Consider the following 57,671-nt stretch of genomic DNA (forward strand, 5'->3'; position numbering starts at 1 on the left):
GGTGGTCGCCGGGGGCGCCCCGCCGAACACCTTCTTCAGCGCGGCCTCCAGGGTGTCCTCGAACGCCACGTTGTCGTCCCCGTACACCGCCAGGACCTTCTGCATCGTCGGGTACTTGGCACCGCGTCCGCGCACGTACACCGGCTCGATGTTGAGCAGCCCGCCGCCGACCGGCAGGGTCAGCAGGTTGCCGTACTCCAGCTCGGAGTCACCGCCGCTCTTCAGCAGCGTGATCTGCGAGGCCACCTCCTGGCGGGAGTTGAACTTCGACTGCACCAGGCCGGGACCGGGGGCGCCGCTCTCGCCCGTCATCTTCAGGATGCGGATCTTCCCGTAGTCGTCCCCCGGGTCCGCGTTGACGGCCATGAACGCCGCCAGGTTGGGCCGCTGGTTGGGCACGAAGGTACTGGTCAGCGAGAAGCTCGCGGCGTTGGTGTCCGGCATCCGCACCGTCACGTAGTACGGCGGCTGGACCTGCCTGGTGTCGCTGGTCGGGTCCACCGGGGTCTGCCAGATGTCACTGCCGTTGAAGAACGAGTTGGCGTCGGTGACGTGGTACTGGCCGAGCAGGTCGCGCTGCACCTTGAACATGTCCTGCGGGTAGCGCAGGTGCGGCACCAGCGTCTGCGGGATGTCCGCCTTCGGCTCGACGGTGCCGGGGAAGGCCTTCATCCAGGTCTTCAGCACCGGGTCCTTGTCGTCCCACTGGTAGAGCTTCACCTCGCCGGTGTAGGCGTCCACCGTGGCCTTGACCGAGTTGCGGATGTAGTTGACCTGGTTGGCGGCGGTCAGCAGCTCACCGCGCTGGTTGGTCAGCGAGTCCTTGGTGGCGGTGCCCAGCGTCGTCTTCGAGGAGAACGGGAAGCCGTCCGAGGTGGTGTAGCCGTCCAGGACCCACAGGATCCGGCCGTCCTGCACCACCGGGTACGGGTCGGCGTCGATCGACAGCCACGGCGCGACCTTCTCCACCCGCTCCTTCGGCGTCCGGTTGTAGATCACCTTGGCGCCGTCGGTGATCGCCCCCGCGTAGAGGATCTGCGGCTCCGCGAAGCGCACCGCGTAGGCGGCACGGGTCAGCGGGTTGTCCAGCGAGACCCCGCTGTCGCCCTGGTACGTGGTCTCCGCGTTCTGGCCCGTCTTGGTGTCGGTGTAGTCGATCTCCTTGTTGGAGCCGCCGACGATCGAGTACGTGGTGGTCTTCTCGCCGTAGTAGATCCGCTGCTGGTAGTCGCCCAGCGTGCCGGTGGCCGGCAGACCCGACTCGGTGAACACCGGCTGGCCCTTGTCGTCGACCTGGTTGCCCTTGGCCACCACCGCGCCGTAGCCGTGGGTGTACTTGAAGTGGTCGTTGATCCAGTTGCGCTGCACGCCGTTGAGGTCCAGCTCACGCAGGCCGATCACACTGTCCTGCTTGTCCTGCCCGCTGCCGTACCGGTCCACGTCCAGCGTGTTCGGGAAGGCGTAGTAGTTGCGCTGCTGCTCCAGCGACTGGAACGCCGGCGAGACGACGTTCGGGTCCAGCAGCCGGATGTCCGAGATGGTCCGGGCGTCCGGCTTGAGCGCGTCCGCGGTGGTCGTGCCCTGCGGCGTGTACGGAATGGTCTGCGCGTCCGCGATCCCGTACGCCTGACGCGTCGCGTCGATGTTCTTCTGGATGTACGGCGTCTCCTTGGCCTGCTCGTTCGGCTTGACCTGGAACTGCTGCACGATCGCCGGGTACAGCCCGCCGATCAGCACCGCCGACAGCACCATCAGCCCCAGGCCGATCAGGGCCGGGGCCCAGGTGCGGCGGATCGGCGTCAGGAAGAACAGCACCGCGCAGATGATCGCGACGAAGAACAGGATGGTCTTGGCCGGCAGGAACGCGTTGGCGTCGACGTACCGCAGGCCGGTCCACCCCGAGACGCCCTTGTACGAGCCGGTCTTCACCGCCAGCGCGTACCGGTCCAGCCAGTACGCGACCGCCTTCAGCAGCACGAACACGCCCAGCAGCACCGCCAGGTGCCCCTGCGCCCCCACACTCGCCCGGCGGCCCGGACCCTGCAGCCGCAGCCCGCCGTACAGGTAGTGCACCATCGCCGACGTCAGCAGCGAGACGATCACCGCGCTGAACGCGAAGCCCAGCACGAACTCGTAGAACGGCAGGTCGAACGCGTAGAACGAGACGTCCATGCCGAACTGGGCGTCCTTCTCACCGAAGGAGGTCGCGTTCGTCCACATCAGCCAGGTCCGCCACTGCCCCGAGGCCGCGGCACCGGCCACCAGGCCGATCACCAGCGAGACGCCGATCAGCGCCCAGCGCTTGAACGGCGCCAGGCCGGACCGGTAGCGGTCCAGGCTCTGCTGCTCCACCGACATCGCCGACAGCGGCGGCCGCAACCGGTGCGCCAGCCAGATGTTGAAGCCGACGATCACCGCCATCAACAGGCCGAAGACCCCGAACAGCCCGACCTTCGTCCACAGCTGGGTGGTGAACACCGAGGAGAAGCGGACCGACCTGAACCACAGCCAATCCGTCCAGAAGCCCGCGAACATGACGAACAACAGGAAGAGCACCGCGAGTACGCCCAGGGTCAGCAGGGCCACCCGCGCCCGCCGGGAGGGCGGGCCTACCCTTCGCCGGAAACCCGGCCCTGAGCGTTCGGGCATCTGGAAGACCACGGTGGCACCTCGGCTGTGTCGTCTGAATGGGGTCGGTCGTCAGAGAAACTTAACCAGGCTTTGGCCGAGTTCCCACCGTTAGCAGACGGTTACGACAGCCACCCGCCCGGCGGGCGCGCCCCGCCCGGCGTGTGAGGATTGAGGCATGTCCGACGCGTCTGATCTGAACAACTCCCCCGACGACGTCTCCAAGCTCCCCGCCGCCACCCCGCTGACCCGGGCCGCGCTGGAGATCGACGAGTACGCCGCCACCCTCGGCTGGGACCTCCCGGCCCGACTCTTCGCCCTGGTGGACAGCGCCGCCCTGCGCAAGGCCAACCCGAAGATCGCCAAGCAGCTCGGCCTCGCCGAGGGCGACGAGGCCGGCCTCACCCCGATCGAGCAGGACGAGCTGCCCGCCGGCATGGAGCTCGACAAGTTCCTCGGCACCATCGCCTGGCCCGACTCCGTGGCCGGCTGCGCCCTGGTCGTCGAGCGCCTGATGCTGCCCCCGGGCGCCGAGCAGTCCCGCCCGCGGGGCGCCAGCGACGCCCAGCTCGCCGAGTGGGTGGCCAACCACCCCAACCGCGAGGAGGTGCGGATCACCGCCGCGGTGCTCCGCGACGGCAAGAAGGAGATCGCCCTGCGGCTGCGCTCCAAGGACGTCGCCCGCGAGGTGCTGACCGGCCCCGACCTGGTGCCCGGCCTGACCGACGCGCTGCTGGCGACCTTCGCCTGACGCCTTCCCGGCGGCGGCCTCCCGGGGCCGCCGGCGGCTTCCCGGCCGGCGGCTACTTGGCCGGCCGTTCCGTGGCCCGGCGGTCGCCCGGCCCGGCGGCTACTTGGCGGTGCAGGACGGCAGCGCGGAGGTCTGTCCGGAGCGGACCTGCTCCAGCGACTTCAGCGCGCCGTCCAGCGTGTCCGCCTTGATCAGGGTCAGCCCGGACGGGACGTTCTTGCTCGCCTCGGCGCAGTTCGAGGACGGGGTGAAGAAGTACTGGGCCCCGGCGTCCCGGGCGGCGATCAGCTTCATCGAGATGCCGCCGATCGGGCCGACCTTGCCGTCGTCGTCGATGGTGCCGGTGCCGGCCACGAACTTGCCGCCGGTGAGGTCGCCGCCCGGGGTGAGCTTGTCGATGATGCCGAGCGAGAACATCAGGCCCGCGCTCGGGCCGCCGACGTCCTGCAGGCCGATGTCGATCTGGAACGGGTAGGTGTGCCGGATCCCGGTGCCGATGCCCACCACCGCGAGCTCCGCCCGCTCGGCCGGGGCCTGCGGGTCGAGGTCCTTGGCCCGTGCGGTCGGCACCGTGACGTCGGTCTTCCCGCCCGCGGCGGCGGCGCCGTTGCCGTCCTTGACCCGCGGCACGACGGTGAAGACCGCCGACTCGCCCGGCTTGTGCTTGGTGACGGCCGCGACCACCTGCTCGACCGAGCCGACCGGGGTGCCGTCCACGGCCACGATCTGGTCACCCGCGTGCAGCCGCCCCTCGGCCGGGGCGCCCGCGGTGACCGACTTCACGATCAGCTCGCTGCCGACCGGGATGCCCAGCTGCTTGAGCGCCGCGGTCCGGGCGCTGTCCTCGGAGGAGGCGAACTCCTCGGCGTTCTGCTTCTTGGCCTCCGCGTCCGACTGCCCCTTGGGGTAGACGTTGTCGTGCGGCACCATCAGCACGTCGTCCCGCAGCCAGCCGACCACCGCGTTGACCAGGCTGGGCTCGTACTTGGCCCCGGTGACCTGCACCGTGGTCATGTTGAGGTTGCCCGTCGTCGGGTACGAGTCGTGCCCGCTGATGCTGATCACCGGCTTGCCGCCCTGGTTGCCGAGCGTGTTGTACGTCGGCCCCGGGCTCATCTCCGTGTACGGAACCTTCATCAGCACCGAGATGCAGAGCAGCGCTATGAGCAGCAGGGTGGCAGCGAGCATCGTCGCGGAGCGGCGTGGCATGCCTCGACAGTACGGGACGGGCGTGAACAGGCGCCCGCCGGGCTACCTGCCGGAGCCCTCCCTCGGGGCCGCGGTGCCCGCGGTGGTGCGCTCCATGGCGGCCATGAAGCGCTGGTGTTCGGCGAGTGAGGCCGGGTCCCCGGCGGCCCGCGGTTCCCTCTGGGCCCACAGTGCCCAGAGGCCGGCGGCGACGCCGGCGACACCCGGAATGATCAGCCAGGCGAGCGCACTCATACCAGTACTCCCAGCTCGTCGTGTCTATGAGCAGATTAACCACTCCGGCGGACAACGCGGCCGGCGCCGTCCGGGTTACGGGACGGCCGATCGGCTCACTTCCGGGGAGTATTCGGAGCGCCGTCACGAGCCCGTTGGAGTGACATCCCGGCGCGCCTCACCCGTCGGACGCGCGAGGTGTGCCGGTCGGTTCCGCGGAGCGTGCAGGCCGGTTCCGCGGGGTGCGCAGACCGGTTCCGCGAGGTATGCCGGTCGGTTCCGCGAGGTATGCCGGTCGGTTCCGTCGGCCCCGGAGCCGTCCTCAGCAGCCGCCCGCGCCGACCCACTCCTCCTCGCCGTCGGAGAAGACCTGGTGCTTCCAGATCGGCACCTCGTGCTTGAGGTCGTCGATCAGTCGGCGGGCGGCGGCGAAGGCCTCGCCGCGGTGGGCGCAGGAGACGGCGACGATCACGGCCTTGTCGGTGATCTCCAGCCGGCCCACCCGGTGGACCGCGGCGAGCGCCCGGACCGGGAAGTCCGCGGCCACCTTCTCGGCGATCCGGCGCATCTCCCGCTCGGCGGTGGGGTGGCAGCTGTACTCCAGTGCGGAGACCGACTTGCCGCCGTCGTGGTCCCGGACCGTCCCGACGAAGACGGTGGTGCCGCCCGCCGCGTCGTCACCGACCGCCTCGTACACCTCGTCCAGCGAGAGCGGGGTGTCGCGGATGGCGAGCAGGCGGATGGGGTCGTGGTTCTCGGACATGGCCCCATGATTCCCCATCCGGCACGGGACGGGGCAAGCCACCCTTCCGCATCACGAGGCGGGGATTTCGCATCGTGAGAAGCCCCCGTCCGGCGCCGCCCGCAGACCCGACCCGCCCCGTCGGCACCGCCCGGTCGGAACCGCCGCCCGCGGACCCGTCACTGGCCGGTCAGAACCGCCGCCGCCTGCGGGCCCGGCGCACCAGCGCCGCCGTACCGACCAACGCCACCGTCGCCCCGGCCGCCCCCAGGCTGGTCGCCGCCTCCTTGCCGCCCAGCCGGCGCCCGGCCACCGCGTGCTTGCCGGACACCTGCTCCAGCAGTTCGGCCAGCACCTGCTCGTTGGTGTGCGCCGGGCGCCAGCCCGCCTCGTGCAGCCGACTGCCGGACACCACCCACGGGTACATCGTGTACGCCAGGTCCCCGGCCGGGGCCGGGGTCAGGCCCAGCCGGTGCAGCCGCGCCGCCGTACCGAGCGCCAGCGAGGCCGGCAGCTCCATCCGCCGGATCCCGGACAGCCGCTCCACGTCCTCCTGCTCCAGCCAGCCGTCACAGCCGACCGTCACCTCGCCCTCGACCAGGCCCAGCACCGCGTACTCCAGCGCCGCCGCCAGGTCGTCCACGTGACAGAACTGCCAGCACGGCCGGGACCCGGCCACCACCAGCAGCCGGGGCGCCTCGAAGTGCCGGGTCAGCACGGTGTCCACGCCGGGGCCCACCACCACGGCCGGGCGCAGCACCGTCACCTGGAGGCCCGGGTGGGCGCGCGGCGCCCGGCGGGCCAGCCGCTCGATCTCCAGCAGGTCCCCGACCAGCGAGGCCTCCTCGGTCGCCCGCAGCTCGGAATCCTCCGCCAGCGGCACCTCGTTGTCGGCCAGCGCACCGTAGACCATCGCCGAGGTGCACAGCACCACCCGGTGCACGCCGGCGGCCGCGGCCGCGGTCAGCACCGTCTGCGCTCCGCGCACGTTGTAGGCGCTGCGGGCCCGGGCGTCGGACTCCATGCCGAAGTCCATCGCCAGGTGCACCACCACGTCGACCCCGGCCAGCCGTTCGGCCACCGCCGGGTCCCGCACGTCGAGCACCCGCCACTGCACGCCCGGCACGTCGCCCCGCCGGTCGTCCACCGCGAGGACCTTCCGCACGTGCGGAGAGGCCACCAGCCGGGCGGCGACCCGCTCGCCCAGCACCCCCGCGGCACCCGTGACCGCCACGGTCAACAGCCGACCGCCGTAGGCTGGGGGCGGCGACGCCGTGGTGTCCGACGCGTCCTCTCCTCCGGTCAGCCCAGAGCGAACGTCCGAGGGCGGGGAACTCACCGGCCATCCTCCACGGTTAGCTTTATGTGCGTACGGACGTGTGTCACGTACGTCCATCCTGCCCGAGGCGAAGGCCCGGCGGTGCACCCGGCGCGGGCCTGCCGCGCGGGAGCCGCCCCCGAGTCCCCCACTCCGCCGCCGCCCCGGGCGCAGACTTTTCCGCCACACCCGCATGACGGCCGACCGGATCGAGGACCCCGTGAGCGACCTTCCCTTCGGATTCGGCGTTCCGCCCGAGGAGCCCGAGGACGGCAAGGCCAAGCCCGACGACGCGCAGAAGAAGAAGGACCAGGAGCAGTCCGGCAGCGGCCCGCAGCCGTTCGGCTTCGGTGGCGGCAACCCCTTCGGCGCGATGTTCGGCCTGCCCGGCACCCCGGGCGGCCCCGGCGGCGCCGGAGCCGACAACCCCTTCGCCGCGATGTTCGGCGGCATGAACCCGGGCGACCTCGGCGCCGCCTTCCAGCAGCTCGGCCAGATGCTCTCGTTCGAGGGCGGCCCGGTGAACTGGGACCTCGCCAAGAACATCGCCCGCCAGACCGTGGTCGCCGAGCCCGCCGAGGGCAAGAGCAAGGACCGCTCGGTCAGCGACGCCGAACGCTCCGCCGTCGCCGAGGCCATCCGCCTGGCCGACCTGTGGCTCGACGGCTCCACCGAGTTCCCCTCCGGCGCCGGCACCGCCGTCGCCTGGAGCCGCGCCGAGTGGATCGAGGCCACCCTCCCGGTCTGGAAGGACCTGGTGGATCCGGTCGCCGAGCGCGTCGGCAACGCCATGGGCGGCGTCCTGCCCGAGGAGATGCAGGCCATGGCCGGCCCCCTGATGGGCGTGATGCGCTCGATGGGCGGCGCCATGTTCGGCACCCAGATCGGCCAGGCGCTCGGCGCGCTCGCCGGCGAGGTGGTCGGCTCCGCCGACGTCGGCCTGCCGCTCGCCCCGGCCGGCAAGGCCGCGCTGCTGCCCCAGAACGTCGCCGAGTTCGGCGAGGGCCTGAACGTGCCCGCCGACGAGGTCCGGCTCTACCTCGCCCTGCGCGAGGCCGCCCACCAGCGGCTCTTCGCCCACGTGCCGTGGCTGCGCGCCCACCTGCTGGGCGCCGTCGAGGCCTACGCCCGCGGCATCAAGGTGGACACCTCCCGGATGGAGGAACTGGTCGGCCAGCTCGACCCGAGCAACCCGGAAGCGCTCCAGGAGGCCCTGGCCGGCGGCCTGCTCCAGCCCGAGGACACCCCCGAGCAGAAGGCCGCGCTCGCCCGCCTGGAGACCGCGCTCGCGCTCGTCGAGGGCTGGGTCGACGCCGTCGTGCACGCCGCCGCCGAACCGCACCTGCCGCAGTCCGGCGCGCTGCGCGAGACCGTCCGCCGCCGCCGCGCCGCCGGCGGGCCCGCCGAGCAGACCTTCGCCACCCTGGTCGGCCTGGAGCTGCGCCCGCGCCGGCTGCGCGACGCCTCCCGGCTCTGGGCGCTGCTCGCCGACGCCCGCGGCGTCGAGGGCCGCGACGCGCTCTGGGAGCACCCGGACATGCTGCCCACCGCCGCCGACCTGGACGACCCGGACGCCTTCGTGCACCGGGACTCCGCCGACGACCTGGAGGGCGGCATCGACTTCGACGCGCTCCACAGGCTGCTCGGTGAGGCCGCGGCCGGCAAGCCCGACCTCACCAAGAAGGACGAGCAGCCGAAGACCGACGAGGACGGCACCGACGGAAAGGGCGAGCCCACCGCATGACGGACACCGAGACGCCCGCCGCCACCCTGCACGCGGACGCCGTCCGCACGCTGACCGGGTGGCGGCCCGCCGACCAGGACCAGGAGCGGCTGCGGCTCGACTACCTGGAGCACCTCGCGGCGCGGCCCGACGGCCTGTACCGCTCCTGCCTGCCCGCGCACATCACCGCGAGCGCGGCGGTCGTCGACCCGGCCGCCGGGCGGGTGCTGCTCACGCTGCACCCCAAGGTCGGCATGTGGCTCCAGATGGGCGGGCACTGCGAGCCCGGCGACCGCGACCTCGCCTCGGCCGCGCTGCGCGAGGCCGTCGAGGAGTCCGGCATCCCCGACCTGGTGCTGCTGGAGAGCGACGGCGCCCCGGTGCCGGCGAAGCTGGACCGGCACCTGGTGCGCTGCACCGGCAAGGACCGACCGGAGAACACCCACCTGGACGTCCAGTACATCGCGCTGGCCCCGGCCGGCGCTCAGGCGCTGATCAGCGAGGAATCGCTGGACCTGCGCTGGTTCGACTACGACCGGCTGCCGGAGCTCACCGACCACTCGGTGCGCGACCTGGTCGCCCGGGCACGGCAGCTGACCGGCTGAGGCGTGACACCCGAAGGGGGCGCGGAGCCTATTGGCCCGCGCCCCCTTCCATCGCTCCTCCGGTCGGACCCGACGGGGCCCACGGCTCCTGCCGCACCGCCCCGCCCCGCCCCAGCCTGGCCTGACCCGACCCGCCCCGTGACCCGCCCCGTCCCAGCCTGGCCTGACCCGCCCCGGCCCGGCCCGACCCACGCCGTCCCGACCTGGCCCGCCCCGCCCCCGCTCGCCCTCAGCCGCAGGAGGACGCCGCCGGATCCGGCCCGGTCGGGTTCGGGGCCGCGTGCCGAGCACCCGGGATGTGCGGCAGCCGGGCGGCGGAGACCACACCCTCCAGATAGCCGCGGGCCCGCTCGGTCCGCGGATAGGACTCCAACAGGGCCCAGAACGCCGGGCCGTGGTCCGGCACCAGCAGGTGCGCCAGCTCGTGCAGCAGCACGTAGTCCAGCACGTACTCCGGCATGCCCTGGAGACGGTGCGAAAGGCGGATCGTCCCCTCACTCGGGGTGCAGGAACCCCAGCGGGAATTCTGGTTGGTGACCCAGCGGACCTGGCTGGGCCGGGCCCGATCGCCCAGGTAGGAGGCCGACAGCTCACGGGCCCTGGCCATCAGGCCCTCGTCCCCGGGAATCCGCCGGGACTCCTGGGCGGCGAGCTTCTCCAGCATCTGCGCGACCCAGCGCTGCTCCTCGGCGTGCGACATCCGGGCCGGGATCAGCACGACGGTGCGGTCGCCCTCGCGGTAGGCGGAGACGGTACGGCTGCGGCGGGCGCTGCGGCGCACCTCGACCCGGCTGCGGTCCTGCGCCTCGGGGGCCGCGGCGCCGGCGGGCGGCGGCTGCGACGGGCCCGGCCTCGGCTGCTGCCGCTGGTCCGGGCGTCCGCGCGTGTTCGGCCCCGCGACCTGCGACCCGGACGCTGCACGGGCACGCCGACGCGACGCCGGTGGATGGGAGTCCCGCTCGGCTGCCATGGCACACGACGTTACCCGGTACCCCTGACAGAAGTCCGCTGCCCTGGCCGGAATCTTTCATGGAGCGATCGCGAACGAAAAGTCGACGGCGGGTGTCCGGAAACCGACCCCGGGGCGGATGCCACGTTATCCACAGGGCGTGCGAACGGATGGCCCGATCATACGAGCGGACCTGTGGATAACCTTCCGCGCGACATCCACGCGATGGGGCAAGCTGCGGTCAGCCGTCCGGAAACGATCGATTGGGAGACCGCCATGCGCCTCGCCCTCAAACCCGCGCTGTCCCGCAGCTGGCGGGACTCGGAGACCCTGCAGTTCGGCACCGTCACCCGGTTCGCCGGGGTGCTCGGCAACGCCGACAAGACCCTCTGCGACTTCCTCGCGCTGCTCGACGGGACGCGCGACCGACCGGAGCTCCTGAACGAGGGCGAACGCATCGGGCTCGGCCGCGAACCGGCCGACGCCCTGCTCGCCGACCTGGAGGAGACCGGCCTGCTCGACGACGCGGAGGCGGGCGACCGCGCACTGGCCCGTTTCCCCCAGCAGCAGCGGGATCTGCTCGGGCCTGACCTCGCCTCGCTCTCCCTGGTCCACTCCGGCCCGGGCGCCGCACCGGCGGTCCTGGGCCGCCGGGCCGACGCACGGATCGAGGTGCGCGGCGCGGGCCGGGTCGGCGCCGCTGTGGCGGCGGTGCTCGCCGCGGGCGGCACGGGCACGGTCACCGTCGCGGACGGCGGCCGGGTCAAGCCCGGCGACTGCTCCCCCGCCGGGCTGCCGCCCGGGGACGTCGGACGGCTGCGCGCGACGGCGGCCCGGGAGGCGGTGCAGCGCGCCGCGGGCCGGGCCCCGGTGCCGGTGCCCCGGCGGCGGCCCGGGGACCCGCCCCCGGACTTCGTGGTCCTCGCGCCCCGGGACGGCAGCGCCGCCTTCGCGGGCGGGACGTACGAGGCCCGACTGCTGCTGCGGGCCGGGGTGCCGCACCTCTACGTGGGCGTGGTCGAGGAGTTCGGCGTCATCGGGCCGCTGGTGATCCCCGGGATGTCGGCCTGCGGGCACTGCCTGGTGCTGCGGCGGGAGGACGAGGACGCGGCCTGGCCGCGGGTGCTGGCCCAGCTGGCCGACGAAGGCCCCGGCCGAGCCCGGACACCGGCCTGCGACACGGCACTGGCGACGGCGGTCGCCGGACTGGCTGCACTGCACATCCAGGTGTTCCTGGACGGCGGCCGACCGCCGAGCGTGGACGGCTGGTGCGAGGTGTCGGCCCGGGACGGCATGCCACGGCGCCTGCGGCTTCGCGGACACCCGGACTGCGGTTGCCTGTGGCAGCCGCTGCCGCCGGGGTGAGGAACGGAGGAGGGTGAGGCACGGAGGAGGAGCAGAAGGAGGAAATCGAGTCTGACGGGAGCAGGCCCGGCGGCTGCACGGCTCGGCAGCCCCCGGCCTCCCCACGGCACCACGGGCACCCACCGGCCGTACGAGCCGACGGCCAGGTGAGCCCGCGGTACCGACGAACCCCCTCGCCGGGATCGACGCCCCCCAGGGGCGGGCACGAGGCCTTCCGCGGCCCGCGCCCTGCCCGGGGCAGGGCGCGGGCAGGGAGCCACCGCACGTGACACAAGGCGGGCGGGTGGTGGGCGCAGGGCAGTGGGTGGTGGGTGATGGGTGGTTGGCGGGCGGGCGGCGAGGGTGGGTGGGAGGGGGGAGGGGGAGGGGGAGGGGGCCCCGGGGAAAGGCGACATCACACCTCTGTGCAGGAAGTCGGCCGAGCCGACTTCCTGCACAGAACTACCACCCCCTCCCCCACCCCACCACCCCAAGCCGCCCAACTCCCCACAAAGGGAAGCCACTCCCCGCCCCGCCCCGCGGAATTCCGCGGGGCGGGCGACAGGGAGCGGGCACAATGGCGTAGAGATGGTCGGCCGCCCGGAACCGGGCGGCCAGGGATTGGAGGCCCGGGGTGAGCGATCTTCCGCGCAAGGCAGTGACCCGCACGGCACGGCTCGCCGCCCTGCCGCTGGGGATAGCCGGTCGCGCCACGCTCGGCCTGGGCAAGCGGATCGGCGGCCGCTCCGCCGAGGTGGTCACCGCCGAGCTCCAACAGGCCACCGCCGACCAGCTGTTCAAGGTCCTCGGCGAACTCAAGGGCGGGGCGATGAAGTTCGGGCAGGTGCTGTCCGTCTTCGAGGCCGCGCTGCCCGAGGAGGTCGCCGGGCCGTACCGGGCGGCGCTCACCAAGCTCCAAGACGCCGCTCCCCCGATGCCCGCCGCCAAGGTGCACACCGCGCTCGCCCAGCGGCTCGGCGAGGACTGGCGCGAGCTGTTCCGGGAGTTCGACGACCGCCCCGCGGCAGCCGCCTCGATCGGCCAGGTGCACAAGGCGGTCTGGCACGACGGCCGTACGGTCGCCGTCAAGGTGCAGTACCCGGGCGCGGGCGACGCGCTGCTCGCGGACCTCTCGCAGCTGAGCCGGGTGGCCTGGCTGCTGGGCCCGCTGATCCCCGGGCTGGACGTCAAGCCGCTGATCACCGAGCTGCGCGAGCGCGTCTCGGAGGAGCTGGACTACGAGCTGGAGGCGCAGGCCCAACACCGGCACGCCGAGGAGTTCGCGGACGACCCGGACATCGTGGTGCCGGGCGTGGTGGCCCAGGCCGACCAGGTGCTGGTCACCGAGTGGATGGGCGGCACCCCACTGGCCGAGGTGATCGCGGGCGGCACCCAGGAGGAGCGCGACCGCGCCGGGCAGCTGCTGGCCCGGTTCCTGTTCGCGGGCCCGTCCCGGACCGGGCTGCTGCACGCGGACCCGCACCCGGGCAACTTCCGGCTGCTGAAGGACGACGGCCCGGCGTCGGGCTGGCGGCTGGGCGTGCTGGACTTCGGCACCGTGGACCGGCTGCCCGGCGGGCTGCCCGCGCCGATCGGGGCCTCGCTGCGGATGGCGCTGGCCGGGGACGCGGCGGGCGTGCTCCGGATGCTGCGCGAGGAGGGCTTCGTGAAGCCCTCGATCCGGCTGGACCCGGACGCGGTGCTCGACTACCTGCTGCCGATCATCGAGCCGGCCGCGGTGGAGAACTTCCACTTCACCCGGACCTGGATGCGCGCCCAGGCGGCCCGGATCGCTGATCCGCGCTCGCCCGCCTACAACCTGGGCAAGCAGCTGAACCTGCCCCCGGCGTACCTGCTGATCCACCGGGTGACGCTGAGCACCATCGGGGTGCTCTGCCAGCTGGGCGCCAAGGCTCCGTTCCGCGCGGAGATGCTGGAGTGGCTGCCCGAGTTCGCCCACCAGCGGTCGGCGGGCCCCGCGGGGCCCGGGAACTCCGCGACGCCCGGGAGCCGCGAAAAGCCCGGGAGCCACACCAAGCCCGGCAAGCTCACCGGCCCCGCGCGGCAGGCCCGTCCGGCCCACGAGGACGCCGAGCGGGGCCGGGTCCGCAAGGACTGACCCGGCACCGCGACAACGGCCGCAGGCCGCTCCCCTACGACGGGGAGCGGCCTGCGGCACGACGGGGGTGGACCGGAGAGTCCGGGAGGGCCTGCGGCGGACGGGCCCTCGGGCCAGGCCCTACATCAGGGCGACGGCGAGCGCCTTGCGGGCGCGCATCGAAGCGCGCTCGGCCCGCTGCTTGAGCCTGCGGGCCCGGACGACCCGGCTGACGAGCCGTTGGTTCTCGGCCTCGTGCCGCCTGTCTTGCATATGGGCACGGGCCAGGGATTCGTGGAGGAGTTGCATCTCGAGGATCCTGTTCTGGGTCTGGCGTTCGGTGGCCTGCTCGGCGCGGGCGGTGGGGTCGACGGCGGCGGGGTTCATGTCGTGGTCCTGCTCGTGGTGCTTGCTCGGGAACGGGATGCGGGCTGCGGCGTCGGCCTTGGCGGCGGCGATCCGCACGGATCGACGGAGGGCGCTGTCCAGCGGGAGCTGCTGTCCCCGGCGGACGACCCTGGCCTCGTGGGCGGGGTTCACGCCATGACCTCGGTCTTGCGCGGACGGCCACGGGGACGCTTGCGCGCCACCACGACGCCCTGGACGAACAGCTCGCCACCCCAGACGCCCCACGGCTCACGCCGCTCCAGGGCGCCGGCCAGGCAGGCGTCCTTCACCGGGCAGGTGCCGCAGAGGGACTTGGCGTACTCGACGTCGGCCGGCGTCTCGGCGAAGAAGACCTCGGGGTCGAAGGCGCGGCAGGGGATGGGGAGACCGAGGGACTCGGCCTGCTCGATCGAGCTGAGCTGCATGGAAGGAACCTCCGGGGGGTCGGCCTGGTCGGCCTTGGTGATCTGGCTTGTCTGCGGTACGGACGGGGTGGGCGGCGTGATGACCGTGGACACTGTGGGCGTCTTCCTCGTCTTTTCTCAGTGGTTCCGACCCAGGGGACTGGTGGTGCTGGGCCGGAGGCCCCGGAGGGCCTGGGTGGTCTTGCGTACCGGACAAAACAGAAGGGCCGCGGATCCCGGTGGTGACGGGTTCCGCGGCCCTGGAGGTGCCGACCTGAGGCTGGCTCAGGTTCGTTCTCTCCAGGGTTCAGGGCCGCGGAAGGCCCACATCCGGACGGCCTTGGCGCCCATGGGGGCGACCGCGGCCTGGTTAATCTGCTGCTCGTTCTGCTTCTGGGTGTTTCCGGCACCGATGACCTGCGCATAGCCGCCATGCATGGCGGCGGCTACTGCCGCCTTCGGTGCCTGGGTCGGTCGCTCGTCGCGCAGGGAGCACGACGTGCCGAACGACGCCCAGTCACGGGACAGACCGGTCTCGACAAAGGTCCCGTCGACGCTCCTGCTGCCCGTGAGGCACAGATCAGTGTGTCCGGGACCACTGACAGCGGGGACGGCGAGGACACCGGTGGTGTCGAGACCCAGACCGGTTCCACCGAGCTCGGCGAACGCCCGCAGGCGGGCGGCACGCAGGGAGGCAGCGACAACGGTCTGGCCAGTCATTTTGGTGATCATGATGTTTCCCACTGTCTTCGCCTCCTCTCGGCGTCTCGCGGAGCCTGGTCTCCCTGGCTCCGAATGTTCGGATGTCTGTCTCGGTGAAGCTCGGTAAAGCGTTGTGAAGCTCTCGGGCGAGGGGCACCAGCACAGGTTTCACCCCGTGCGACCGCGTCCCCTTGACCGCTCCGGCAGGCTATTGCGCTCCCGGTACGCGGCGCAAACTATTTTTCACGCGAGTTCTTCGGCACGACACACGACGGGTTGCGAAGCCCTCGAAGCGGCCCCGTGGACCGCGCCCGTACCGGCTCAGGCCGGATCGGCCGGACCGCCGTCCTCGACGTCGTCCGGATCCTCTTCGGGCTCCTCCCCCGCACACAACGAGAGCACGGCCGCCCCGTACTTGTCCAGCTTCATGGCGCCGACCCCGGAGATGGCGGCCAGTTCCCCGCGGCCGGCGGGCACGTCCTCGGCGATCGCCATCAGCGTGGCGTCGGTGAACACCACGTAGGCCGGCGCGCCCTGCTTCTTCGCCTGCCGGGCCCGCCACTCGCGCAGCCGTTCGTAGAGCCCCTCGTCCATCGTGGACGGGCAGCTCTCGCAGCGGCGCAGCTTGCGCTCGACGGCCTCGGTGAGCACCTTGTCGCAGACCCGGCACTTGACCGGTCCGCGGACCCGCCGAGCGGCGGAGCGCTCGCCGGCCTCGACGCCCCCTCGCCCGCCGCGTGCGCCGGTGCGCGCGCCGGGGGCGGCGGAGCCGGGGCGCAGCCCGTCCAGGAAGCGGCTGGGCTTGCGGCCGGCCCGCCCGCCCGGGGAGCGGGAGAGCGCCCAGGAGAGGGTGAGGTACTTGCGGGCGCGGGTGACGCCGACGTAGAGGAGGCGGCGTTCCTCCTCGACCTGTTCGTCGGTCTTGGCGTAGATGATCGGCAGGGTGCCCTCGGTGAGGCCGACCAGGAAGACGGCGTCCCATTCGAGGCCCTTGGCGGCGTGCAGCGAGGCGAGCGTGACGCCCTCGACGGCGGGGGCGTGCTGGGCCGCGGCGCGGGCGTCCAGTTCTGCGACGTAGGCGGCGAGGTCGGTGTCCTGGCCGGCCGCGGTGCGGGTGCGTTCGAACTCCTCGGCCAGTCGGACGAGGGCGGCCAGTGACTCCCAGCGGTCCCGGACGGCGCCGGAGCCGGCCGGCGGCTCGGCGGTGAAGCCCCGGGTGGCGAGGACCGCGCGGACCTGGCCGGCCAGGTCGGGGGCGCCGTCGGTGAGCGGGTCGGAGGCGGCGCGGGCGGCGCCGCGCAGCAGGACGCCGGCGTCCCGGACCTCGGGGCGTTCGAAGAAGCGTTCCGCGCCCTTGAGCTGGTAGGGGACGCCGAGGTCGGCGAGGGCCTGTTCGTAGACCTCGGACTGGCCGTTGGTGCGGAACAGCACGGCGATCTCGCTGGCGCGCACCCCGGTGGCGAGCAGGTCCTTGATCCGGCGGGCGGTGGTCTCGGCCTCGGTGGGTTCGTCCTCGTACTCGGTGTAGACGGGTTCGGGGCCGGCCTCGCGCTGGGAGACGAGTTCCAGGCGGTGCCGGGCGGCCTCGCCGCGGGCCTGGGCGAGCAGTCCGTTGGCGAGGTGGACGACCTGGGGGGTGGAGCGGTAGTCGCGGACGAGCTTGACCACCGTCGCCCCGGGGTGGCGGCTGCGGAAGTTGAGGAGGTAGTCGGGGGTGGCGCCGGTGAAGGAGTAGATGGTCTGGCTGGCGTCGCCGACGACGCAGAGGCTGGCGCCGCCGTCGGGGCCGGTCCACTGGTCGAGCAGGCGCTGCTGGAGCGGGGAGACGTCCTGGTACTCGTCGACGGTGAAGTGCCGGTACTGGGAGCGAACCTGGTCGGCGATGTCCGGGCGGTCCTCCAGGATGGCGGCGGTGAGCAGCAGGACGTCCTCGAAGTCGATGTTGCCGCGGCGGCTCTTGGTCTCCTCGTAGACGCGGTAGACCTGGGCGGTCTCGGCCGGGTCGCGGGGGGCGTCGCGGCCGGACTTGGCGACGGCGGAGGGGTAGTCCTCGGGGGCGATCTGGGTGACCTTGGCCCATTCGATCTCGGCGGTGAGGTCGCGCAGTTCGGTGCGCTGGACGCGTAGGCCGCAGCGGCCGGCGGCTTCGGCGACGAGTTGGACCTTGCGTTCCAGGAGTTGGGGGACGGGGCCGCCGACGGCGCGCGGCCAGAAGTACTGGAGCTGGCGCAGGGCGGCGGCGTGGAAGGTGCGGGCCTGGACGCCGTCGGCGCCGAGCTGGCGCAGGCGGCCGCGCATCTCGCCGGCGGCGCGGGCGGTGAAGGTGACGGCGAGGACCTGCTGGGGGTGGTAGACGCCGCTGCGCACGCCGTAGGCGATCCGGTGGGTGATGGCGCGGGTCTTGCCGGTGCCGGCGCCGGCCAGGACGCAGACGGGGCCGTGCAGGGCGGTGGCGACGGCGCGCTGCTCGGGGTCGAGCCCGGCGAGCACGGCGTCCGGGCCCGTGGCGGCGCCGGGGTCGGCCCAGGGGGAGCCGTGGGGGCCGTCGTAGGGGCTGCCGCTCAAGAGGTCTTCCTGCATGCGTTCCATCCTCTCAGCCCGGGGGGACATTGCGGACGGAGTTGTCCACAGGGCCGGTGCGATCGCAGGATGATCGCTCCGCGCGGCGGTCGACGGCGTGCCGGAATGCCCGCCGTCCGGTGGGCGTTCCCTCCGGAGACCGTTCGCACCTCTCTTTCGAAGGAGCCCCCTCGATGTCCGGCACCGTGACGATGTACAGCACGACCTGGTGTGGGTACTGCAACCGACTCAAGAGCCAGCTGGACCGTGAAGGCATCGGCTACACCGAGATCAACATCGAGGAGGACCCGGCGTCGGCGTCCTTCGTCGAGTCGGTGAACAACGGCAACCAGACCGTTCCGACGGTGCTGGTGACGCCGGCCGGCGGCGGCGAGCGGGTCGTGATGACGAACCCGAGCCTGCTGCAGGTCAAGAAGGCCCTGGCGGCCTGAGCCCCGCGGCCCCGGACCGGTCGGCCCGGCCGTCCCCGGCCCCCGACCCCGCCGTGCCGGGGACGGGGTCGGCGGGGTCGGCGCGCGTCACTGCGCGTCGGCCCTGGCCGGGTCGACGGGCGCGGCGGGGGCGGGCAGGGTGGTGCGGGCGCCGAGGTCGCCGACGCCGTAGACGAGCCGGCTGCGGTCGGCCGAGTAGCGGGTCTCGATGACTCGTACGGGCCCGCGCCGGTCATAGGTGACGCGGGTCTGCACCAGCAGCGGCACGCCGGGGCCGCCCTGGAACCACTGGGCCTCCTCGGGGCCCGGCATCCGCGCGACCAGGTGGTCCACGGCGCCGATCTCGGTGCGCCCGAGGACGGCGAGCACCGCTTCGTCGCCGCCCTCGACGGGGTCGGGTTCCATCAGCGGGGTGCCGGCGGCGAGGCCGGCCCGGTAGTGGCTCTCCTCGATGGAGTACGGCTCGCGGTCGAGCAGCCGCAGCTGGCGGCGGACCACGATGGCCTCGCCGGGGCGCAGTCCGAGGCGTTCGGCGATGTCCACCCGGGCCCGGACGATCATCATCTCGAAGTCGGTGCCGAGTTCCCGTCCGGCTTCGGCGGCTTCGCCGAGGTAGACGGCGGAGGGCGCGGCGAGGCAGTCGCGCGGTGCGGAGGTCGGGCTGGGCCCGTAGGCGCGGTGGTCCAGGACGGGGTGTTCGCGCAGGTAGGTGCCCTTGCCCTGGAGGCGGACCAGGCGGCCCTCGTTGACCAGGACGTCGACGGCGAGCCGGACGGTGTTGCGGGCGACGCCGTACTGGCGCTCCAGTTCGCTCTCGACCGGCAGGGCGGCGTCGGCGGTGAACTCGCCTTCGGCGATCCGGCGGCGCAGGTCGGCGGCGAGGCGCTGGTATTTGGGGGATTGGGCGGTGCCCCGGGGGATTGTCACCCTCGTGAATGTAGCGAGCGGGGCGAGCCGGTTTCAGCGGTTTCCGGCAATATCGTCCGAGCGGGTTGACAACGGGCCAGCGCGACCCCCGCCCGGTAGCAGAACTGGCCCGTCCGAACACGAACAGCTGGTCGTGGTGAATGCGGGGCGGGATTGGAGAGAAAAACGGGGGCGCATGGAATTGTCCACGCGCCCCCCTTTCGTGCGGCCCTTTCGCGCCGGCACCCTTTCCGTGGAACCGGCGGGACCGCCGACGCGTCCTACGGACCCCACGGCGCTACCAGCGCGCCGCCGACGGCAGCGGCTCCCCGTACCAGAGCTCGACCAGGTGCCGGGCGATCGAGATGCCCGACGGCGGCAGGATCTCCCCCGCCTCCATCCCGGCCCGCAGCTCCTCGCGGGAGAACCAGCGCGCCTCGGCCAGTTCCTCGCCGTCCACGGTGATCTCGGTGCCGCCGGGCAGCGCCTTGCCCTGGAAGCCGAGCATCAAACTGGACGGGAACGGCCAGGGCTGGCTGGCGACGTAGCGCACCTCGCCGACCCGTACGCCCGCCTCCTCGCGCACCTCGCGGGCCACCGCCTGCTCGATCGACTCCCCCGGCTCGACGAAGCCGGCCAGCGTCGACCAGCGGCCCTCCGGCCACAGCGCCTGGCGGCCGAGCAGGCAGCGGTCCTGCTCGTCGGTGATCACCATGATCACCGCCGGGTCGGTGCGCGGGTAGTGCTCGGCCGCGCAGGAGGTGCAGCGCCGCACGTGCCCGGCGCCGGCCTTCTCGGTCGGGTGCCCGCAGCGCGAGCAGAAGCTGTGCAGCCGGTGCCAGTGCTCCAGCGCCACGGCGTGCACCAGCAGCCCGGCGTCCCGGTCGGACAGCAGCCCGCCGACCTCGCGCAGCCCGGCCGGGCGGGCGTCGCCGTCCAGGCGCCCGGGCAGGCTCTCGCCGGCCAGCGCGAAGTACGAGACGCCGTCGTCGTCGGTGCCGAGGAAGTACCGGTCGCCGGTCTGCGGCGCCTCGAAGGAGGGCAGCAGCACGAGTTCGGTGCCCTGCACGGTGTCGACCACGAACGCCTCGCCGCCGGCGATCGGCAGGACCCGGGTGCTCGGGTGGCTCCAGGCGGCCGCCAGCCAGGGCTCGTCGAAACGGTGCTCGGCCGCCCGGTCCACCCCGGACCGGGCCAGTGCCAGGTGCAGCGGGCGCTCGGTCTCAGGCACGGTGCTCACGTCTGTTCCATCCCCACGTGGTGAATCATCCGGATGAGTGATCTGGCGGCCTCGGTGCGCGCACCAGGGGCCGTCCCCCCGGTGCGCGCGGTGGTGCTCACGCCCTCGGCGCGCGCTGCGGGGGTCACGCCCCCGGCCGGAAGTTCTCGGCCAGGTCGCCCCAGAGGTACGCGGCGGTCTCCACGCCCTTGGCCAGCAGGTCCAGCTCGACCTTCTCGTTGACCGAGTGCCAGCCGTCCGAGGGCACCGAGATGCCGAGGAACAGCACCGGCGCGCCCAGCACGTCCTGGAGGTCGGCGGCGGGGCCGGAGCCGCCCTCACGGGTGAAGAGGATCTTCTGCTCGAAGGCCCGTCCCATCGCGCGGACGGTGGACTGCAGCGCCGGGTGGTCCAGCGGGGTCAGGCAGGGCCGGGTCGCGCCGGGGAACACCAGCTCGTGGCGGATGCCCTCGGGCACCTGCCCGGCCACCCAGGCCCGCACCGCCTCGCGGACCTTCTCCACCTCCTGACCGGCGACCAGCCGGAAGGACAGCTTGAGGTGCGCCGAGGCGGGGACGATGGTCTTGCCGCCGGGGCCGGTGTAGCCGCCCCAGATGCCGTTGACCTCGGCGGTCGGGCGGGCCCAGATCCGCTCCAGGGTGGAGTAGCCGGCCTCGCCGCGGGTGCCGTACGACTTGGCGACCTTCAGCCACTGCTCCTCGTCGAAGGGCAGCTCGGCGAACAGCTCGCGCTCGGTCTCGGTCAGCTCGACGACGTCGTCGTAGAAGCCCGGGATCGCGACCTTGCGGTCGGTGTCGTGCAGGGCGGCGGCCAGCTCCGCGGCGACCTGGGCCGGGTTGGGGACGGCGCCGCCGAAGGAGCCGGAGTGGATGTCGGTGTCCGGCCCGTACAGGTCGATCTGGGCGTCGGCCAGGCCGCGCATGCCGGTGCAGACGGTCGGCGTGGTCGCGGACCACATGCCGGTGTCCGAGATGACGACCACGTCGGCGGCCAGCCGCGCGGCCTCGCGCCGGACCAGGTCGGCGAAGTTCGGCGAGCCGGACTCCTCCTCGCCCTCGATCAGCAGCTTGAGGTTGACGGCCGGCGCGGTGCGGCCGGTGGCGGCGAGGTGGGCGCGCACGCCCAGGGTGTGGAAGAACACCTGGCCCTTGTCGTCGGCGGCGCCGCGCGCGTACAGCCGGCCGTCGACCACGGTCGGGGTGAACGGCTCGGTCTCCCAGCCGTCCTCCTTGGCCGCGGGCTGGACGTCGTGGTGCCCGTAGACCAGGACGGTCGGCGCGGACGGGTCCCCGGAGGGCCACTCGGCGAACACCGCCGGCAGTCCGTCGGTCTCCCACACCTCGGTCACCGGGAAGCCGGTCTCGCCCAGCTTGGCGGCCAGCCACTCGGCCGAGCGCCGCACGTCGCCGGCCCGCTCCGGGTCGGCGGAGACCGAGGGGATGGCCAGCCACTCGGCGAGGTCGGCGAGGAAGGCGGCCTGGTGCTGATCGATGTAGGAGCGGACGACGCTGTCCGGGGTTCTCGTCATACCGACGACTGTAGTTCGCCCGTGCGGGTGCCCGCCCCGGCCGTCCGGCTGCCGGGCGCCGTCGGGGCTGTAACCTCCGTCACCCCGACCTCCGTGACCCCGACCTCCGTCACCCTCGAACCTCCGCCACCCCCGAACCGCCGGCACCCCCGCCGCGGCGGTGCCGTGGACGGGGGTGACAGGGAGCGGGCGCGGGCTCGCGCCCCGGGGGGGGGGCTCAGCCGGAACGGCGCAGCAGGGTGATCCGCGAGCGGGTCATCAGGGCCGCGAGCGCGGCGGCGATCACCGGCAGCAGCAGCACGGTGGCGGCGATGGTGGGCCACGGGAAGACCAGGGCCGCCTTGTTGGCGAGCTCCTCGGGGCTCATCCCCGGGTAGCTGTTCGCCGCGGCCTCGACCTTGCGCAGCGCCACGCCGGGCACCACGCCGCAGACCACGCCGAGCAGGGTGCCCATGGCGGCGATCACCCCGCACTGGAAGCCGGAGAGCGAGCGCCGGATGCGCGGCTCGGCGCCGACGGCGGCGAGGGTGGTCAGGTCGCGCTGGGAGTCGGCGGCGGCCAGTCCGGTGGCGATGCCGGCCGCGCCGAGGGCGACGACGGCCGCGAAGATGTTCAGCCCGAACTGGATCAGTCCGGCCGGGGACTCGTAGCCGCGTTCGATCTTGAGCACGTTGTGGTCGTTGACCTTGGCCAGCGCGCCGTCGGCCTTCTGCTGGGCGCCGTCCGTGGGCATGGCGGCGGGCAGCCAGACCGAACCGGCCGGCCGGGTGCTGAGGCCGAGCCGGGTGACGATGTCCTGGCCGACCACGATCTGGGCCGGGGCGGCCGGGGAGGAGGGGGCGAGGACGGCGTCCAGGGCGACCTCGGTGTGGGTGGGCCTGCTCGCGCGGCTCCCGTCGTTCGTGGTGGGGTTCGGACCGGTGATCCGGACGATCGTCTTGCCGTCCTTGACGAAGCGGGCGTCGAAGACGACGGCCTTGCCGCCCGCGAGGGCCTGGCCGGCGGCCGGGTCGGTGATTCCGTAGAGGTTGCGCAGCAGGGTGGCGTCGCCGACCGTGACCGGGCCGTACGGGTTGCCCCAGTGCTGGTCGGACCGGCAGCGCTTGTCGTTGCCGAGGATCCGCTCGCGCTCGGCGTCGGCGAGGGTCTCCTCCGAGTCCATGAGCGGGCAGCGGTCCTCCTTGGGCAACTCGACGCTGACGTAGCCGCAGTAGCTGCCGGCGCCGCAGTCGGCCTTGGGTTCGACGCGCTGGACGTCGGCGCGCGGGCCGAGGTCGGGGATGCTGCGTTCGACGGCCTCGCGCATCTGCGGCAGCAGCTTTTCGTCGGACAGCCAGCCGCTGCCGAGGATGACCGCTCCGGACGGGCCGGAGGCGACGTACTCGCGCCGGTACTGCTCCTCGAAGCTGGCCATGTAGACGCTGACGGCGACGGAGCCGGCGACGGCGGCCATCACGGCGGCGACGGCGGGCGCGGTGCGGCCGCGGTGGCGTACGGAGTCGCGCAGGGCGAGCCGGGGGCCGAGCGTGAGCCAGCGGCCGAGCCGGCCGAACAGGCCGACGAGGTAGGGCACGAGGGCGACCATGCCGAGTTCGGCGATGGCCGAGCCGCCGAGGACGGCGAAGCTGCGGTTGCCGATGCCGCCGGTGGCGCCGAACAGGGCGAGGGCGGCGCCGCCGGCGAGCATCAGCAGGCCGAAGACGGCGAGCTTGGGGCTCGGCGGCTTGAGGGTGTCGCGGCCGGTGAGCGCGGCGACGACGTCCTGCCGGGAGGCCTGAACGGCGGGCACGACGGCGGCCAGCAGGCCGGTGACGAGTCCGACGAGGAGGATGCCGAGCAGGTCGAGCGGCGGCAGGGCGAAGTGGGCGAAGCGCCGGCCGGAGCGCTCCTCGGCGGTGGTCTGCAGCAGGGCGACCAGGCCGATGCCGAGGCCGAGGCCGATCACGGCGCCGGTGATGCCGAGGACGATGCCGCCGCCGAGCACGACCGCGCGGACGTTGGCGCGTTCACCGCCGGCGGCGGCGAGCAGTCCGAGCTGGCGCCGGGAGCGCCGGGCGCCGACGGCGAAGGCGGGGCCCGCGAGGAGGACGATCTCCAGCAGGGCCATGCCGGCGACGGTGGCGAGGATGACGACGTCGGTCCGGTTGAAGTAGCTGGTGCCGCCGTACTGCTTCTGCTGGACGTAGTACGGGACGTCGTCGCGGGCCGGCGGGTCGATCAGGACGGCGCGTGAGGTGACCTGGAAGCCGTACTCGTTGAGTTCCTTGACCTTCTGCCAGTCGACGGTGGCGCCGGCCGGGAGTTTGACCAGCCAGCGGGTGGGGTCTGCGTTGCCGGGGTTGTCGGGGTCCTCGGGGAGCTTGTGGAGCACGGTGCCGGGGCGGGCGGTGACTTCGGTGGCCCGCAGTTCGCCGGGGTACTCGTAGACGCCGGTGATGGTGAAGGGGCTGGACTCCACGCCGCGGACGGCGGTCCTGTCCCCGATCTTGAGTCCGGAGCGCTTGAGGAAGTCCTGGGTGACGGCGACCTCGGTGTCGGCGGTGGGGGCCCGGCCGCCGAGCAGGTCGATGCGGCCCTGCCAGACCGGGTCGGTCAGGTCGGCCTCGCTGACCCGGGTGCTGAGCAGGCCCTCGGTGCTGCTCGCCGCGGTGAACGGGCCGCTGAGCTCGGGCACCAGGGTGGCGCCCGGGATCAACTGGCGGGCCAGTTCGGCGGGTTCGGTGTCGAGGGCGCGCTGCTGCGCGGGGGTGTACGTGGGGGCCGCGCCGCCCTTGGCGTCGTCCTTGGGGTCCTTGATCGTGGAGCCCTTTTCGGGGTCGGGGGCCTGCTGGATGGAGGAGCCGCGTTCGACCATGTGCACTTCGGCGGCGGCCTGGCCCATGACCCGCACGGCGTGTTCGACGGGTGTGGGTTCGGCGCTGCGGAAGACCACGTCGGCGCCGGTGACGCCGAGGACGGGCAGGGCGACCATGGCGATGACGAGGGCGCTGCGGCCCTTGGCGCGCAGGGCGTCGCGGCGGGCTATGCGCAGGGCCACCCGCCAGGCGCTGAGCTTCACTCGTCCACCTTCAGGCTGTTGCCGGCGGCGCTGACGAGCAGGCTGGCGGCGTCCTGGCTGGTGGACTCGTCGACCATCCGGCCGTCGCGCAGGAAGACGACGCGGTCGGCCCAGGCGGCGTGCCGGGCCTCGTGGGTGACCATCATCGCGGCGGCGCCGGCGTCGCAGCGGGCACGCAGGACGGCGAGGACGGCTTCGCCGGTGGTGGAGTCGAGGGCGCCGGTGGGTTCGTCGGCGAGGACGAGGCGGCGGTCGCCGATCAGGGCGCGGGCGATGGCGACGCGCTGCTGCTGGCCGCCGGACATGTCGTCGGGGAAGCGGTCGGCGAGTTCGGGGATGCCGAGCTCCTCCAGGGCGGCGAGGGCCTCGCGGCGGGCGGCGCGGGCGGACAGCCCGTCGAGTTCGCGCGGCAGCGAGATGTTCTCGGCGGCGGTGAGCGCCGGAATCAGGTTGTAGTCCTGGAAGACGTAGCCGACGGAGCGGCGGCGGACCTGGGCGAGCTTCTTGCGGTTCAGTTCGCCCAGAACGACGCCCTCGACGAGGACCCGGCCGTTGCTGGGGGTGTCCAGGCCGCCGGCCAGGGTGAGCAGGGTCGACTTGCCGGAGCCGGAGGGGCCCATGACGGCGACGAACTCGCCGGGGTGGACCTTGAGGTCGACGCCGCGCAGGGCCTGGACCTCGGCGGCGCCCTGGCCGTGGACGCGGGTGACGTTCTCCAGGTGGAGCACCGGCGTCTGCCGGGCCTCTTGGGTGTGGGACACGAATTCCCCCCTTGTGCTGGGTGTGCGCTCGGAGTCGGGTCCGAGCCTGGTGGTTCGGGTACCGCGGGGATCAGGTGCGCAGGCGGCGGCCGCGCCTGGCGGGCGCGGCACCGTCGGCGGCCGCCTCGGCGGTGCGGGTCTGCAGGAGTTCGGCCTGCTGGGCGAGCCGGGTCTCGCAGTGGTCGAGCCAGCGGATCTCCGCTTCGGTCTGGAAGATGAGCTGGTCGAGGACGAGCAGCCAGGCCAGGTCGTTGCTGGCGGAGGGCACCGCGCCGGGGCGCGTCTCGCCCGCGAGGGCGCGGCCCTTGAGCCGGGTGTAGTCCTGGAGCGCCTTGATGCTGTGCCGGCGCTGGCCCTGGACGACGGCGGAGACGTCCACCCCGGGGACGGTCACCGCCATGGCGAGCTTGATCGCCAGTTCGTCGCGCGGCGGGTTGGTCCTGGGCACCGGGGTGTCGAACCAGGTGCGCAGTTCCTCCCGGCCGGCGTCGGTGGCGGCGTAGAACTGGTGGCCCTCGTCGTCCTCCCCCGCGGGCTCGACCAGTCCGTCGCGTTCCAGCCGCGACAGCGTGGTGTAGACCTGTCCGACGTTGAGCGGCCAGGTGGCGCCGGTGCGCGCCTCGAACTCGGTGCGCAGCTGGTAGCCGTAGCGCGGGCCCTGGTCGAGCAGGGCGAGCAGACCGTGACGAATGGACATACCGAGTATGTATACCCGGTATGCCCTGGCGCCTCAAGCCGGGCCCGCCCGCCCCGGGGAGCGGGTACCGTCGTGCGGTGTGAGCCAGTTGCGCATCGCCACCTTCAATCTCCTGCACGGCCAGCCGCTCGCCCCGGACGGCGGCCCGCGGCCCTACCCGTCCGACGCCGGCGGGCCGTTGGCCGAGGCGGTGGCCGCGCTGGACGCCGACGTGCTGGCCCTCCAGGAGGTGGACCGGCACCAGGCGCGCTCCGGCGGCACCGACCAGGCGGCGGTGGCGGCCGCGGCGATGGGCGCCAAGGACTGGCGCTTCGCCGCCGCGCTGCACGGCCGCCCGGCGCCGGTGGCGGGCTGGGTCAGGGAGCCGTCCGAGCCGGGCGCCCTGCGGGTGTACGGGCCGGACGAGACGGGCGACGGCGCCCCGCCCTCCTACGGGACGGCGCTGCTGACGAGGCTTCCGGTGCGGCACTGGCGGGCCCGACGGTTCGCCCCGGCGCCGTTCGGGCTGCCGCTGCGGGTGGCCGGGCGGCGCGGCCTGACCCCGGTGCCGGACGAGCCCCGGGCGGCGCTGGCGGCCGTCCTGGAGGGCGAGCGCGGGCCGTTCACCGTGGTGGCGGCGCACCTGTCGTTCGTCCCCGGCTGGAACATGGCGCAACTAGCCGGCATCCGGCGCTGGATCGCCGACCTGCCCCAGCCGTACCTGGTGCTGGGCGACTTCAACCTGGTCGGCGCGGTGCCGCGCACGGTGCTCGGCGGGGCGACGGCGCTGGAGCGCACCGCGCCGCGGGCCCGGGTGCGGGAGCTGCGGGCGGCCCGGCGGGCCCGGCCCTCGCCGGCCGAGCCGCGCCGGCGCCGGGTGCGTGAGCCGCGGCCGCGCCTGCAGGGCTGGTACGACCTGGCGCGTACGCCGACCTACCCCTCGCACCGGCCGGCGGTGCAGTTCGACCACGTGCTGGCGATCGGGGTGCCGCGCGCGGCGGTCGGCCCGGTGGCGGCGCCGCGGGCGGCGGTGTCGGACCACCGCCCGCTGCTGGTCGAGGTGTCGCTGTAGGACGGGACCGGCGCCCTACTGGGGCGTCAGGATTCCGCCCTGCTGGGGGAGTTGGACGGCAGTGGCGGCGGCCCTGGGCACCTCCGGCCCGAACGCGGGCGGGGGGTCGAACTGGAGCAGCAGCATGGCCGCGTCGTCGCCGAGCTGGCGCCCGACGTGGCGCACCACGTCCTCGTGCAGGCGCCGCAGGACGTCGGCCGGGCGGCCGTCGGCGCAGCGCGGGAAGCGTTCGGCGAGCGGGTAGAAGACGCCCGCGCGGTCGCGGGCCTCGATCACCCCGTCGGTGAACAGCAGCACCCGGTCGTCGCCCTGGAGCGGCAGCCGGTGCACCGGCGGGCGGACGTCGGCCGGGTCGAGGACGCCCAGGGGCGGTACGGTCTCGGCGAGTTCGAGCGCGCTGACCTCGCCGCCGCGCAGCAGCAGCGGGGCGGGGTGGCCGCAGTTGACGATCTCCGCGGCACCGTCGGGCCCGACGCCGATCAGCACCAGGGTGACGAACTCCTCCTCCACGCCCGGGTGGTCGTTCTCGTGAAGGGCGCGGTCGAGGCTGACGGCCAGCCAGCCGGCCACCCGGTCCAGGGCGGCCTCCTGGTGGGCGGCCTCGCGGAAGGCGCCGAGAACGGCGGCGGCCGTCTCCACCGCGCCGAGGCCCTTGCCGCGGACGTCACCGACCACGGCCCGCACCCCGTGCCGGGTGTTGACCACCTCGTAGAGGTCGCCGCCGATCCGGGCGTGTGCGGCGGCGGCCTCGTAGTGGACGGCGGCCCGGACGGTGCCGACCCGCTCGGGGACGGGCCGCAGCAGCACCCTGCGGGCGATCGAGGCGACCAGCTGGGCGTCGGCGAGCGCCTGCTCCTGGCGCAGCCTCAGGGTGGCGCTGACCCAGCCGATCGCGGCGACGAGCAGGATCGCGAAGACGCTGGCGGCGTGCACGGACTCGCCGAGCGTGTCGCTGCGGAAGGCCATCAGGAAGGCCGCCGCCTCGGTGCCCAGACCGATGGCGAGCGGGTACCAGGTTCGGCGGCTGACCACGGCGGCCAGCGCGGGCACGGCGGTGAGGGCCGGTTCGACCGTCACCTCGGTGCCGCTGAGGTAGTCGAGGGCGACGATCAGCACCATGCCGATGAACGGCAGCGACAGCGCCGTCCTCGGCCAGGTGCCGGTCGCGCCCGGAGCGGGCCCCGGTGTCGGCCCGGTGAACCGCTCTCTGATCCATCCGGTCGCGCTCAACTTCGGTCTCTCCAGCAGAAGACGCCGATGCCCGGGGGCACCTGCGGTGATGACTGAGGGTCAGGGAATGCGGGCCTCGCTGGCGGCCGGAGCACGGGGGTTGACCGGTTACCGACCCCACAATAGGCGCGAAACGTGCACGACGCACAGGTTTCGGGCACTGGCGTGATGACTTGGATGCTCTGCGTGACTCAATAGTCACTGTTCCCGATCAGGAGCCGTTCCAACTCTTTTCGGCCGGGAAGTCCTGTCGGACGGACGATCCGGCCGCTGCGGACGTACAGGAACGAAGCCGTGACCTGCTCGGGATCGACGCCCGCGTGCTCGGCCCAGGCCAGCCGGTAGACCGCGAGCTGCAACGGGTCGGCGGTCTCCTCCCGGTGGGTCTTCCAGTCCACCACTTCGTAGCGTGACGCACCACCGGATTCCGACAACCCGTCATCTTCCCGGTAGACGGCGTCGATCCGGCCCCGCACCACCCGGCCCGCCAGCACCAGCTGGAACGGCGCCTCCACCCGGTGGGGCTTGCGCTGCGCGTACGGGGTGCGCAGGAACGCCTCCTTGAGCCGCTCCAGGTCCTGCTCGTCCTCGATGCCGTCATCGTCGGCGCCGGGCAGCGCGCCGGGCTCGACCAGCAGCAGCGGCTCGATGCGGGACTGCACCCAGGCGTGGAAGCGGGTGCCGCGCCGGGCCGCCGGCTGCGGCGGGCGCGGCATCGGGCGGGCCAGCTCGTGGGCGAAGCCGTCCGGGTCGGCGGCCAGGCGCAGCAGCTGGGTGGCGGACAGCGCGGCGGGCAGCGGCACGTCCCGGGCGGTGCGCCGGGAGCGCTCCAACTCGCCCAGCAGCGCGGTCAGGTCGCGGTCCCAGGAGGCGACCTGGCGCTGGTCCTCGGGGGCCATCTCCTCCGGCCCGCCCTGCGCCTGGCCCGAGGGCCCGGAGGCGGACGGGCGGGTCACCGCCCCGGCCACGCGCGAGCGCACCACCTCGGCGACGCGGCGGCGGGCGTGCTGGGCGGCCGGGTCCAGCGGCAGCGGCCAGGGGTGTTCGACGGGGGCGGCGAGTGCCGGGTTCTCGGCGCCCTTCTCCGGCTGCTCGGCCCAGTGCTCGACCTCGCCGGCGCCGGGCCGCTCGCAGTGCTCGCGCAGCTGCTCCAGGAAGGCGGACGGGCCGCGGACGGTCTTCTGGCTCGGCCCCCACCAGTGCCCGGAGGCCAGCAGCAGCGACCGGGGCCGGGTGAACGCCACGTAGCCCAGGCGCAGTTCCTCGACGGCGGAGTGCTCGGCGAGCTCCTTGCGGAACGCCGTCATCGACTTCCCGTTCCAGCCGCCGCGCACGTCGGGCAGGGTTTCGGCGTCGCCGCGCAGGGCGTGCGGAAGCACCCGCTTGGTGCTCGTCCAGCGTTCGCGCGGGCTCGATGACGGGAATGCGCCCCGTACCAGGCCGGGGACGGCGACCACGTCCCACTCCAGGCCCTTGGACTTGTGGGCGGTGAGCACCTTCACGGTGTCCTCGCCGCCGGGCAGGCTGCTGTCCAGGCCGCGCTCGTACTCCTGGGCGGCGCGCAGGAAGCCGAGGAAGGCGGCGAGGCCCGGGTCGCCGTCGAGGTCGGCGAAGGAGGCGGCGACGTCCAGGAAGGCGTGCAGGGTCTCCCGCCGCCGGGCGGCCAGGGCCTGCGGGGAGGCGGCGAGTTCGACCTCCAGGCCGGTGACGGACAGCACCCGGTGCAGCACGTCCATCAGCGGGTCGGCGAGCGAGCGGCGCAGGTCGCGCAGCTCGGCGGCGAGCCGGGCGAAGCGCACCCGCGCCTCGGCGGAGAACGGCAGCTCGTCGGTCTTCCCCTGCTCACCGGACGGGGCTTCGAGGAAGGTCTCCACCGCGTCGGCCAGCGAGACCACCTCGGTCGGGTCGGCCTCGGCGACGGCGGCGGCCAGCGCCTCGACGCCCTCGGGCCGGTCGGTGCGCACCAGGTCGGCGGCCCGGCGGCCGAGCAGGGCGAGGTCGCGCGGGCCGATCCGCCAGCGCGGGCCGATCAGCAGGCGCACCAGCGCGGCATTGGCGGTCGGGTCCTGCAGCACCTCGCAGACCGCGACCAGGTCGGCCACCTCGGGCAGCTGCAGCAGCCCGCCGAGGCCGACCACCTCGACCGGCACCTCCCGGGCGACCAGCGCGGCGTGGATGTCGGGGAAGGCCGCGCCGCCGCGGCACAGCACGGCGATCCGGCCGGGCGCGGTGCCGGTGCGCACCAGGTGGGCGACCGAGTCGGCCAGCCAGTCGATCTCCTCGGCGTGGGTGGGCAGCAGCGCCGCGCGCACGAAGCCGTCCTGCTCGGCGCCGGGGGCGGGGCGCAGCGCCTCGACGCCCTCGTGCATCTCCCGCAGCGGGGCGGCGAGTTCGTTGGCGAAGGCGAGCAGCCGGCCGCCGCTGCGGCGGTTCTCGCTGAGCGCGTAGCGGTCGGCGGGGCGGCCGTCGGCCTTCGGGAAGTGCCGGGGGAACTCGTCGAGGTTGGCCACCGAGGCGCCGCGCCAGCCGTAGATCGCCTGGCAGGGGTCGCCGACGGCGGTCACCGGGTGGCCGCTGCCGCCGCCCGTGGGGGAGGTGGCGGGGCCGGCGCCGAACAGGCCGGCGAGCATCAGCCGCTGGGCGACGGAGGTGTCCTGGTACTCGTCCAGCAGCACCACCTTGAACTGGCCGCGCAGCAGCTCGCCGACCTCGGGGCGCTGCTGGGCGAGGCGGGCGGCGGCGGCGATCTGGTCGCCGAAGTCCATCAGCCCGGCGGAGAGCTTGCGGCGCCGGTAGTCCTCGACCAGGCTCAGCAGCTCCAGCCGGGCCCGGGCGGTGGCCGGGACGGCCCGCAGGTCGTCGTTGGTCAGTTTGACGGTGGCGAGGGTGTCCAGCAGACCCTCGTCGTACTCGCGCAGGGTCTGCGGTTCGACCAGGTGCTCGGCGAGTTCGCCGTCCAGTGCGGTGAGGTCGGCGACCAGGTTGGCGAAGGTGCCGGTGAGCGCGGGGAAGGGGCCGCGGGCGGTGCGCAGCACCTTGGCGGCGAGCTGGAAGCGGGTGGCGTCGGCGAGCAGCCGGACGTCCGGTTCGACGCCGATCCGCAGGCCGTGCTCCTTGAGCAGGCGGCCGGCGAAGGCGTGGTAGGTGGAGATCTCCGGGTCTCCGAGCGGCTCGGCGGCGTCCCGGTCGGCGACGCCGGCGCGCAGCAGCGAGGCGCGGACCCGTTCGGAGAGTTCGGCGGCGGCCTTGTTGGTGAAGGTGAGGCCGAGCACCTCCTCGGGCCGTACGGCGCCGGAGCCGACCAGCCAGACCACCCGGGCGGCCATCACCGTGGTCTTGCCGGAGCCGGCGCCGGCCACGATCACGGCCGGTTCGAGGGGGGCCGCGATGGCCGCCATCTGCTCCCGGTTGAACGGGATCCCCAGCAGCTCCTTGAGCTGGTCGGGATGGCTGAGCACGGCGGTCACCCCGCAACCGTAACCGGAGCGACGGACAAGCTTCGCCTCGCCGGTGCCCGGGTGCGCTGTCCGACCGGCGGTGTCGACGGTGCCCGGCCGGCTACTCGACCAGCTGGGTGCCGTCGCGCTGGGCGGAGCAGCTGCGGCGGAAGGCGCAGCGGTCGCAGCCGCCGCCGGTCTGCGGGACGAAGCGCTCGGCGAGGACCTTCCCGGCGGCCTCGGCGAGCAGGTTCTCGATCCAGGGCTCGCCCTGGGGCGGCTCCTGGCGCTGCACCTTGGGGGTGTCCCGGGCGGCCTTGGCGGCGGGCTCGCGCAGGTGGACGAGTTCGGCGCCGCCGGTGTCGGGCGGGTGCGCGGTGAAGCCGGGCAGCTCGTTCAGGGCGCCGGCCCGGACGGCGAGCTGGTAGACGGCGAGCTGCTTGTGCTCGGGCAGCGACTTGTCGGCGGGTATCTGCTTGCCGGTCTTGAAGTCGACGACGTAGGCGCGTCCGGCCGCGTCCTTCTCGACCCGGTCCATCGAGCCGCGGATGCGCACCGCGACCCCGCCGACGTCGAGGGTGACGTCGAAGCCGTGCTCGGTGGCGACGAGGTCGCGGCCGCGTTCCAGGACGTGCCAGTTGAGGAAGCGCTCCAGGGCGGCGCGGGCCTCGGTCTTCTCCTGTTGGGACTTCCAGGGCGCGTCGAAGGCCAGGGCGTCCCAGACGGTGTCCAGCCGTTCCATGAGCACGGCGAGGTCGGCGGGGGTGCGGCCGGAGCCGACCTCGTCGGCGAGGGCGTGCACCACGTTGCCGAAGCCCTGGGCGGCCGAGCCCGCGCCGCGTGCCTTGACCTCCTTGTCCAGGAACCACTGCAGGGAGCAGCTCTCCAGCTGTTCCAGTCCGCTGCCGGACAGCCGGACGGGCGCGTCGGCGCTGCGCAGCGGTTCGGGCGCGGAGGTCGGGTCGTCCAGGCCCCACCAGCGTTCGGGGTGGGCGGCGGGCACCAGCGGCAGCCCGTCCTCGTCGGTGGCGGCGGCGAGGGTGGCGAGCCGTTCGGCGGCGGCGCGGCGCAGTTCGGGCGAGCGGGCGGGGTCGACGGTGACGGCGCGCAGTTCGGCGACGAGGGCGGCGACGGACAGCGGGCGGCGGGGGCGGTGGGTGACGTCCTCGACGGTGACCGGCGGGGTGCGGCGCACCACCCTGCCGGTCCTGGGGTCGATGTCCTCGCGGTAGAGCTCGCGCAGGAAGCGGGAGGGCTCGTCGCCGTCGTCGGCGGGGGCCTTGACGGCGGTGACGATCAGCCGTTCCCTGGCGCGGGTCGCGGCGACGTAGAAGAGGCGGCGCTCCTCGCCGAGCAGGGCGCCGGGGGAGAGCGGTTCGGCGAGGCCGTCGCGGCCGATCCGGTCGGCCTCCAGCAGGGAGCCGCGGCGGCGCAGGTCGGGCCAGAGGCCGTCCTGGACGCCGGCGACGACGACCAGGCGCCACTCCAGGCCCTTGGAGCGGTGGGCGGTCATCAGCCGTACGGCCTCGGGACGCACGGCACGGACGGTGAGGGTGTCGGCGGCGATGTCCTGGGCTTCGAGTTCGGCGAGCAGGTCCAGGGCGCTGCGGTGGCCGGTGACCTGTTCCTCGGCGCGGGCGGCGGTCTCGAACAGGGCGCACAGCGCGTCCAGGTCGCGGTCGGCGTTGCGGCCGGCCGCGCCGCCGCGCAGGGCGGCGCGTTCCAGGCGCTCGCGCCAGCGGCGGCTGCCGTCCCACAGTTCCCACAGGGCCTCCTCGGCGGTGCAGCCGCCGGCCAGCTGTTCGCGGACCTTGCGCAGCAGGGTGCCGAGGTCGCGGGCGCGGCGGGCGTGCGCGGGGTCGAGGGCGACGAGGCGCTCGGGTTCGGCGAGGGCCTCGCGGATCAGCTCGGCGGCCGGGCGCGGGGCGGCGGCGGGGCCGGGGCGGGCCTTGGCGTCGGCGCGCAGCGCGGCGCGTTCCTCCTCGCGCAGGGCGCGGCCGAGGCGGCGCAGGTCGGAGCCGTCGAGGCCGCCGAGCGGGCCGGTGAGCAGTGCGTGTGCCAGTTCGGTGGTGAGCGGGTCGGGGGCGTCGGGGTCGCCCTGCTTGTCCCGGGCGGCCTGCTCGGCGCAGACCCGCAGGGCGAGCAGCAGCTGGGCGACGGCGGGTTCCTCGCGCAGCGGCAGGTCGTCGCCGTCGATCTCCAGCGGGACGCCGGCCGCGCCGAGTGCCCGCCGTACGCCGGGGATGGAGCGGGCGCCGGCCCGGACGAGCACGGCCATCTCGCCCCAGGGGACGCCGTCCTCCAGGTGGGCGCGGCGCAGCAGGTCGGCGATCGAGTCGAGTTCGGCGCCGGGGGTCGGGTAGGTGTAGACCTCGACCCGGCCGCCCTCGCGGGAGGGCAGCAGGGCGCGGTGCTGGGCGAGCTTGTCGGCGGGCAGCCGGCCCATCGGCATCCGGCGGGCGATTTCCCGGGAGGCGGCGAGCAGGACGGCGCCGGAGCGGCGGGAGACCCTGAGCACCTTGACCTCGGCGGGGCTGCCGTCGGCCTGCCGGAAGGTCTGCGGGAAGTCGAGGATGCCGTTGATGTCGGCGCCGCGGAAGGCGTAGATCGACTGGTCCGGGTCGCCGACGGCGACGAGGTCGCGTCCGCCGCCGGCCAGCCTGCGCAGCAGCCGGACCTGGGAGGGGTCGGTGTCCTGGTACTCGTCGACGAAGACGACGTCGTAGCGCTGCCGCAGTTCCTCGCCGACGTCGGGGCGTTCGGCGAGGAGGACGGCGCGGTGGACGAGTTCGGCGTAGTCGAGGACGCCGCGCAGGTCGAGGACGTCGAGGTAGTCGGCCAGGAAGTGCGCGGCGGCGGCCCAGTCGGGGCGCTGGACGCCCTGGGCGAAGCGTTCCAGTTCGGCTTCGCCGAGGCCGAGTTCGCGGCTGCGGGCGAGGACGGCGCGGACCTCGTCGGCGAAGCCGCGGGTGGTGAGGCAGGCCCGCAGGTCCAGCGGCCACCGGATGCGGGAGTTGCCGAGCCTGGCGTCCTCGGCGCCGCCGGCCAGCAGTTCGCGGACCATGACGTCCTGCTCGGGGCCGGAGAGCAGCCGCAGCGGCTCGGCGTAGTCCCGCGGGTCCTGGTGGGCGCGCAGCAGGGCGTAGCAGAAGGAGTGGAAGGTGGTGGCCTGCGGGGCGGCGGCCGAGCCGCCGAGGCGGCCGGACATCCGGTCGCGCAGTTCCGTGGCGGCCTTGCGGCTGAAGGTGAGGACGAGGATCCGCTCGGGGTCGGTGCCGTTCTCGATCCGCCGCGCGACGGCTTCGACGAGTGTGGTGGTCTTGCCGGTGCCCGGCCCGGCCAGGACGAGCAGCGGCCCGCCGGCGTGCTCGACCACGGCGCGCTGGTAGGCGTCCAGCACGGGTGGGTCGGGCTGGACGAGCGGGCTGCGCACGAGCCGGTAGGGGGAGCTCACGTACTTGGTCCTGGGGTCGGGCGGTGGGGCACGGCGGGGGCGGGCCCGCGGTGGGTCCGCCCGCATCGAGCCTACGATCCTGCCCCGTCAATCCGATCCGTGCGGCGGTTTCAGCGACTTTCCCGGCCGTCCCAGCGGGCCCGTTCGAGGTCGACCCGGGGCGGGTCGGCGAGTTCGCGCAGTGGGGTGCCCTCGTCGCCGTAGTGGGCGAGGGCGCGTTGCTCGTGGCCGGGCAGCAGGCGGCCGTCCGCGCGGATGACCCGCCACCAGGGCACGGAGCCGCCGTACAGGGCCATCACCCGGCCGACCTGTCGGGGGCCGCCCTGGCCGAGGTATTCGGCGACGTCGCCGTAGGTCATCACCCTGCCGGGTGGAATCCGCTCGGTCAGGTCGAGCACCAGTTCGACGAAGGGTGGCAGGGCATCCGGAAGGCCTTCGTGTGTTGCGTCCGTCACCTGCGGCATCCTTCCTTACGGGGGCGCATCCGCGGCCCCGCAAGGAAGGATGCGCCGCGCCCGATCCGCCCCCTGTCCCGCACGGGACGCCGGGGCATGCCACCATCTTCCGGGGCGGTGAGTGGTGATACGAGGACAAGACCAGATGACCGGGACGGCTGACGTGGGCGTGGACAAGGACTCCGACGAGTCCACCACCGCCGTGCCGCCGCCCGGGAACGAGAACGAGGGCCGGCCCGAACCGGGGCCGACGCCGGAAGTCTCCCTGATCAAGGACCGGACGATCAAGACCCCCGCACCAGCGAAGGCCCCCGGACAGCCCGGCCCGCCCCCGGTCGAGACCACCGCGGCCCCGGAGCCGGCGGCCGCGCGGGGCCCGCAGGCCCCCGCCGCCCCGCCCGAGGACCACGAGGCCCTGGACGACGCCCCGCACCTGGACGTCGACGAGCCGCTGCTCGCCGCCCGCGCGCACCGCCCGTCCGACCTGATCCGATTCCTGGCCGGCGTCCTCGGGATCGTCGCCGTCTTCGTGCTGGCCGGCATCGCCACCTCGACCACCACCGGCATCGAGCAGGACATCGCCTCCAACGCGCCGCACTTCTCCGCGGTGTTCTCCACCATCACCGGCCTGCTCTCCAGCGTCGCGGTGCTCGCCGTGCCGCTGGCCTTCGCCGTCGAGCGGCTGATCAAACGCGACGGCCTGCGGGTCGCCGACGGCGTGCTCGCCTCGGTGCTGGCGTACGGCGTCTCGCTCGGCATCGACTGGTGGGTGGCCGAGGGCGCCTCCGAGCACATCAGGGACGCGCTGACCCGGCTGCCGATGGACAGCAACGGCACCCTCACCGACCCGGTGCACGGCTACCTCGCCCCGGTGATCGCCTACATGACCGCCGTCGGCATGTCCAGCAGACCGCGCTGGCGGGTCGCCCTGTGGGTGGTGGTCGTCTTCAGCGGCGTCACCGAGCTGCTCGGCGGCTACACCACCCCGATGTCGCTGCTGCTCACCGTGCTGATCGGCTGGTCCGTCGCCTACGGCACGCTGTACGCGATCGGCTCCCCCAACATCCGGCCCACCGGCCAGCACCTGATGATCGGCCTGCGCAAGGTCGGCTTCACCCCGGCCGGCGCCGTGCGCGCCCCCGACGCCCCCGGCGGCACCCGCCGCTACCACGTCACCCAGCAGGCCGGGCCCCAGCTGGACGTCCACATCATCGACCGCGAGCAGCAGGCCTCCGGCTTCTTCTACCGGGCCTGGCGGCGGCTGCGGCTGCGCTCGGTCGCGGTGCGCCGCAGCCCCCAGTCGCTGCGCCAGGCGCTGGAGCAGGAGGCCCTGATCGCGTACGCCGCGGCCGCCTCGGGCGCCCGCGCGCCGCAGCTGGTCGCCACCTCCGAGCTCGGCCCGGACGCCGCGATCCTGGTGTACGAGAACGTCGAGGGCCGCACCCTGGACGAGCTGGCCGACGAGGAGGTCACCGACCGGGTGATGGCCTCGATCTGGCAGTCGGTGGCCGCCCTGCACGAGCGTCGGATCGCCCACCGCCGGCTCACCGGCGAGTCGCTGCTGGTGGTGGACGAGCGGTCCGGCTGCCTGGTCAACCTCTCCGGCGGCGACATCGCCGCCACCGACCTGACGCTGCGGATCGACGTCGCCCAGCTGCTCACCACCTTCGCGCTGCGGATCGGCCCGGAGCGGGCCGTCGCCACCGCCAACGCGGTGCTCGGCGCCGACCGGGTGGCGCAGGCGCTGCCGCTGCTCCAGCCGGTCGGGATGAGCCGCTCCACTCGGGTCGACCTCGCCAAGCTCACCAAGGAGCGCAAGACCGCCGCCCGGGCCAGGGCGCTGGAGCAGGTCGCGGCCGGCGAGCGCACCCAGCAGCAGGCGGAGGAGGACATCGCGGCGGCCGGCGAGGACCTGCTGAGCCGCATCCGCGGCCAGATCCTCCAGATCGCCCCCGAGGCCCCGATGGCCCCGGCCAAGCTGGAACGGCTGAAGCCGAAGACCCTGATCATGGTCATCGCGCTCACCTTCGCCGCCTACCTGGCGCTGACCACCATCAAGCCGGCCCAGCTGAAGCTCTCCCAGATGAACTGGGCCTGGGCCGCGGCCGCGCTGCTCGCCGCCGCCTTCAGCTACGTGGCCGCCTCGATGAGCCTGACCGGCTTCGTCCCCGAGCGGCTGCCGTTCCGGCGCACCGTCGCCGCCCAGCTGGCCGGCTCCTTCGTCAAGCTGGTCGCCCCCGCCGCGATCGGCGGCATCGCGCTCAACACCCGCTACCTGCAGAAGGCCGGCATCCGCTCCGGCCAGGCGGTCGCCTCGGTCGGCGCCTCCCAGCTGGCGGGCCTGGCCGGGCACCTGCTGCTGCTGTTCAGCTTCGGCCTGATCACCGGCAGCCAGACCAACGGGGACCTCTCCGCCTCCCGCGCGGTGATCATCGGCGTGCTGTCCGCCGCCGTGCTCGCCCTGGTGGTGGCCGCCGTCGCGCCGCTGCGCCGGTTCGTGCTGGGCCGGCTGCGCTCGCTGTTCTTCGGCGTGGTGCCGCGGATGCTCGACCTGATGCAGACGCCCAGCAAGCTGGTCACCGGCTTCGGCGGCATCCTGCTGCTGACCCTCTCCTTCACCGCCTGCCTGGACTTCTCGGTGCAGGCCTTCGGCGGGGACGTCAGCTTCTCGGCCGTCGCGGTGGTCTTCCTGACCGCCAACGCGGCCGGCTCGGCGATCCCCACCCCCGGCGGCATCGGCCCGGTCGAGGTCGCCCTGATCGGCGCCCTGACCGTCGCCGACGTCTCCCCCGCGGTCGCCACCCCGGCGGTCTTCCTCTACCGGGCGCTCACCTTCTGGCTGCCGGTGATCCCCGGCTGGATCGCCTACAACGTGCTCCAGCGCAAGAACGCGCTCTGAGCCGCCCCGGAACACAGGAAAGGGCCCGCCGTCCGGCGGGCCCTTCTCCGTTCCGCTCCTAGTAGACCGGCTTGTGCGGCTCGATCTGGTTCACCCAGCCGAGCACGCCGCCGCCCAGGTGCACGGCGTTGCCGAAGCCGGCGGCCTTCACCACGGCCAGCACCTCGGCCGAGCGCACGCCCGACTTGCAGTGCAGCACGATCTTCCGGTCCTGCGGCAGCTTCTCCAGCGCGTCGCCCATCAGGAACTCGTTCTTCGGGATCAGCACCGCGCCGGGGATGTTGACGATCTCGTACTCGCCGGGCTCGCGGACGTCGATGAGGAAGATGTCCTCCTTGTCGTCCTGCCACTGCTTGAGCTGCTGCGAGGTGATGGTCGAGCCGGCGGCGGCGGCCTGCGCCTCCTCCGACACGACGCCGCAAAAGGCCTCGTAGTCGATCAGCTCGGTGACCGTCGGGTTCTCCCCGCAGACGGCGCAGTTCGGGTCCTTGCGGACCTTCACCTGGCGGTAGTTCATCTCCAGGGCGTCGTAGATCATCAGCCGGCCGACCAGCGGCTCACCGATGCCGGCCAGCAGCTTGATCGCCTCGTTGACCTGGATCGAGCCGATGGACGCGCACAGCACGCCCAGCACGCCGCCCTCGGCGCAGGAGGGGACCATGCCCGGCGGCGGGGCCTCCGGGTAGAGGCAGCGGTAGCACGGGCCGTGCTCGGCCCAGAAGACGCTGGCCTGGCCGTCGAAGCGGTAGATCGAGCCCCACACGTACGGCTTGCCGAGCAGCACCGCGGCGTCGTTCACCAGGTAGCGGGTGGCGAAGTTGTCGGTGCCGTCCACGATCAGGTCGTAGCCGGAGAAGATCTCCATGACGTTGGAGTTGTCGAGGCGCTCCTCGTGGAGCACCACGTTCACGTACGGGTTGATCTCCTTGACCGAGTCGCGGGCCGACTCCGCCTTGGAACGGCCGACGTCCGACTGGCCGTGGATCACCTGGCGCTGCAGGTTCGACTCGTCGACCACGTCGAACTCGACGATGCCCAGCGTGCCGACACCGGCGGCGGCCAGGTACAGCAGGGCCGGCGAGCCGAGACCGCCGGCGCCGACGCACAGCACCTTGGCGTTCTTCAGCCGCTTCTGCCCCGCCATGCCCACGTCCGGGATGATCAGGTGGCGGGAGTACCGGCGGACCTCGTCGACGGTGAGCTCGTCGGCCGGCTCGACCAGGGGTGGCAACGACACGGGGACTCCGATGGGTCGTGTTCGGGTGGCCAGGGCCAACCTCGGTGCGGGGTTGTCGCTCCGCCACGCGGGTGGCTGTCTAGGCCAACAGTGTCACGCCCCGACACTATTCCGAGACAGCCCGTCCGATGGGCGAGACGGGCCACGTCGGATCGTGGAACCCGCGACGGGGCCCCGGAAGGCGCCCCGAGCCCGTGGTTGACGGGCTCGGGGCACTGCCCGGCGCGCTCACACCCGACAGGCCGTCTCCAGCCAGACGTCGCCCAGCGACTCCTCCAGCGGCACCTGCGTCCGCCATCCGAGACGGTCCCTGGCGGTGCGCACGTCCGCCTGCCGCCACGGCACCGGCTCGCCCGGCACCGGCCGCCCCTCCGGCCGGTGCCCCTCCGGCCGGTGCCCGGGCAGGTGGTGGCCCGGCAGGTGGTCGCCACCCGCCCCGACGGCCTGCGCCGGCAGCAGGACCTGCCGGTTCTCCTCGACGATCTGCCCCTCGAAGCCCGAGGCCCGCACCAGCAGCTGGGCCGCGTCCCGGGCCCGGACGGCGTGCCCGCTGCCGATGTTGACCACCCCCGTGGCGGCCGACACCGCGGCCGCCTGGATGGCCCGCGCGACGTCCCGCACGTCCACGAAATCCCGGTATCCGGACAGGTCCGGCATCCGCACCTGGTGCTCGTCCCGCTCCAGCGCCCGCCGCAGGCCCTCGGCCAGCCGCCCGAACAGCGAGGCGGTCGGCGCCCCCGGGCCCACCACGTCGAACACCCGCAGCACCGCCGCGTCCAGCCCGGACGCCAGCACCAGCTCCGTCCCGGCCAGCTTGGACACCCCGTACGGGCCGACCGGCCGCGGCTCGGCCTGCTCGGACACCGGCACCCCGCCGGGCACCGGCCCGTACTCGGCGGCCGAGCCGACGTGCACCAGCCGGGCCGGCTCCCGGCTGCGCCGGATGGCCTCGCAGACGGTCGCGACGGCCAGCGTGTTCGACCGGATCAGGGTTCGCGAGCTGCCGTAGGTGGCGCCCGCACAGTTGATCACCACCTGCGGCGCGACCGCGTCCAGGAACCGGGCCAGCGCGCCCGGGCTCCCGGTGGTCAGGTCGAAGCGGATGTCGGCCGAGTCGCGCCGGCCGAGCACCGTCACCTGCAACTCCTGGTCCATCAGCAGACGATCGGTGACCCGGCGGCCGATGAAGCCGTCGGCGCCCAGCAGCAGCACCCTCATCGGGGGTGTCCTTCCACGAAGCCAGCTCGGGACGACCTGGCGGACTGAGTTCAACGAACGGGACGAAACCGGGGATCACGCGGTGGATCCCGGAGTGGATCGAAGGAACGGGCGGACGGCCCTCGGCGGCCGTGCCCGGCGCAGGCGCTCGCGGAGGCCGCTCAGCGGTGCGAGCCGGCCCGGCCGAGCACCGCCCCGGCGTACGCCAGCAGCGCCACCGCGACGGTGCCGCCGCCGAGCAGCCACGCCTCCGGGGCCGGGCGCCCCAGGGCGAGCGGCCCGAGCACCGCGGCGGCCCCGGCCGACGCCCCCGCCGCGGCGGCCGTCGCCCGGCCGCACCGCGCCAGCAGCACTGGCAGCACCAGCAGCAGGCCCAGCACTCCCTGCGCCGCCCACTGGGCGGGGCCGGCCCGCTCGACCGCCAGGTGCAGCAGCCCGCCGCCGTGGCCCGGTCCGGGGCGCGGCGCGACGACGGCCAGCACGGCCAGCGCGGTGAAGCTCAGCACCCCGAGCACCGCCAGGTGCAGGGCCAGCGCGACCGGGAGCACCGGCCGCATCCGGGCCCGGAACCCGGCCAGGGTGCCCGCCGCGCCCAGGTGGCCGCGGCCGACCTGCCGGTACCAGCGGGCCGTCCGCTCGGCCGCCCCGACCGACACCGCCGCCGCCACCGCCAGCGCGACGGCCGACGGGCGGTCCCCGCCCGGCGCGGCCGGCGGGAGCAGCAGCAGCGCGGCCAGGCCCAGCCCGTGGCCCAGCGCCGCCGGACGGAGCCGGGTGCCGCGGCGACCGGGCCCGGCGCCCGGCGGGGCCGGCTCGGCCGGGGGCGGCGCGGTCAGCGCGGGCAGCAGCACCAGAGGGACGGCGACGCACAGCAGCACCGGCCAGCGCGGGCCGAGCGCGGCCGCCCCCGCGCAGGGCGGCGCGGCCAGCGCGGCTGCGGTCAGCGCGGCCCTGGCGGCGGCCCCGCCCGTCCGCGGCGGCTCCACCGGCCCGGGCACCGGCGGGCGGCGGGGCACCCGGGCGTACAGCTCCTCGGCCAGCGAGAACAGGTCGGCGTGCCGGCAGCGGGCGGCGGCGTCCCGGCCGAGCCCGGCCTCCTCCAGCCCGGCGGCGATCTCCAGCGGGTCGACGGCGCGCTCGCACAGCTCGCGGTGCTCCGCCATCACCTCGCGCACCGGGTCCGCGCTGCAGCCGAGCAGGGTGGCGCCGGACATCAGACGGCCTCGGCGAGTTCGGCCGACCGCCGCCCGGCCGGCTCCCCCGGGCCGCCGGGGTCCGCGCTCCCGCCCGGCGCGGGGGCCTGCCCGGCGCCGCGCGGGCCGTCGGCCAGCCAGTACTCGGCGGGGCGGGCGAAGGGGCGCGGCACCGGCCCGTCCTCGCCGCCGCCCCCGCCGTCGGGGAAGGCCGGGTACTGCGAGACCAGCTCCAGGTAGATCTCCCGGAAGGCGCCGATCACCGGCTCCACGGCGAAGCGTTCCTGCGCCCGCAGCCGCCCGGCCAACCCGAGCCGGCCGCGCCGCTCCTCGTCGCGCAGCAGCGCCAGGCAGGCGCCGGCCAGGGCGCGCGGATCGCGGGCGGGCACCAGCAGCCCAGTCGGCCCGACCACCTCACGGGCCACCCCGACGTCCGTGGAGACCACCGCCCGGCCGCTGAGCATCGCGTCCGCCAGCAGCCGGGGGCTGCGCTGGGACCGTCCCGAGAAGACCGCCACCGTGCCCGACTCCCAGGCTTCGGCGACCGAGCCGGGCCGGCCGGCGAAGTCCACCGCCGGAGCCGCCCCCAGCCGCTCGGCCAGCGCCGCGCAGTGCGCCCGGTGGCCGGGCGCCGTCTCCTCGCCGTACACCAGCAGCCGGGCGCCGGGCAGCTCGGCGCGGACCCGGGCGAAGGCGTGCAGCGCGAGCTCCGGGTCCCGGCCCGGCTCCAGCGCGCCGGCCCACACCAGGGTCGGCGCCGCGGGCTCGGGCCCGGCGGCCGGGCGGTCCACCGCCGGCGTGCCCTCGTACACCACCCGGGTACGGGCCGGGTCGGCGCCGCAGCGGCGCTGCCACTGCTGGTCGTGGGCACTGCCGGGGGTGAGTATCGCGGCCTGTCGGTACGTCTCCTCGGTGAGCGCCCGGAAGAAGGACAGCAGCAGCGCGCGCACCGGCCACCGGTACGGCGCCTCGCGGTGGCGGAGGTACTGCTCGCGCAGGTGCGGGCCGTGCTCGGTGACCACGAACGGCACCCCGTGCAGGTGCCGGGCCACCAGGGCGGGCAGCGCGGCCGGACCGCCGCCGACCACGTGGCACAGGTCGGCCGCGCCGAGGCCGCCGGGGCCGGTGCCGTACCAGGGCGCCGACAGCGGGCGCAGGCACTGCTCCAACAGGTCTGCGGCGACCAGCACGTCGCACACCGGCGGCCGCCCGGCCGAGGTGTCCGCGCCGGGCAGCCGCCAGGTCCGTTCCAGCAGCCGGCGGGCGTGCGCGGAGGCCAGGAAGGCGGGCAGCGCGCCGTCCTCCCGGGCGAGTGCCGCCAGCCGGTACAGCCCGGGCCCGAAGCCGGCCCGCTCGGCGGGCAGCACCAGGGCCCGCAACAGTTGTTCGTACGCCCCGGCGTACCGGCGTCTGCGCGGCGCGGACGGGCGGCGCAGACGCCCCGCCGCCCGTCCGCCCGGCCGGCCCCCCCACGGCGCCAGCTCGTACGTGCCGCGCCACACGGGCGATGGCCGCTCCGCGGCGTCCTGGGCCTGCGGACCGGCGAGCAGGTAGCGCTCGAACCCGTGCTCCGGCAGGCCCTCGGCGAGCCGCTCGCACCAGTCCCCGGTACCACGCCGGGAATGCGGACGGGCACCCTCGGTGAGCAGGGCAACGCGCACGGGAGACCTCCGGGGCAGAGCGGATTCGCTGGGCGGGATCACGGACGGATCGACGGATTTCCGGGTGGCCCGGGCAGTGGCCCGGGCCCCCGCAGGGTGGCGGGGACGGGTCGGGCCGGGGAGTCCGGTCGGCCCCGGCCGGCGCCGCGGTGCCTCCGTGCGGCCCGCCGGCGGTCCGGTCGCGGACGCGCCGCGTTCCGTTCCCCCGGGTGCCCGCTCGCTCCGGCGGGTCGGGCCCGACCCGCCGGGACCCCTCGGCCGCGGCCGCCCTCCGGTTCCTCCGGCGGCCGCGGGCCCCCACACCTGTTCGGTCCGACAGCAGAAAGGTAGGACCGGCCCAGGCCGATCCATCGGTCACCTGCCTGCCTGCCACCTGATCGAGTGAACTGACGTGACCTCGACCGGAACCGGGGCGTTACCGGGCGGTATGCGCGGCCGCCCGCGTGGCGCCCGCCCGGGCGCGCGGTCGGACCGCCGCGGCGCGCGCCCGACCCCGGGCGGGTTCCCGGCCCGGGCGGGTTCCCGGCCCCGCGGGCGGGCCCCGGGCTCAGCCCTCGGCGTGGGCGATCAGCTCCCGCACGGCCCGGGCGACCTCCTCGGGGTGCTCCATCATCGCCACGTGCCCGGACTCGGGCAGCACCAGCAGCCGGGCGTCCGCGAACGCCGCGCAGGCGCGGCGGGCCGAGCGGTAGGAGACCAGCTTGTCGCGCAGCCCGTACACCAGCAGCACCGGCGCCGCGACCTGCTCGGCCTGCCGCCACAGCGCCTGGTCGCCGCGCTCGGTGTACGCCGAGACGATGCCGCGGGCCGAGCCGACGAGCGCCTGCATCGCGTGCGGCACCTCCAGCCGGCGCCGGTACTCGGCCACCGCCTCGGCGCGGGTCGCCGGGCTCAGACCGTCCGGGTCGCCGTAGACCAGCCGCAGCAGGTCCTCGGTGGCGGCCTCGGCGTCGCGCCCGCCCGCGGACAGCCGGCGCAGCAGAGCCGGCACCCCGGGCACCGCGAGCAGGCCGGTCGGCCAGGCGGAGCGCTGCGGGGGCAGCTCGGGCAGCGCCGGGGAGACCAGGGTGAGGCTGCGCACCAGGTCCGGTCGCAGGGCCGCGAGCCGGACGGCGACCGCCCCGCCCAGCGAGTTGCCGAACAGGTGGACCGGGCCGCGGCCGGAGGCCTCCAGGTAGCCGATCACCGCGCGGACGTGGCCGGAGACGGTGAGGTTGCCGTCGGTGGGCGGGTGGGAGCGGCCGAAGCCGGGCAGGTCCACGGCCTCGCCGTCGACGTGCCCGGAGAGCCGGTCCATCAGGGCCCCCCAGTTGGCGGCCGAGCCGCCGAGGCCGTGCACGAAGAGCCCGGGCTCGCGCCCGTCGGCGGCGCCGTCGGCGGCGGGGCGGTGCACCGCGAGCACCGCGCCGGGGACCTCGACCGTACGTACCTGCTGCTCAGCGCTGCTCATGGTGGACGATGGTAGTGAGCCTCCCCCCGCAGGCACCGGGGCGGTCTGGCCGCCGGACGCCCGCGTCCCACCACTGCCGAGGCCGAGGTCAGCGCCGTATTGTGGGCTCCTGACAACAAGGCCGACCGTCTTTTCACGCCCTCGCCGAACGCGGGCGCGGTTACCGAAAAGTAGAATCGGCCATCTTGCCAGCCGCGAACAGACCCCGAAGTGAGGAGCGCCGTGACGGCCATCCAGGAGGCGCAGGAGCGCCCGCGCGGTGCCCGCCTGCCGCGAAGCGCCCGCCGTGAACAACTGCTCGGTGCCGCCCAGGAGGTGTTCGTCGCGCAGGGCTACCACGCGGCCGCCATGGACGACATCGCCGACCGCGCCGGGGTGAGCAAGCCGGTGCTCTACCAGCACTTCCCCGGAAAGCTGGAGCTGTACCTGGCGCTGCTGGACAAGCACTGCGACGCCCTGGTCGAGTCGACCCGCGAGGCGCTGTCGACGACCAGCGACAACAAGCAGCGGGTGGCCAACACCATGGAGGCGTACTTCAACTACGTCTCCAGCGAGTCCGGTGCCTTCCGGCTGGTCTTCGAGTCGGACCTGACCAACGAGCCGGCCGTGCGCGAGCGGGTCGAGCGGGCCTCCGAGGCGAGCGCGACGCTGGTCAGCAAGGTGATCCAGGAGGACACCGACCTGCCCGAGGCGGAGTCCAAGCTGCTCGCCGCCGGCGTCTGCGGCCTGGCCCAGATCACCGCCCGGTACTGGCTCTCGCAGGGCCTGGAGATCCCGCGCGACGAGGCGGTCCGGCTGGTCGCCAGCCTGTCCTGGCGCGGACTGAAGGGCTTCCCGATGCACGCGGGCGAGCAGCCCGGCGAGGGCACCGCCCACCAGGGCTGATCCGCCGACCTTCGCCGGGCCGGGGATCCGGTGCTCTATGGTGAAGCCGTACGGCACGGTCGCCGCGAACGCTTGTCCCAGGCGGTCCGGTGCCCGTGCGTGGAGGCTGCAACCCCGGAGGGACGGAAGCCGTGGAGGTCAAGATCGGCGTGCAGAACGCGCCGCGCGAGATCGTGATCGAGAGCTCGCAGACTGCCGATGAGGTCCAGAGCGCGGTCGCGAAGGCGCTGGAGGGCTCGGAGAAGATCTTCGCGCTGTCCGACGAGCACGGCCGTCGCGTCATCGTTCCGGCCGAGCGCCTGGCGTACGTGGAGATCGGCGAGCAGGCCGCCCGCAAGGTCGGCTTCGGCACCGTCTGAGACGCCGCCGCACAGGATCGTCCGGTGCCCCGTTCCCACCAGGGAGCGGGGCACCGTCGCGTGTACGGGCAGGTCGGGCGGGGTACGGCGGAGGGAGCGGCACCCTCGCCGTACCGCGCCCGTTCCCCCCGGGAGGCAGCCTTGCTGGTCGAGTCGATCGCCTTCGCCCTCGTCGGCCTGGTCACGGGCGGCGTCGCCCTGCTGGCCCTGCCGGCGTACTTCCGGGCCTCCCGCGCCCTGACGCTGGGCACCGCGCTGGCGGCGGCGCTGGTCGGCGGGGTCGTCGCGCACTTCGGCGTGGACGGGCGCCAGCCCGCGGTGTCCGTCGTGGCCGCGGCGGTGGCCGCGGTCGTGCTCACCTCGCTGCTGGCCCGGCCGGACCTCGCCGACGGGCGCGCCCCGGCGCACCGGCACCACCCGCACCACGCTGGCGCCCACCGCACGTCGCGGCGGCACCGGGCGGCCTGAGCGGGCGGGCCCGTAGCGGCTAGGACGCCAGGCCGAGGGCGGCCATCCGCCGGGTGTGCGCCTCGGTGATCCGGTTGAACATCTTGCCGACCTCGACCAGGTCGAAGCCCTGCACCTGGACGCCGCCGACCAGCAGGTTGGACAGCGCGTCGCGCTCGGCGACCACCCGCTGGGCCTGGCTGAGCGCCTCGCCCATCAGCCGCCGGCCCCACAGGGCGAGCCGGCCGCCGGACCGCGGGTCGGCCTCGATCGCCTGGCGGACCTTGTCGACCGCGAACTGCGCGTGGCCGGTGTCGGACATGACGCTCAGCACCAGGTCGCGGGTGTCGTCGTCCAGCCGGACGGCCACCTCGCGGTAGAAGTCGGTGGCGATGGCGTCGCCGACGTAGGCCTTGACCAGGCCCTCAAGCCAGTCCGAGGGCGCCGTCATCCGGTGGAACAGCTCCAGCGGCTCGACGAAGGGCCGCATCGCCTCCTGCGGGTCGGCGCCGATCTCGGCGAGCCGGTCGTGCAGCCGCTGGTAGTGCTGGAACTCGGCGGAGGCCATCCTGGCCAGCGCCGCCTTGTCGGCGAGGTCGGGCGCCAGCTTGGCGTCCTCGGCGAGCCGCTCGAAGGCGCTCAGCTCGCCGTACGCGAGCGCGCCGAGCAGGTCCAGTACGGCCGCCCGGTAGCCGGGGTCGGCCGAGCACGCGGCCCAGTCCCCGATCGAGCCGGCCGCCGCGTCCTGCGTCTCACCACTGGTGTCCATGACCCGCAACTTTAGTCCCGCCCCGCCGCCCCGTGCCCGGGCACGCCTGGTGACCGGCCGTACCGGCCGCTCCGGTGGCAGTTGCCGGGGGCAATGTCAGACGCGTCACGTGTTCGACTCGTCGCCTGACTGTATGGTGGTACGGAGCCCGTCGTGTTCGCATGGTGTCACCGCCGTCTCGGTACCCCGCGCGAACCCTCCGTAGCGGCACCGTCCAGCCGGACGTGTCCGCACCGGTGGCACGGTACTCACGTACGCGGATGCCCGGTCGGAGAGCCGATCGGCTCCGACCATGGCTTGGACTTCAAGCCTTGGCACCGCATCAGTGGCCGAGCGAGGGCCGCCGAGACCACGCCCCGAGGCGGAGGTCCCGCGCAGGTCCCTCACGGGAATCCTCCCCGACGCCGCCGGCGACGCGCCCCGCACCAGGGCAGCGCGCACCGGCCGGCCGCAGGGACCGGCGCGGTTGTGCGTCCGCGCAGCTGTACCAGGGCCGCCCAGGCCCGTAGGCAGCCGCGCGGCTGCCCGCCCGCCGCTCGCTCTCGGCCCCTCCACACGGAAGAGGCAGCACCCTGTCCACCACCGCTGAACCCATCAAGACGACCTTCCGGGAACTGGGGATCCTCCCGGAGACCGCCGAGGCCCTGGAGGCCGTCGGCATCGTCCACCCCTTCCCCATCCAGGAGATGACCCTCCCGGTCGCGCTGACCGGCCACGACGTCATCGGCCAGGCCAAGACCGGCACCGGCAAGACCCTCGGCTTCGGCCTCCCGCTGATCGAGCGGGTCGTCGTGCGCGCCGACGTGGACGCCGGCCGGGCCGCCGAGGAGCAGCTCACCGACTTCCCGCAGGCGCTGATCGTCGTCCCGACCCGCGAGCTGTGCACCCAGGTCACCAACGACCTGCAGACCGCCGGCAAGGTCCGCAACGTGCGGGTCCTGGCCGTCTACGGCGGCCGGGCGTACGAGCCGCAGGTCGAGGCGCTCACCAAGGGCGTCGACATCGTGGTCGGCACCCCGGGCCGGCTGCTGGACCTCGCCGGGCAGAAGAAGCTGAACCTGTCCAAGGTCCGCGCGCTGGTCCTGGACGAGGCCGACGAGATGCTCGACCTGGGCTTCCTGCCCGACGTCGAGAAGATCATCACCATGCTGCCGGCCAAGCGGCAGACCCTGCTGTTCTCGGCCACCATGCCGGGCCAGGTCATCAGCCTCGCCCGCCGGTACATGAGCCAGCCGACCCACATCCGGGCCACCGCCCCGGACGACACCGGCACCACCGTCGCCAACATCGAGCAGCACATCTTCCGCGCGCACTCGCTCGACAAGGTCGAGATGGTCTCGCGCATCCTGCAGGCCGAGGGCCGCGGGCTGGCGATGATCTTCTGCCGCACCAAGCGCACCGCCGCCGACGTCTCCGACCAGCTGACCCAGCGCGGCTTCGCGGCCGGCGCGGTCCACGGCGACCTCGGCCAGGGCGCCCGCGAGCAGGCCCTGCGGGCCTTCCGCAACGGCAAGGTCGACGTGCTGGTCTGCACCGACGTCGCGGCCCGCGGCATCGACGTCGAGGGCGTCACCCACGTCATCAACTACCAGTGCCCCGAAGACGAGAAGACCTACCTCCACCGGATCGGCCGCACCGGCCGGGCCGGCGCCTCCGGCACCGCCGTCACCCTGGTCGACTGGGACGACATCCCGCGCTGGCAGCTGATCAACAAGGCGCTGGACCTGTCGTTCAACGACCCGGAGGAGACCTACTCCACCTCGCCGCACCTGTACGAGCTGCTGAAGATCGCGCCGGGCACCAAGGGCATCCTGCCGCGCTCGGAGCGGACCCGCGCCGGACTGGGCGCGGAGGAGGTCGAGGACCTCGGGGAGACCGGTGGACGCGGCGGCCGCTCGGGCCGCGGCAACGGTCGCGGTGGGCGCGGCGGCCAGGGCGGCTCCGGCCGTCCGGGCGCCGGTGCCGCTCCGGCCGAGGCCGAGGAGCAGAAGCCGCGCCGCACCCGTGAGCGCCGTCGCACCCGTCGGGGCTCGGTGGTCGGCGCCGACGGCGAGGCAGCTGCCGCCGTGACCGAGACCCCCGGGGCGGCTCCGGCCGTCGAGGGCGCCGAGGGCGAGGCCGCGCCGCGCCGTCGCCGCCGCCGCTCGCGCGGTGGTGCCTCCCCGGCCGCGGTCGAGGCCGCGGTGGCGGTCGAGGCGACTCCGGTCGCCGAGGCCGTCGTGGCCGAGGCCGTGGCGGTCGTCGAGGCCGCCGCCGAGGCGGTCGCCGAGGCTCCGGCCCCGGCGAAGAAGGCGACCCGCACCCGGACCCGCAAGCCGAAGGCGGAGGCCGTGGCGGTCGAGGCGACTCCGGTCGCCGAGGCCGTCGTGGCCGAGGCCGAGGCGGTCGTCGAGGCCGCCGCCGAGGCCCCGGCCCCCGCCAAGAAGGCGACCCGCACCCGGACCCGCAAGCCCAAGGCGGAGGCCGTCATGGCCGAGGCCGAGCCGGTCGTCGAGGCCGCCGCCGAGGCCCCGGCCCCGGCCCCGGCCAAGAAGGCCACCCGCACCCGCAAGCCGAAGGCCGAGGCCGCGGCGGAGGCCGTCGAGGCGGCTCCGGCCGCCGAGGCTCCTGCCCCGGCCAAGAAGGCCACCCGGGCCCGCAAGCCGAAGGCCGTCGCCGAGACCGCCCCGGAGGCCCCGGCCGCCGAGACCGCCGCCGAGGCCCCGGCCCCGCGCAAGCGCACCCGGACCCGCAAGGCCGCCGCGCCCGTGGAGGCCACCCCGGAGAGCTGACACCTCCGCGCCTCCCCCGAGGGGGCGCGCCAGGCCACCCGGCCGGCGCGCCCCCTCGGGCGTTCCACGCCCTAAGCTCGGGGCGTCGGGGAGTCGCCCGAAGGACAGCAGGTCACCGGCAGGACAGCAGGGAGTACAGCCCATGAGCACGCCGCCGTTTCTGACGCTGCCCGGGTGCGCGCGGGCCGAGCGGGTGGCGACCGGGCGCGGGGAGTTCGCGGCGCTGCGGGCGGAGCCGGCCGGGCCGGTGCGCGGCTCGGCGCTGCTGGTGCCGGGGTTCACCGGCAGCAAGGAGGACTTCATCGCGCTGCTGGCGCCGCTGGCGGCCGCCGGGTACCGGGTGACGGCCGTGGACCAGCGCGGGCAGTACCAGACCGGCGGCCCGGACGACCCGGCGGCGTACGGCGTCGGGGCGCTCGGGGCGGACGTGCGGGCGCTCACCGAGGCGCTGGCGGCCGACGGCACCCCGCCGCACCTGCTGGGGCACTCCTTCGGCGGCCAGGTGGTGCGCGAGGCGGTGCTCGCCGCGGCGGCCGAGGGCCCGCTGCCCTGGCGGTCGCTGACGCTGGTGTCCACCGGCCCGGGCGCGATCGACCCGGCCGAGGGGGCCCGCACCGAGCTGCTGCTGGACGCCCTGCGGGTGATGGACCTGGAGCAGATCTGGCAGATGATGCGGCAGCTGGAGGCGGGGAGCACGCAGCCGCGGCCGAGCCTGGAGCCGGCCGTCGCGGAGTTCCTGCACCGGCGTTGGCTGGCCAACGTGCCGCGGGCGCTGTCCGTCACCGGCGGCCACCTGGTGTCCGCGCCGGACCGGGTGGCGGAGCTGGCCGCCGCCACCGCCGGGCTGCCGGTGCTGGTGCTGTCCGGGGTGCGGGACTACGCCTGGCCGGTGCCGGAGCAGACCGCGATGGCCGAGCGCCTGGGCGCCCGCCGGGTGGTAGTCGCGGACGCCGGCCACTCCCCCAACGCCGAGCAGCCGACCGCTACCGCCGAGGCGCTGGCCGCGTTCTGGGCCTGACGGTTCTGGGCCTGACGGTTCCGGGCCTGACGCCGCCCGCGCGGACGCGTGCCGGCCGGGGCCGGTTCCGCCACCCCGCCAATAGTGGTCTGTACCACTTCCGCAACTTCGATCGGCTTCAACAGAGGACAAAATTCGTTAGTTACGGTAATCTTTGATTCTGTCCGGGAATCATCGCCGGCCTCCACTTCGGCGCAGAGCACCCGAAACCCGGACTTCACGGGCGGGCAACGCCCCGGTAGCACCGCCACCTCACCGTGGTTCACGAGGCACTGGACGCACCAGGCAAGCAAGGGGGGCCCTTGCCGCAGCAGACCGCCGCACGCGCGGCGACGAACCGCCCGGTCCGGCCGCACCGCCGGACCCGAACGACCCCGAAAGAGCTGACACCCACTCAGCCGCGACCGCCCCGCCCCGCGGGGCCAGGAATGGAGACGCCCATGACGAAGACCATGCGCTTCGAGATCGTCCGACTCGACGACGTCAACGGCTCCGCCGCCGACCGCCTGATCGCCGACGCCGCCACCGTGCGCGAGGTCGTCGACGCCGCCGCCCGCACCGGCGAGCGCCTGCTCATCCGCCCGTGCCCGACCGTCTGACCGAGCGCGGCGCCCGCTCCGCGGAGCCCCCAGCCGCCGCCGACGAGCCGGGAGCGTCCGATCCGGACGTCCCGATACCCGACTGACGCCCCGTCACCGCATTCGCCGATGACGGGGCGTCAGGGTGTCCGGGGCCGGAGCCCCGGACGTTTGCCGCCGCCCGGTACGGGACATCCCCCAACGGGAACCGCCCGCGACCGCCCACCCGGCGCCGGTCCGGGCGTCCGCCACCGACAGGTGCCGCCGAGCCCTCCGTACGGGTGATCGTCCTTGACGCGGCGGTCCGGAGGGAGGAGCGTTGACGGCTATGAGGGGCGAGCCAAGCTGCCCGAGGTGCGCCGGTCGGGTCCGCGCCCCCGGTCTGTTCTCAGACACCTGGCAGTGCGACCGGCACGGAGCGGTGCACCCGATGCAGCCGGTGCTGCCCCCGAGTGTGGAGGCCCTCGGCGTCGCCGTCGCCCGCTCCCAGGTCCCGGTCTGGCTGCCCTGGCCGCTCCCGGTCGGCTGGCTCTACACCGGCATCGCCCACGTCGGCGACGACGTCTCGGGCGCCCGGGCCACCGCCGTCGCCTGCTCCGGGCCCGCCCCACTCGGCGGCTTCGGCGAGCTGGTCCTGGTCGCCGAGGAGCTGGGGGTCGGCCTCGGCGCCCGCTACGCGGGCCTACCGGGGCCGGACCCGGGCGACTCCGTCGGCCTCTACAAGCCCGCCGACGCCAAACTGATGGCCGCCGGGCGGCCCACCCCGATGTTCCACGTCCCGGACGCCCCGGCCGACCGCGCGGTGTTCGTCGGCGAGGCCCGCGGGCTCTGGCTGTGGGCGGTCGCCTGGCCCGAGCAGTCCGCGCTGGTCATGTACGACGAACTGGTGCTCACCGACCTGCGCGAGGCCGGCGCCGAACTGGACCTGCTGCCCTGCGGGGCGCTCACGCCCCGACTGCTCGGCTGACGGCCGTCCCGCGGGCCGGGTCCGTCCGGAGCCGTGGGACGGCACCGTCCGCTGGCCTATCCTGGGCGGCACCCACGAGCCCCGGGAGTCCGATCCGTGCGCATCGACCTGCACGCCCACAGCAACGCCTCCGACGGCACCGACAGCCCGGCCGAGCTGGTCGCGGCGGCCGTCGCCGCGGACCTCGACGTGGTGGCGCTGACCGACCACGACACCGTGGCCGGCCACGCCGAGGCCGCCGGGGCGGTGCGCGCGCTGCCCGAGGGCACCCGGCTGACCGTCGTCCCGGGCGCCGAGCTGTCCTGCGTCGTGGACGGCATCAGCATGCACCTGCTGGCGTACCTGTTCGACCCCGCGGAGCCGGAGTTCGCGCGCGAGCGGGACCTGGTGCGCACCGACCGGTTCCGGCGCGGCCGGGCGATCGTGGAGCGCTGCCGGGAACTCGGCGCGGACATCAGCTGGGAGCAGGTGGAGCGGATCGCCGGGTCCGGCTCGGTCGGACGGCCGCACATCGCCAGCGCGCTGGTCGAGGCGGGCGTGGTGGCAACCGTCTCGGACGCCTTCACCGCCGACTGGCTGGCCAACGGCGGGCGGGCGGACGTCCGCAAGCACGAGACCGACCCGGTCGCGGCGGTCCGGCTGGTCCGGGGCGCCGGCGGGGTGCCGGTGTTCGCCCACCCGGGCGCGGTCAAGCGCGGCCGGACGGTCTCCGACCAGGTGATCGCCGACCTCGCGGCGGCCGGGCTGGCCGGGCTGGAGGTCGACCACACCGACCACGACGAGGAGACCAGGGTGAGGCTGCGCGGCCTGGCCGGCGAGCTGGGCCTGCTGGTCACCGGCTCCAGCGACTACCACGGCTCCCGCAAGACCGTCCGGCTCGGCGAGCACACCACCGACCCGCAGGTGTACGAGGCGCTGCTGGCGCAGGCCACCGGCGCGGAGCCGATCGGACGCTGAGCCGACGCGGGCCTCGCGCGACGAACGCGGGACCAGGGGAGCATGAGTCCCCTGGTCCCGCGTTCCGGCGTTTCGAAGCGCGTAGCGGGCGCACGGACCGGCGCGCACGCCCCGTCTGACCGGGCGTCAGCCGGACGGTCAGTCCAGCCGGACGCCGCGCCGCTGCGGGTCGCGCAGGTCGGTGCCCTGGTCGAGCCAGCGCTCCTGGAGCGCGGCCGCGCCGTGCACCCGCTTCCAGCCCGCCTCGTTGGGCGTCATCGGCAGCAGCGGCAGGAAGCGCACCGGGTCGGCCGGCTCGGCGAGTTCCAGGTCCTCGACCAGGCCGCCCGGTTCGGCCGCGAGCACCGAGGTGAAGGGCGCGCCGTCCCAGAGCGGGGACCCGAGGTCCAGCGAGCCGCCCGGGGCCACCACCAGGCCCTCGACCTGCGGGGTGGCGGCGAAGGTGGCCAGGGTGCGCAGCACGCTGTCCTGCCCGCCGCGGACGGTCAGCACCAGTTCGGCGCGCGGGCCGCGCAGTTGGTCGGCGACCGGCGCGGTCGGGTCGGCCATCGGCGCGGCGGACATGCCGAGCGTCGCGTACCGCACCAGGCCCGCGGCGTCCGGCCCGAAGCGCAGCACCTCGATCCGGTCGGCGCCGAGGAAGGTGACGGCGGCGCGGCCGCCCGGCTCGCCGAAGGTGGAGATCAGCCGGGCCTCGACGGCGGCCAGCACCGCCTCCCGGGAGAGCTCCGGGGAGTTGCCGCCGTGGGGGTCGCCGAAGAGCGGGAAGTCGTGCGCCATGCCGGTGAGCGTAACCCCCGGGGGTTCACGGACCGCGCGGGGGCGGGCCGCAGGGGCCCGTGGGCGGCATGGAGGCCCGCCCGGTCGGGGCCGCGCCAGGGTCCCGTAAAGCCTTGGGAAACCTCCGGGAACCCCTCGGCTGCGACGCCCGGTCAGATGTTAGGGTGAGCGACTGGCCACCGGGATCGTTTCGTCTCGGGGCGGCGGCGCGAAGGAGGTGGTTGCGGTGGATACCGGCCGACCATGCAGTACCGGCAGCTCTGCCCGGCCCCGACTTCCCCGTACCCCTCGCCCCGCAGGCCCAATCGGCTGAATCAGCCGCGGTAGCCCCGGGCTCGGGCCCCACGACGGACGGACCGGCCGGGAGAGCACTCTCATCCCCCGTTTCACCGGTGTTCTCCGCCGTCGTACCGCGGCCGAACGTTTCTCCTTCCGCGCCGCCGCGCGACGGTTCCTGCCTCTGGGAGCCTGTCATGTCGATGATCAACAGCCTGCGCGCCGCCGTCCGCACCAACCGCCGCCGCGGCGCGGCCGGCGTCTACGGCGTCCTGCCCGAGGACGCCGCCTCGGCGGTCGTGGACTGCGCGGTCTACCAGCACGGCAAGCGCAGGGGCGAGACGTGCAGCCCGCGCGAGGCCGCCCACCGGGTCAGGGCCGCCCACCTGCTCCCCGAGGGCGAGGGCTCGTTCAGCTGGATCGGCCTGCACGAGCCGACCGAGGCCGAGTTCGCGGGGATCGCCCAGCGCTTCGGCCTGCACCCGCTCGCGGTCGAGGACGCGGTGCACGCGCACCAGCGGCCGAAGGTCGAGCGCTACGACGACGTGTTGTTCGCCGTCTTCAAGACCATCCGCTACGTGGAGCACGACCAGCTCACGCCCACCAGCGAGGTGGTGGAGACGGGCGAGCTGATGGTCTTCGCCGGCCGGGACTTCGTGATCACCGTCCGGCACGGCGGCCACGGCTCGCTGCAGGAGCTGCGCCACCGGCTGGAGGCGGACGCGGACGAGGCGGGGCTGCTCGCAAAGGGCCCGTCGGCGGTGCTGCACGCGATCGCCGACCACGTCGTGGACAACTACCTGCTGGTCGCCGAGCGGCTCCAGAACGACGTGGACGAGATCGAGTACGGCGTCTTCTCGGCCAAGGGCGGGCGCAGCGCCGACGTCGGCCGGGTCTACCAACTCAAGCGCGAGGTACTGGAGTTCAAGCGCGCGGTGGTGCCGCTGCTGCGCCCGATGCAGCAGTTGTCGGAGCCGCTCCAGCGGCTGGTGGACCCGGACATCCAGAAGTACTTCCGGGACGTCGCCGACCACCTGGCGCGGGTCGCCGAGCAGGTGCACGGCTTCGACGAGCTGCTGAACTCGCTGCTGCAGGCGAACCTGGCGCAGGTCTCGGTGGCGCAGAACGAGGACATGCGCAAGATCACCGCCTGGGCGGCGATCTTCGCGGTGCCCACCATGATCACCGGCGTCTACGGCATGAACTTCGAGTACATGCCCGAGCTGCACCACAAGTACGGCTATCCGACGGTGCTCGGCGCGATCGTGCTGATCTGCTTCGGGATGTACCGGGGCTTCCGCCGCAACGGCTGGCTCTGACAGCTACCTGCGCCCGCCGCGAGCGACCAGGACGAGGCCGAGCAGGATCAGCACCACCGCCGGGTAGGCAGCCGCCGGGGGCCACTGGCCCAGCCAGAGGGCGGCGATCAGCGCCGCGCCCGGGGTCTCCAGCAGGATCGCGGTGGAGGTGATCGACGGTCCGAGGTTGCGCACCACGCGGTTGCTCAGCGAGTGGCCGAGCAGCTGGGCGGTGACCATCAGCAGCACGATCTGCCACCAGGCCCCGGCCGGCCACCCGGCCAGCGGCGTCCCGGCGACCAGGCAGATCCCCAGCAGCACCGCCGCCGTGGTGGCGTAGCAGACCAGGGTGTACGCGGTGGTGCTGACGGTCCTGCGGACCTCGGCGCCCAGCAGCATGTACCCGGCCGAGGCCAGGCCGGCGGCGAGCGCGAGCGCGTCGCCCAGCAGCGCGCGCGGGGAGAGCGAGAGGTCCACACCGGTCAGCACCAGCACCCCGGCGAAGGCGACGACGGTGCCGAGCCAGACCAGCCGCGGCGCCCGGACGCCCATCAGCCGCATCAGCAGGATGGTCCACAGCGGGGTGGTGGTGACCAGGGCGGTGGCCGAGGCCACCGAGGTCATCCGCAGGCTGGGCATCCAGAGCGCGAAGTGCACGGCGAGCAGCGCCCCGGCGGCCACCGCGAGCAGCAGCGCCCGCCAGCCGATCCCGCGCAGCTCGGCGCGGTGGCGCAGCAGCGCGTACGGGCCGAGGACGCCGACTGACATGACGTTGCGCCACAGGGCGATCGCCAGCGCGGGCGCGGCGGTGGCGCTGATCAGCGGGCCGGACAGCGAGATGCCGCCGATCGAGACGGCGAGCAGCAGCAGGTCGAGGGTGGGGAGCGGGTGTGCCGGGCCCGGGTCGGCGGTCGCGGGGGCGGCGGTCGGAGTGGTGGCGGCGGCGGTCGCGGGCCGGGCGGCGGGCACGGCGCTCCTTGCTGGTCGCGGGGGTGGGGCCGTCATAC

45 protein-coding genes (1 of these 45 cut by a window edge) are annotated in these 57,671 nt (G+C 74.4%); 17 read left to right on the forward strand and 28 right to left on the reverse strand.

All coding sequences use genetic code 11. The features are described from left to right. Positions 1 to 2,649: the 5' portion of a UPF0182 family membrane protein gene (locus tag ACWDBB_RS15345; protein ID WP_449790094.1), read on the reverse strand. It extends 300 nt beyond the left edge of the window; 2,649 of the gene's 2,949 nt are visible here — the first part of the coding sequence; it begins with the start codon at positions 2,647 to 2,649; its stop codon lies beyond the left edge, outside the window. A 157-nt stretch (positions 2,650 to 2,806) separates the two neighbouring features. Between ACWDBB_RS15345 and ACWDBB_RS15350 the strand changes: the two genes are divergently transcribed. Next, positions 2,807 to 3,379: a PPA1309 family protein gene (locus tag ACWDBB_RS15350; protein ID WP_449790031.1), complete on the forward strand. Its 573-nt coding sequence runs from the start codon at positions 2,807 to 2,809 to the stop codon at positions 3,377 to 3,379. Positions 3,380 to 3,478: 99 nt separating this feature from the next. On the opposite strand, the gene ACWDBB_RS15355 is transcribed toward ACWDBB_RS15350, so the two are convergent. From ACWDBB_RS15355 to ACWDBB_RS15370, 4 genes are all read right to left on the reverse strand, one after another. Further along, complete coding sequence (locus ACWDBB_RS15355; RefSeq protein WP_449790032.1) at positions 3,479 to 4,588, reverse strand: YlbL family protein; 1,110 nt, start codon at positions 4,586 to 4,588, stop codon at positions 3,479 to 3,481. Between the two features lie 42 nt (positions 4,589 to 4,630). Beyond that, positions 4,631 to 4,822 carry a hypothetical protein gene (locus tag ACWDBB_RS15360; RefSeq protein WP_449790033.1) on the reverse strand — a complete coding sequence of 64 codons (192 nt, stop codon included), beginning with the start codon at positions 4,820 to 4,822 and terminating at the stop codon, positions 4,631 to 4,633. Between the two features lie 301 nt (positions 4,823 to 5,123). Next, entirely contained in the window at positions 5,124 to 5,564 is a 441-nt protein-coding gene (locus ACWDBB_RS15365; RefSeq protein ID WP_392873376.1) for a molybdenum cofactor biosynthesis protein MoaE, read from the reverse strand. A gap of 169 nt (positions 5,565 to 5,733) precedes the next feature. After that, positions 5,734 to 6,882 (reverse strand): NAD-dependent epimerase/dehydratase family protein, encoded by a 1,149-nt coding sequence (locus ACWDBB_RS15370; protein WP_392873379.1) that lies wholly within the window; start codon positions 6,880 to 6,882, stop codon positions 5,734 to 5,736. Positions 6,883 to 7,081: 199 nt separating this feature from the next. Between ACWDBB_RS15370 and ACWDBB_RS15375 the strand changes: the two genes are divergently transcribed. Next, complete coding sequence (locus ACWDBB_RS15375; RefSeq protein WP_449790034.1) at positions 7,082 to 8,605, forward strand: zinc-dependent metalloprotease; 1,524 nt, start codon at positions 7,082 to 7,084, stop codon at positions 8,603 to 8,605. Next, positions 8,602 to 9,189, forward strand: coding sequence for an NUDIX hydrolase (locus ACWDBB_RS15380; RefSeq protein WP_392873385.1), 588 nt, complete (start codon positions 8,602 to 8,604; stop codon positions 9,187 to 9,189). The genes ACWDBB_RS15375 and ACWDBB_RS15380 overlap by 4 nt, the downstream gene beginning before the upstream one ends. A 229-nt stretch (positions 9,190 to 9,418) precedes the next feature. Here ACWDBB_RS15380 and ACWDBB_RS15385 read toward each other — a convergent pair whose 3' ends face one another. After that, positions 9,419 to 10,159: a M48 metallopeptidase family protein gene (locus ACWDBB_RS15385; protein WP_449790035.1), complete on the reverse strand. Its 741-nt coding sequence runs from the start codon at positions 10,157 to 10,159 to the stop codon at positions 9,419 to 9,421. Positions 10,160 to 10,414: 255 nt separating this feature from the next. Here ACWDBB_RS15385 and ACWDBB_RS15390 point away from each other — a divergent pair, with 255 nt between their 5' ends. Continuing rightward, positions 10,415 to 11,503 (forward strand): TOMM precursor leader peptide-binding protein, encoded by a 1,089-nt coding sequence (locus tag ACWDBB_RS15390; protein ID WP_449790036.1) that lies wholly within the window; start codon positions 10,415 to 10,417, stop codon positions 11,501 to 11,503. Positions 11,504 to 12,116: 613 nt separating this feature from the next. Beyond that, positions 12,117 to 13,601: an ABC1 kinase family protein gene (locus ACWDBB_RS15395; protein ID WP_449790037.1), complete on the forward strand. Its 1,485-nt coding sequence runs from the start codon at positions 12,117 to 12,119 to the stop codon at positions 13,599 to 13,601. A gap of 120 nt (positions 13,602 to 13,721) precedes the next feature. Here the strand turns inward: ACWDBB_RS15395 and ACWDBB_RS15400 are convergent, their stop codons facing one another. The 4 genes from ACWDBB_RS15400 to ACWDBB_RS15415 all read right to left on the reverse strand — a co-directional run bounded on the left by ACWDBB_RS15400 (position 13,722) and on the right by ACWDBB_RS15415 (position 17,563). Beyond that, complete coding sequence (locus ACWDBB_RS15400; protein WP_449790038.1) at positions 13,722 to 14,120, reverse strand: hypothetical protein; 399 nt, start codon at positions 14,118 to 14,120, stop codon at positions 13,722 to 13,724. Further along, positions 14,117 to 14,485 carry a WhiB family transcriptional regulator gene (locus ACWDBB_RS15405; RefSeq protein WP_402401468.1) on the reverse strand — a complete coding sequence of 123 codons (369 nt, stop codon included), beginning with the start codon at positions 14,483 to 14,485 and terminating at the stop codon, positions 14,117 to 14,119. The genes ACWDBB_RS15400 and ACWDBB_RS15405 overlap by 4 nt, the downstream gene beginning before the upstream one ends. Positions 14,486 to 14,656: 171 nt before the next feature. Beyond that, the gene (locus ACWDBB_RS15410; protein WP_449790039.1) at positions 14,657 to 15,103 is read right to left on the reverse strand and encodes a hypothetical protein; all 447 of its coding nucleotides are present in this window, start codon (positions 15,101 to 15,103) and stop codon (positions 14,657 to 14,659) included. Positions 15,104 to 15,394: 291 nt separating this feature from the next. Beyond that, positions 15,395 to 17,563, reverse strand: a complete 2,169-nt coding sequence (locus ACWDBB_RS15415; protein ID WP_449790095.1) for an ATP-dependent DNA helicase UvrD2 — start codon at positions 17,561 to 17,563, stop codon at positions 15,395 to 15,397. A 263-nt stretch (positions 17,564 to 17,826) separates the two neighbouring features. Between ACWDBB_RS15415 and ACWDBB_RS15420 the strand changes: the two genes are divergently transcribed. Further along, positions 17,827 to 18,084, forward strand: coding sequence for a mycoredoxin (locus ACWDBB_RS15420; protein WP_329928084.1), 258 nt, complete (start codon positions 17,827 to 17,829; stop codon positions 18,082 to 18,084). Between the two features lie 87 nt (positions 18,085 to 18,171). Here ACWDBB_RS15420 and ACWDBB_RS15425 read toward each other — a convergent pair whose 3' ends face one another. The 6 genes from ACWDBB_RS15425 to ACWDBB_RS15450 all read right to left on the reverse strand — a co-directional run bounded on the left by ACWDBB_RS15425 (position 18,172) and on the right by ACWDBB_RS15450 (position 26,274). Then, positions 18,172 to 19,011, reverse strand: coding sequence for a GntR family transcriptional regulator (locus tag ACWDBB_RS15425; protein WP_449790040.1), 840 nt, complete (start codon positions 19,009 to 19,011; stop codon positions 18,172 to 18,174). 277 nt (positions 19,012 to 19,288) lie between these two features. Further along, positions 19,289 to 20,230: an NAD(+) diphosphatase gene (gene nudC / locus ACWDBB_RS15430; RefSeq protein ID WP_449790041.1), complete on the reverse strand. Its 942-nt coding sequence runs from the start codon at positions 20,228 to 20,230 to the stop codon at positions 19,289 to 19,291. Positions 20,231 to 20,354: 124 nt separating this feature from the next. Beyond that, entirely contained in the window at positions 20,355 to 21,758 is a 1,404-nt protein-coding gene (locus tag ACWDBB_RS15435; protein WP_449790042.1) for a dipeptidase, read from the reverse strand. Positions 21,759 to 21,975: 217 nt separating this feature from the next. Continuing rightward, complete coding sequence (locus ACWDBB_RS15440) at positions 21,976 to 24,816, reverse strand: ABC transporter permease (protein WP_449790043.1); 2,841 nt, start codon at positions 24,814 to 24,816, stop codon at positions 21,976 to 21,978. Next, positions 24,813 to 25,577, reverse strand: coding sequence for an ABC transporter ATP-binding protein (locus tag ACWDBB_RS15445; RefSeq protein ID WP_449790044.1), 765 nt, complete (start codon positions 25,575 to 25,577; stop codon positions 24,813 to 24,815). The genes ACWDBB_RS15440 and ACWDBB_RS15445 overlap by 4 nt, the downstream gene beginning before the upstream one ends. 70 nt (positions 25,578 to 25,647) lie before the next feature. Further along, entirely contained in the window at positions 25,648 to 26,274 is a 627-nt protein-coding gene (locus ACWDBB_RS15450; protein ID WP_449790045.1) for a PadR family transcriptional regulator, read from the reverse strand. 79 nt (positions 26,275 to 26,353) lie between these two features. On the opposite strand from ACWDBB_RS15450, the gene ACWDBB_RS15455 reads away from it, so the two are divergent. Then, positions 26,354 to 27,325: an endonuclease/exonuclease/phosphatase family protein gene (locus tag ACWDBB_RS15455; protein ID WP_449790046.1), complete on the forward strand. Its 972-nt coding sequence runs from the start codon at positions 26,354 to 26,356 to the stop codon at positions 27,323 to 27,325. A gap of 15 nt (positions 27,326 to 27,340) precedes the next feature. On the opposite strand, the gene ACWDBB_RS15460 is transcribed toward ACWDBB_RS15455, so the two are convergent. The 4 genes from ACWDBB_RS15460 to ACWDBB_RS15475 form a co-directional block, all read right to left on the reverse strand. Next, positions 27,341 to 28,555: a PP2C family protein-serine/threonine phosphatase gene (locus tag ACWDBB_RS15460; protein WP_449790047.1), complete on the reverse strand. Its 1,215-nt coding sequence runs from the start codon at positions 28,553 to 28,555 to the stop codon at positions 27,341 to 27,343. Between the two features lie 191 nt (positions 28,556 to 28,746). Beyond that, entirely contained in the window at positions 28,747 to 32,022 is a 3,276-nt protein-coding gene (locus tag ACWDBB_RS15465; protein WP_449790048.1) for a UvrD-helicase domain-containing protein, read from the reverse strand. Between the two features lie 91 nt (positions 32,023 to 32,113). Beyond that, complete coding sequence (locus tag ACWDBB_RS15470; RefSeq protein WP_449790049.1) at positions 32,114 to 35,512, reverse strand: ATP-dependent helicase; 3,399 nt, start codon at positions 35,510 to 35,512, stop codon at positions 32,114 to 32,116. Between the two features lie 44 nt (positions 35,513 to 35,556). Further along, entirely contained in the window at positions 35,557 to 35,910 is a 354-nt protein-coding gene (locus ACWDBB_RS15475) for an MGMT family protein (protein ID WP_449790050.1), read from the reverse strand. Positions 35,911 to 36,046: 136 nt separating this feature from the next. On the opposite strand from ACWDBB_RS15475, the gene ACWDBB_RS15480 reads away from it, so the two are divergent. Next, the gene (locus ACWDBB_RS15480; protein WP_449790051.1) at positions 36,047 to 38,800 is read left to right on the forward strand and encodes a flippase-like domain-containing protein; all 2,754 of its coding nucleotides are present in this window, start codon (positions 36,047 to 36,049) and stop codon (positions 38,798 to 38,800) included. A 58-nt stretch (positions 38,801 to 38,858) separates the two neighbouring features. Here ACWDBB_RS15480 and moeZ read toward each other — a convergent pair whose 3' ends face one another. The 5 genes from moeZ to ACWDBB_RS15505 form a co-directional block, all read right to left on the reverse strand. Next, positions 38,859 to 40,037 (reverse strand): adenylyltransferase/sulfurtransferase MoeZ, encoded by a 1,179-nt coding sequence (gene moeZ, locus ACWDBB_RS15485; RefSeq protein ID WP_449790052.1) that lies wholly within the window; start codon positions 40,035 to 40,037, stop codon positions 38,859 to 38,861. Between the two features lie 228 nt (positions 40,038 to 40,265). Next, the gene (locus tag ACWDBB_RS15490) at positions 40,266 to 41,255 is read right to left on the reverse strand and encodes an NAD-dependent epimerase/dehydratase family protein (protein WP_392873474.1); all 990 of its coding nucleotides are present in this window, start codon (positions 41,253 to 41,255) and stop codon (positions 40,266 to 40,268) included. Between the two features lie 161 nt (positions 41,256 to 41,416). Then, complete coding sequence (locus ACWDBB_RS15495; RefSeq protein ID WP_449790053.1) at positions 41,417 to 42,469, reverse strand: hypothetical protein; 1,053 nt, start codon at positions 42,467 to 42,469, stop codon at positions 41,417 to 41,419. Beyond that, the gene (locus tag ACWDBB_RS15500) at positions 42,469 to 44,109 is read right to left on the reverse strand and encodes a DUF3492 domain-containing protein (protein WP_449790054.1); all 1,641 of its coding nucleotides are present in this window, start codon (positions 44,107 to 44,109) and stop codon (positions 42,469 to 42,471) included. The genes ACWDBB_RS15495 and ACWDBB_RS15500 overlap by 1 nt, the downstream gene beginning before the upstream one ends. Before the next feature lie 547 nt (positions 44,110 to 44,656). Then, positions 44,657 to 45,559 carry an alpha/beta fold hydrolase gene (locus ACWDBB_RS15505; protein ID WP_449790055.1) on the reverse strand — a complete coding sequence of 301 codons (903 nt, stop codon included), beginning with the start codon at positions 45,557 to 45,559 and terminating at the stop codon, positions 44,657 to 44,659. Positions 45,560 to 45,781: 222 nt separating this feature from the next. On the opposite strand from ACWDBB_RS15505, the gene ACWDBB_RS15510 reads away from it, so the two are divergent. The 3 genes from ACWDBB_RS15510 to ACWDBB_RS15520 all read left to right on the forward strand — a co-directional run bounded on the left by ACWDBB_RS15510 (position 45,782) and on the right by ACWDBB_RS15520 (position 47,271). Then, the gene (locus ACWDBB_RS15510; RefSeq protein ID WP_449790056.1) at positions 45,782 to 46,444 is read left to right on the forward strand and encodes a TetR/AcrR family transcriptional regulator; all 663 of its coding nucleotides are present in this window, start codon (positions 45,782 to 45,784) and stop codon (positions 46,442 to 46,444) included. A gap of 131 nt (positions 46,445 to 46,575) precedes the next feature. After that, positions 46,576 to 46,803: a DUF3107 domain-containing protein gene (locus tag ACWDBB_RS15515; RefSeq protein WP_449790057.1), complete on the forward strand. Its 228-nt coding sequence runs from the start codon at positions 46,576 to 46,578 to the stop codon at positions 46,801 to 46,803. A gap of 141 nt (positions 46,804 to 46,944) precedes the next feature. Beyond that, entirely contained in the window at positions 46,945 to 47,271 is a 327-nt protein-coding gene (locus ACWDBB_RS15520; protein WP_449790058.1) for a hypothetical protein, read from the forward strand. A gap of 19 nt (positions 47,272 to 47,290) precedes the next feature. Here the strand turns inward: ACWDBB_RS15520 and ACWDBB_RS15525 are convergent, their stop codons facing one another. Beyond that, positions 47,291 to 48,019, reverse strand: a complete 729-nt coding sequence (locus ACWDBB_RS15525) for a ferritin-like fold-containing protein (RefSeq protein WP_392873491.1) — start codon at positions 48,017 to 48,019, stop codon at positions 47,291 to 47,293. 686 nt (positions 48,020 to 48,705) lie between these two features. Here ACWDBB_RS15525 and ACWDBB_RS15530 point away from each other — a divergent pair. The 5 genes from ACWDBB_RS15530 to ACWDBB_RS15550 all read left to right on the forward strand — a co-directional run bounded on the left by ACWDBB_RS15530 (position 48,706) and on the right by ACWDBB_RS15550 (position 54,310). Further along, on the forward strand, positions 48,706 to 50,790 hold the full coding sequence (locus tag ACWDBB_RS15530; protein ID WP_449790059.1) for a DEAD/DEAH box helicase: 2,085 nt from the start codon (positions 48,706 to 48,708) through the stop codon (positions 50,788 to 50,790). A gap of 142 nt (positions 50,791 to 50,932) precedes the next feature. After that, positions 50,933 to 51,808, forward strand: a complete 876-nt coding sequence (locus ACWDBB_RS15535) for an alpha/beta fold hydrolase (RefSeq protein ID WP_449790060.1) — start codon at positions 50,933 to 50,935, stop codon at positions 51,806 to 51,808. 440 nt (positions 51,809 to 52,248) lie between these two features. Beyond that, the gene (locus ACWDBB_RS15540) at positions 52,249 to 52,407 is read left to right on the forward strand and encodes a hypothetical protein (RefSeq protein WP_402401893.1); all 159 of its coding nucleotides are present in this window, start codon (positions 52,249 to 52,251) and stop codon (positions 52,405 to 52,407) included. A gap of 307 nt (positions 52,408 to 52,714) precedes the next feature. Then, on the forward strand, positions 52,715 to 53,353 hold the full coding sequence (locus ACWDBB_RS15545) for a DUF6758 family protein (protein ID WP_392873500.1): 639 nt from the start codon (positions 52,715 to 52,717) through the stop codon (positions 53,351 to 53,353). A gap of 96 nt (positions 53,354 to 53,449) precedes the next feature. Continuing rightward, positions 53,450 to 54,310 carry a PHP domain-containing protein gene (locus tag ACWDBB_RS15550; RefSeq protein ID WP_449790061.1) on the forward strand — a complete coding sequence of 287 codons (861 nt, stop codon included), beginning with the start codon at positions 53,450 to 53,452 and terminating at the stop codon, positions 54,308 to 54,310. Positions 54,311 to 54,448: 138 nt separating this feature from the next. Here the strand turns inward: ACWDBB_RS15550 and ACWDBB_RS15555 are convergent, their stop codons facing one another. Beyond that, positions 54,449 to 55,090: a suppressor of fused domain protein gene (locus ACWDBB_RS15555; protein WP_449790062.1), complete on the reverse strand. Its 642-nt coding sequence runs from the start codon at positions 55,088 to 55,090 to the stop codon at positions 54,449 to 54,451. A 473-nt stretch (positions 55,091 to 55,563) separates the two neighbouring features. Between ACWDBB_RS15555 and corA the strand changes: the two genes are divergently transcribed. Further along, entirely contained in the window at positions 55,564 to 56,685 is a 1,122-nt protein-coding gene (gene corA / locus ACWDBB_RS15560; RefSeq protein WP_392873509.1) for a magnesium/cobalt transporter CorA, read from the forward strand. Positions 56,686 to 56,688: 3 nt separating this feature from the next. On the opposite strand, the gene ACWDBB_RS15565 is transcribed toward corA, so the two are convergent. After that, the gene (locus ACWDBB_RS15565) at positions 56,689 to 57,669 is read right to left on the reverse strand and encodes a DMT family transporter (RefSeq protein ID WP_449790063.1); all 981 of its coding nucleotides are present in this window, start codon (positions 57,667 to 57,669) and stop codon (positions 56,689 to 56,691) included. Positions 57,670 to 57,671: the final 2 nt, after the last annotated feature.

Source organism: Kitasatospora sp. NPDC001095 (genome assembly GCF_053598615.1).

What these genes read in the sequence shown, in the direction of transcription:
- ACWDBB_RS15350 (WP_449790031.1), top strand. Translation starts at nt 2,807, where the DNA reads ATGTCCGACGCGTCTGATCTGAACAACTCCCCCGACGACGTCTCCAAG.
- ACWDBB_RS15355 (WP_449790032.1), bottom strand. Translation starts at nt 4,588, where the DNA reads ATGCCACGCCGCTCCGCGACGATGCTCGCTGCCACCCTGCTGCTCATA.
- ACWDBB_RS15360 (WP_449790033.1), bottom strand. Translation starts at nt 4,822, where the DNA reads ATGAGTGCGCTCGCCTGGCTGATCATTCCGGGTGTCGCCGGCGTCGCC.
- ACWDBB_RS15365 (WP_392873376.1), bottom strand. Translation starts at nt 5,564, where the DNA reads ATGTCCGAGAACCACGACCCCATCCGCCTGCTCGCCATCCGCGACACC.
- ACWDBB_RS15380 (WP_392873385.1), top strand. Translation starts at nt 8,602, where the DNA reads ATGACGGACACCGAGACGCCCGCCGCCACCCTGCACGCGGACGCCGTC.
- ACWDBB_RS15385 (WP_449790035.1), bottom strand. Translation starts at nt 10,159, where the DNA reads ATGGCAGCCGAGCGGGACTCCCATCCACCGGCGTCGCGTCGGCGTGCC.
- ACWDBB_RS15390 (WP_449790036.1), top strand. Translation starts at nt 10,415, where the DNA reads ATGCGCCTCGCCCTCAAACCCGCGCTGTCCCGCAGCTGGCGGGACTCG.
- ACWDBB_RS15410 (WP_449790039.1), bottom strand. Translation starts at nt 15,103, where the DNA reads ATGATCACCAAAATGACTGGCCAGACCGTTGTCGCTGCCTCCCTGCGT.
- ACWDBB_RS15420 (WP_329928084.1), top strand. Translation starts at nt 17,827, where the DNA reads ATGTCCGGCACCGTGACGATGTACAGCACGACCTGGTGTGGGTACTGC.
- ACWDBB_RS15435 (WP_449790042.1), bottom strand. Translation starts at nt 21,758, where the DNA reads ATGACGAGAACCCCGGACAGCGTCGTCCGCTCCTACATCGATCAGCAC.
- ACWDBB_RS15450 (WP_449790045.1), bottom strand. Translation starts at nt 26,274, where the DNA reads ATGTCCATTCGTCACGGTCTGCTCGCCCTGCTCGACCAGGGCCCGCGC.
- ACWDBB_RS15470 (WP_449790049.1), bottom strand. Translation starts at nt 35,512, where the DNA reads ATGCGGGCGGACCCACCGCGGGCCCGCCCCCGCCGTGCCCCACCGCCC.
- ACWDBB_RS15475 (WP_449790050.1), bottom strand. Translation starts at nt 35,910, where the DNA reads ATGCCGCAGGTGACGGACGCAACACACGAAGGCCTTCCGGATGCCCTG.
- ACWDBB_RS15480 (WP_449790051.1), top strand. Translation starts at nt 36,047, where the DNA reads ATGACCGGGACGGCTGACGTGGGCGTGGACAAGGACTCCGACGAGTCC.
- ACWDBB_RS15490 (WP_392873474.1), bottom strand. Translation starts at nt 41,255, where the DNA reads ATGAGGGTGCTGCTGCTGGGCGCCGACGGCTTCATCGGCCGCCGGGTC.
- ACWDBB_RS15495 (WP_449790053.1), bottom strand. Translation starts at nt 42,469, where the DNA reads ATGTCCGGCGCCACCCTGCTCGGCTGCAGCGCGGACCCGGTGCGCGAG.
- ACWDBB_RS15505 (WP_449790055.1), bottom strand. Translation starts at nt 45,559, where the DNA reads ATGAGCAGCGCTGAGCAGCAGGTACGTACGGTCGAGGTCCCCGGCGCG.
- ACWDBB_RS15525 (WP_392873491.1), bottom strand. Translation starts at nt 48,019, where the DNA reads ATGGACACCAGTGGTGAGACGCAGGACGCGGCGGCCGGCTCGATCGGG.
- ACWDBB_RS15530 (WP_449790059.1), top strand. Translation starts at nt 48,706, where the DNA reads ATGACCCTCCCGGTCGCGCTGACCGGCCACGACGTCATCGGCCAGGCC.
- ACWDBB_RS15535 (WP_449790060.1), top strand. Translation starts at nt 50,933, where the DNA reads ATGAGCACGCCGCCGTTTCTGACGCTGCCCGGGTGCGCGCGGGCCGAG.
- ACWDBB_RS15540 (WP_402401893.1), top strand. Translation starts at nt 52,249, where the DNA reads ATGACGAAGACCATGCGCTTCGAGATCGTCCGACTCGACGACGTCAAC.
- ACWDBB_RS15545 (WP_392873500.1), top strand. Translation starts at nt 52,715, where the DNA reads ATGAGGGGCGAGCCAAGCTGCCCGAGGTGCGCCGGTCGGGTCCGCGCC.
- ACWDBB_RS15555 (WP_449790062.1), bottom strand. Translation starts at nt 55,090, where the DNA reads ATGGCGCACGACTTCCCGCTCTTCGGCGACCCCCACGGCGGCAACTCC.
- corA (WP_392873509.1), top strand. Translation starts at nt 55,564, where the DNA reads ATGTCGATGATCAACAGCCTGCGCGCCGCCGTCCGCACCAACCGCCGC.
- ACWDBB_RS15565 (WP_449790063.1), bottom strand. Translation starts at nt 57,669, where the DNA reads ATGACGGCCCCACCCCCGCGACCAGCAAGGAGCGCCGTGCCCGCCGCC.